The organism is Paraburkholderia panacisoli, from assembly GCF_008369935.1.
Taxonomy (GTDB): domain Bacteria; phylum Pseudomonadota; class Gammaproteobacteria; order Burkholderiales; family Burkholderiaceae; genus Paraburkholderia; species Paraburkholderia panacisoli.
In genome coordinates, this window is sequence record NZ_VTUZ01000024.1 from 1 (window position 1) to 56,671 (window position 56,671).

A 56,671-nucleotide genomic window follows, 5' to 3' on the forward strand; every position below is an offset into this window, starting at 1 on the left:
CGAGCGGCTCAAGCAACTTCCAAATGAAAAACGGCCCGGGCGCAATTGCGCTCGAGCCGTTAAATCCAGACCTTTCCGCTACACCGTTCGATTCCTGAAGAAAGACCTTAACTGAACGGCATTAGGGTCGAGGCCCCGTTTTTTGCACAGCCTGTTGCACGACGCCGATCACACCGAGAACGACGAGCCGCAACCACAGGTGGTGGTAGCGTTCGGGTTCTTGATGACGAACTGCGCGCCGTTGATGTCGTCCTTGTAATCGATCTCTGCGCCGACCAGGTACTGGTAGCTCATCGAGTCGATCAGCAGCTGGACGCCGCTCTTGTTCATGACGGTGTCGTCTTCGTTGACGGCTTCGTCGAATGTGAAACCGTACTGAAAGCCCGAGCAGCCGCCGCCCTGCACGAAAACGCGCAGTTTGAGGTCCGCATTGCCTTCTTCTTCGATCAGTTGCTTGACCTTGTCAGCCGCTGCGTCGGTAAAAACGAAGGGGGCGGGCATCTCGGTCACGGGTGTATCGGTGACTGCGTTCATTCGAACTCTCCAAAAAGCTTCTAGCCGCTATTGTAGGGCTGATCTGAATATCGTGCTGAAGCCCACAAAATCAATGGGTTCTTCCCGCGGCACCAACGGACGGCGCGAACGAAAAAAAACACTGCTCCGGCGACGAATCCGCAGCCGCCAGCCCGAGCCTCGGAGCCATAACTCAAAGCCACAACCCAGAGTCATAAAAAAAGCCGCCTTCGCGAAAGCGTTGGCGGCTTTTGCAGCGCACCGGCCCTGGAGCCGGTTCGCACCCGAAGCGATTAACGCTTCGAGAATTGCTTCCTGCGACGTGCCTTGTGGAAACCGACCTTCTTACGTTCCACTTCACGCGCGTCACGCGTGACGAAGCCTGCCTTCGACAGTTCCGGCTTCAGCGTTGCGTCGTAGTCCATCAGCGCGCGGGTGATGCCGTGGCGAACCGCACCGGCTTGACCCGTTTCACCGCCACCCGTCACGTTGACCTTGATGTCGAACGTGACGCCGTGGTTCGTGAGTTCCAGCGGCTGACGCACGATCATCAGCGACGTTTCGCGCGAGAAGTAATCGGCGATAGGCTTGCCGTTCACAACGATGTCGCCCTTGCCTGCCTTGATGAACACGCGTGCGACGGCGCTCTTGCGGCGGCCCGTGCCGTAATTCCAGTTACCGATCATGTGGGCTCCCCTTAGATCTCGAGCGCTTTCGGCTGTTGTGCCGAATGCGGATGCGTTGCTTCAGCGTAGACCTTCAGCTTCTTGATCATCGCGTAGCCGAGCGGGCCCTTCGGCAGCATGCCCTTGACCGCTTTCTCAAGCGCGCGGCCCGGGAAGCGTTCCTGCATCTTGCCGAACGTCGTTTCATAGATACCGCCCGGGTAACCCGAGTGGCGATAGTACTTCTTGTCAGTAGCCTTGTTGCCCGTGACCTTCAGCTTGCCGGCGTTGATAACGATGATGAAATCACCGGTGTCGACGTGGGGAGTGAATTCAGGCTTGTGCTTGCCGCGAAGACGGTGTGCCACTTCGCTGGCGACACGCCCGAGAACCTTATCCGTCGCGTCAATCACGTACCATTCGCGCGTCACCTCATGGGCTTTTGCGGAAAACGTCTTCATGATCGATCCAAAAAAATTGCTGCGCCCAATGTGTTTTTTCCTGCTTGTAGTGTGCGCATCGAGGCGCGTGCAGGCTCTCCCTGGTTCTTCCTCCGCGGGCGCGGATGCGGAAAAGCCCTGAATTATAAAGGAATTTGCGACTGCAAGTCAAAACGTGCGCGGTTTTGTGACTCCGCACCGCAGGTAAGCGATGCGACGCGGGCCATTTCGCGCCCTCAGCCGGCCTGAAATCGAGCTTAATTTCGACAACAGCAACGCAACCGCAAGAGCGAAAACAGGCGAAAAAAAACCCGAACGAGCGGTTCGGGTTTAATCCACCAAAGGAGGAGGTGGAGGAGACAGCGGAGGTTGTGCAAACTACTGCAACCGATGGTAGCGATTATATGAGTCCAGCTTGTGCGACGCAAGAATATTTGCATTGCGAAATTCGATTTCACAATGCGGTAGTCAGCCACAAACATCGAATGAGCCAAAATCTCCTTTTAAATCAGTCACTCGATGCTTCAACGCGAAGGGGTGGCGCAAAGCATGTCTAGAGTAAAACCCCTAAACTCATCAGGGCATTCCCGAATCGGCTGAACATGCCGCACCGCAACACACAAGCCGCTATCCTGCATAATTTTCGTCAAAAGTCGCCTCGGGCGGATCCGCAGGCCTCGGGCTACAATGCCGTCTCGATATTGCAAAGCGCGGTGGAGCACAGCATGGAATGCAAAGTGAGCTGGATGGGGCAAGACGGGATGGCATTCGCGGCCGAGACAGGCAGCGGTCATCTGGTCGCGATGGACGGCGCGCCTGAAGGCGGCGGCCGCAATCTCGCGCCGCGTCCGATGGAAATGGTTCTGCTCGGCACGGGCGGCTGCACCGCCTACGACGTCGTGATGATCCTGAAGAAGAGCCGCCAGGAAGTCGCCGGTTGCTCGGTGACGCTGAAGGCCGAACGCGCCAGCGAAGATCCGAAGGTGTTCACCAAGATCCACTTCCACTTCACCGTCACCGGCAAGAACCTGAACCCGGCCACCGTGGAGCGCGCAATCAATCTGTCGCACGACAAATACTGCTCGGCCTCGATCATGATCGCGAAAACCGCCGAGCTGACGCACTCGTTCGACATCGTCGCGAACTGAGCGGCCAATGGCTGGCCCTGGCGCGCTGCGCCGCGGCAACCGCCATGCTGGCGCCGGACGGGGCGTCCAAAATACGCGCACCAAATGAAAATGCCGGCGTCCGCAAGGACGCCGGCATTTCTTGTTCAGGTGGCAAAGCAGGCCGATAAGCCGGATTCTGTGCACGCGCAACGTCCGAAAACGCGACGCGCGTGGCAGCCATTCCTCTAGGCGCGCCATTACTGACGCGCTCAAGCTTCCTACCCGCAGACGAGACGGGGGCCCCGTCCTGCATCTCGAAGATGCGCGCCTGCCTACTTGGAATTGCTCCGGGTGGAGGTTACCGTGCCGGTCTGCCTTGCAGCAGCCGCGGTGCGCTCTTACCGCACCGTTTCACCCTTACCTGATCCCGGCTTGCGCCGGGCCATCGGCGGTTTGCTTTCTGTTGCCCTGTTCCGCGTGTTGCCACGGATGGCCGTTAGCCATCACCCTGCCCTGTGGAGTCCGGACTTTCCTCGCCCTCTTTGGCCGAAGCCGCCGAGGCCGCGACTGCCTGGCCTGCTTTGCTGCGGCGGATTTTAACATCTGCGCGGCCGGCAAGCCGCCGCATCGGCTGAAATAGCCGAATGGCGAGCGGAAACAGCAATGGGATGCGAGCGATCCGCCGTAGTGGATACGGGCAGCGAGTCTCGCCGAAAACCTCGCGGTCCCTTTTAGCGGCTGCGCCGCCCCGCGCGAAATACCGATGCGTCGTCGTAAAACGCGGACGATTCGTTCTCGGGCCACCAGCCCGGAATGCCTAGCACCGGAAGCGGCGCAAACATGCGGCTCGTCAGCGCTTCGGTGCCGAGCAGCGCCGTGCTGACCGATTCGTCCAGCCACGCGTCGCGCGCAGCAGCGTCCCATTCGAAATACGCGGCCGGCACATCGACGATCCAAGCATGCCCCGTGCAAGCCTTGAACGGCGCGATCAGCTTTTCCAGCAACGCGTGGCCGAAGCAGCGCACTTCGCAACTCGTACCCCACGCATCGCGCCGGGCAACCAGCAGCGTCTGCCAGTCGAAGCCGCGTAGCGCCATGCTCAAGGCGGGATCGGCACAGGCGAACAGCAAAGCGTTCTCATCGAACAAGGTCAGCGTATCGCGCACGCCGCCGCGGGTCGGGCCGACGCCCAGCGCGTCGATCGCCGCCGACTGCCGCGCGTTCAACGCCGCCTTGATGCGCGGAAACGCAAACCACATCGAGCCGTTGAAGAAGTCGTGCAGATTGTGGCGCGTCGGCACGCAGCCGGTCGACGCGATGTGCGCCTCGTACGCCGCGCCGGCCGGCAGATCGTCCTGCGCGATGAACGCAAGGCGCTGACCGCGGCCCGTGGTCAGCCGCATCTCGGCGGCGTCGGCGTTCATTTCGGCGAGCAAGGCCGCGTAGCCCGTCAGCGCGGCCTGCTGCCAGCGCAGGCCGCGCCGGGCAAACTGCGCGAACCATGGCTGCGACCAGTCGATCGCGGCGAAGCCCGGCAGTGCTCCTGCCCCGGCTGGCGCCGCGTCGTGCCCCGTCTCACGCAGCTGCATCGAGCCGATGCCTCAAACCAGGCGCCAGCCAATCGACTCGCCGCCACGCAGCGGCACGACCGGCGTATCGCCGACCGGCAATTCGGCCGGCAGCGTCCATTCCTCGCGACGCAGCGTCACTTGCTCCGCGTTGCGCGGCAGGCCGTAGAAATCCGCGCCGAAGAAGCTCGCGAAGCCTTCGAGCTTGTCGAGCGCACCGGCTTTGTCGAATGCCTCGGTGTACAGCTCGAGCGCGTGCAGCGCCGTGTAGCAGCCCGCGCAACCGCACGCATGCTCCTTCAAGCCCTTCGGGTGCGGCGCGCTGTCGGTGCCGAGGAAGAAGCGCGGATTGCCCGACGTCGCCGCCTCGACCAGCGCCACGCGATGCGTCTCACGCTTCAACACGGGCAAGCAGTAGTAGTGCGGGCGAATGCCGCCCTGGAAGATCGCATTGCGGTTGTACAGCAGATGGTGCGCGGTGATCGTCGCGCCGAGCAGCTCAGGCGACGCACCGGCTTCGCGGATGTAGTCGACCGCGTCTTTCGTCGTGATGTGTTCGAACACCACCTTCAGCGCCGGGAACGCGCGGCGCAGCGGCGTCATCACGCGGTCGATGAACACCTTCTCGCGGTCGAACAGATCGATCGACGAATCCGTCACTTCGCCGTGCACCAGCAGCGGCATGCCCAATTCCTGCATCGTTTCGAGCGTTTTCGCGCACTTCATGATGTCGGTGACCCCCGCGTCTGAATTGGTCGTGGCCCCCGCCGGATACAGCTTCACGCCATGCACGAAGCCGCTCTCTCGCGCGCGGCGGATCTCGTCGGGCGGCGTGTTATCGGTCAGGTACAGCGTCATCAGCGGTTCGAATTTCGCACCATCCGGAATCGCGGCAATGATCCGCTCGCGGTACGCCTGCGCCATCGCGGTAGTCGTGACCGGCGGCTTCAGGTTCGGCATGATGATCGCGCGGCCGAACTGGCGCGCGGTGTCCGGCAGCACGGCGGCCAGCATCTCGCCGTCGCGAACGTGCAGGTGCCAGTCGTCGGGACGGGTGAGCGTGATGGAGTCGGGGGAAACGTTAGAAGCGGTCATGGCGAATGGGGAACGAAGATTCTGCGGGAAAAGCCAATCGACCCGGTCAAACCGCCGTGTTGCGGCCCAAACACACGTCAATTTTGCTATTTGGCGTTTCTGGCTCGGTGATATGCTTGGAAAATCATCATTGTAACGGCTCGCCCCGTTCACAGGCTCACCCGCAACATGTGCCAACTTCTCGGAATGAACTGCGCCGCGCCGACGGACGTCACCTTCTCGTTCACCGGCTTCGCGGCGCGCGGCGGCGTCACCGATCATCATGCCGACGGCTGGGGCATCGCCTTCTTCGAGGATAAAGCCTGCCGCCTGTTCATCGACCATCAGTCGTCGGCCACCTCGCCGATCGCCGAGATGGTCAAGCGCTACCCGATCAAATCGAAGAACACGATCGCTCACATCCGCAAGGCGACGCAAGGGCATATCCTGCTCGAAAACTGCCACCCGTTCATGCGCGAACTGTGGGGGCGTCACTGGATCTTCGCGCACAACGGCGATCTGAAAGATTATGCGCCGCAACTGTCGGGCGTTTATCAGCCGGTCGGCACGACCGACAGCGAGCTCGCTGTCTGCGCGCTGCTGGAAGGTTTGCGCAAGGCGTTTCCGGGTGCGCAGCAACCTCCGCTCGAAGAACTGTTCGCCGCGCTCGAAACCCTCACGCGCGAAATCACGCAGTTCGGCGTGTTCAATTTCCTGATGTCGAACGGCCAGGCGCTGTTCGCGCATTGCTCGACGCATCTGCATTACATCGTGCGGCGCTGGCCGTTTTCCACCGCGCACCTGGTCGACGCGGACGTGTCGATCGACTTCGCCAAATACACGACGCCGGAAGACCGCGTCGCGGTGATCGCGACCAAGCCGTTGACCGACAACGAAGTCTGGACCGCATTCGAGCCGGGCGATCTGATGATGTTCCAGCATGGCGACGTGATCGGCCGCATCAACGTGCCGGTGCCGGCGTCGGTGCTCGAAAAGCTGCGCAATCCCGCGCTGGATGCGTCGGCGTCGGCCACCACGATCGCAGCGTCGACGGCGCACACGGTCATGGCCGACAGCGAGTCCGACCTCGAAGCGGCCGACGACGCCGCGGCATTCGAGTCCTGATCACGCCACACGCCGCGCTCGCGGACCAGACCGGATAGATCACCCGCCAACAGAAAAGCCGCTCCCGGGAGCGGCTTTTTTCGTTCACGCCAGCCCCAAAGCGCTGGCCGTGCAAGACCCTCAGTGCAGGATCTTCGCCAGAAAATCCTTCGCGCGATCCGACTTCGGATTGGCGAAGAAATCTTCCTTGCGGTCGTCTTCGACGATCAAGCCCTTGTCCATGAAGATCACGCGGTGCGCGACCTTCTTCGCAAAGCCCATTTCGTGCGTAACGCACATCATGGTCATGCCTTCCTGCGCGAGTTCGACCATCACGTCGAGCACTTCGTTGATCATTTCCGGATCGAGCGCCGAGGTAGGCTCGTCGAACAGCATCGCGATCGGGTCCATCGACAACGCACGCGCAATCGCCACGCGCTGCTGCTGACCGCCCGACAACTGTCCCGGAAACTTGTCCGCATGCGCGCGCAAGCCGACGCGATCGAGCAGCTTCAGCCCTTTCGCGGTGGCTTCGTCGCTCGAGCGGCCGAGCACCTTCATCTGCGCGAGCGTCAGGTTCTGCACGATCGACAGATGCGGGAACAGCTCGAAGTGCTGGAACACCATGCCGACCTTCGAACGCAGCTTCGACAGATTCGTTTTCTTGTCGGTCAGCGACTGGCCGTTGATGACGATCTCGCCCTTCTGGAACGGCTCGAGGCCGTTGACCGTCTTGATCAGCGTGGACTTGCCCGAGCCCGACGGCCCGCACACCACCACCACTTCACCTTTTTTGACTTCCGTCGTGCAGTCGGTCAGCACCTGGAACTGACCGTACCACTTCGAAACATTCTTGATAGAGATCATCTTGCGACCTTTTTCTGAAGACCTTTGACAAGGCTCGACGCGACCACACAGATCACGAAATAAACCGCGCCCGCGAACAGTACCATCTCGACATTCGTGCCGTCACGATCGCCAATATTCGTGGCGGTGCGGAAGAAGTCGGCGAGGCTGATCACATAGACGAGCGACGTATCCTGAAACAGCACGATACCCTGCGTGAGCAGCAGCGGCACCATTGCGCGGAACGCCTGAGGCAGCACGATCAGGCGCATCGATTGCGCGTAGGTCATGCCGAGCGCGAACGCCGCGTTGACCTGCCCGCGCGGCACCGCCTGGATGCCGGCGCGGATGATCTCCGAATAGTACGCTGCCTCGAACAGCGAGAAAGCGACCATTGCCGATGCGAGGCGGATGTCGATATCCGGCGACAGCCCGAGCACGTTTTGCAGCACTTGCGGCACGATCAGGAAGAACCACAGCAGCACCATCACCAGCGGGATCGAACGGAAGATCGTCACGTAGCCCTTCGCGAACCACTCGAAGGGTTTGAACGACGACAGCCGCAGCATCGCCAGAATGGTGCCCCAGATGATGCCGAACACGATCGCGATCAACGTGATCTTCAAGGTGACGATGGCACCGGTCCACAGCGTAGGCAGTGCGCCCGGAATACCACTCCAGTCGAAATGATGCATCACTTGCCTCCGATATAGCCGGTCAACCGGGTTTTCGCTTCGACCCAGCGCATCAGTTGCATCACCACCAGGTTGATCAGCATGTACGCCACCGTGACCGCGATGAACGACTCATAAGTCTGCGACGTGTAGTCGACCAGTTGGCGCGCCTGCGCGGACAGGTCAAGCAGACCGATCGTCGACGCGACCGCCGAGTTCTTGAAGATGTTCAGAAATTCGGACGTGAGCGGCGGCACGATGATCCGGTACGCGACCGGCAGCAGCACGTAGCGATACGTCTGCCATTGCGTGAAGCCCATCGCCAGACCCGCGGCGCGCTGGCCGCGCGGCAACGCGTTGATGCCCGAGCGCACCTGCTCGCACACACGCGCGGAAGTGAACAGCCCGAGACAGATGATCGACGACGAGAAGAACTGCGCGGCTGGCGGCAGTTGCTTGAACCAGTTGCCCATCGACGCGGGCAGCAGCTCCGGTATCACCAGATACCAGATGAAGAACTGCACGATCAGCGGGATGTTACGGAAAATCGCGACGTAGACCGTGCCGATCCCCGAGGCCCATTTGTTCGGCACCGTACGCAGCACACCAAAAAGCGAGCCGACGATCAGCGCGATCACCCATGCCGACAGCGACACGGTAATCGTCACCCAGAGGCCCGAGAACAACCAGCCCAGATAGGTGGTCGGCTCGCCGGTGGAGACCGGACTCAGCAGAATGCCCCAGTTCCAGTGATATGACATGACCAAGACTCCAGCAAAAAGAAACGGAAGAAGCGCGTGGCCCCTTCCGTTCCGTTCAGCGTTTCAAAAAAACAACTGAGGTTTAATCGATTGCCTTGTCATTCGGATTCTTGAAGAGCGCCTTCATGTCGTCGCTTTGCGGGAAGTTCAGGTTCAGGCCCTTCGGCGGAATCGGCGATTCGAACCACTTCTTGTAGATCTGATCGGCTTCGCCCGAGGTCTGGACCTTCGCGATCGCGTCGTCGGCGACCTTCTTGAACTCCGGATCGTTCTTGCGCATCATGCAGCCGTACGCTTCACGCGATTGCGGCGCGCCGACAATCACGTAATCGTTCGGGTTGTTCGACTTCGCGCGTTCGCCCGCGAGCAATGCGTCGTCCATCATGAACGCCGCGGCACGGCCCGTGGACAGCGTCAGGAACGACTCGCCGTGGTCCTTCGCGCTGATGATGTTCATGCCCATGCTCTTGTCCTGGTTCATCTTGCGAAGCAGGCGCTCGGAGGTGGTGCCGGCAGTCGTGACGACCGTCTTGCCCTTCAGGTCGGGCCAGTCCTTGATGCCGGAGTCTTTCTTGGTCATCAGGCGCGTGCCGATCACGAAGATGGTGTTCGAGAACGCGGCCTGCTGCTGGCGCTCCAGGTTGTTCGTGGTGGAACCGCATTCGATGTCCACGGTGCCGTTCTGCACCAGCGGAATGCGGTTTTGCGACGTGATCGGCGTCAGCTTCACCTTCAGGTTAGGCATGTTCAGCTTCTGCTTGACGGCCTCGACGACCTTCATCGCGAACTCTTGCGAATAGCCGATGACGTTCTGCTTGTCGTCGTAATACGAAAACGGGATCGACGATTCGCGATGACCCAGCGAAATGACGCCTGTGTCCTTGATCTTTTTCAGCGTACCCGCGTCTTGCGCGTGCGCGCCGACCGTGAACAGTCCGAGAGTCGCGAGCAGCAGCGCAGCTTTTTTAACCTTCATGTTGTGATCTCCTAGGCAAGAACCGGCGCCAGTTTAGCAAAGTAATTATTCTGAAAGTATGGCTATAAACCATGCTGTTGCGCGCGCGCCGCTAAGGGCTCGCGGCGCCTGGAACCAGTCCGCGGACTTTTGCGCATAGGCAAAGGCGGGCGACATCGATCCGATGCCGCCCGCCGGGTACGACACGCGGTCTTGTGGACCGCGTTCAGGCAAGAATTGCCGGCGAATCCGCAGGGTAGCGCAGTCGCCGTTCAAACAAAAATCAGGGGTACAGACCGCGCATTTCGCGCGCTTGCAAAATCCGCTTACAAGCAACGATAAACGCCGCCGTGCGCACCGACACGTTCTGCTCGCTCGACACCTGCCACACCGCGGCAAATGCTTCACGCATCACGCGCTCCAGACGCTGGTTGATCTCGTCCTCGGTCCAGAAGAAGCTGGAGAAGTCCTGCACCCATTCGAAGTACGACACCGTCACGCCACCCGCATTGGCCACCACGTCCGGGATCACGAGGATGCCGCGATCGTGCAGGATGTCGTCCGCCGCCGTGGTGGTCGGGCCGTTGGCGCCTTCCACGATGATCTTCGTCTTGATCTTTCCGGCGTTCTTTTCGGTGATCTGATTTTCCAGCGCGGCCGGAATCAGGATGTCCGATTCGACCGTCCAGAACTCTTCACTGCTCACGGCATCTGCTTCCGGGAAGCCGCCCACGCCACCCGTCTTCGCGACGTGCTCGAGCAGCGCGCCCGCGTCGATGCCGGTCGATTTGTACAGCGAGCCGGTGTGATCCTGCACCGCGACCACCTTCGCGCCCGCTTCCTGGAACAGCCGCGCGGCAATCCCGCCGACGTTGCCGAAGCCCTGCACGGCGATGCGCGCGCCTTCGATATCGAAGCCGATGCGGCGCGCCGCCTCGCAGCCGACCACGAACACGCCGCGGCCCGTCGCCTCGCGGCGGCCCAGCGAACCGCCGAGCGTGATCGGCTTGCCGGTCACGACGCCGGTGGCCGTTTGGCCCTGGTTCATCGAGTACGTGTCCATCATCCACGCCATGATCTGCTCGTTCGTGTTCACGTCCGGCGCGGGGATGTCGGTATTCGGTCCGATGATGATGCCGATTTCGCTGGTGTAGCGGCGCGTCATGCGCTCCAGTTCGCCACGCGACAGCGTGCGCGGATCGACGCGGATGCCGCCCTTCGCGCCGCCGTACGGCACGTTCACCGCTGCATTCTTCACCGACATCCACGCGGACAGCGCCATCACTTCGGACAGCGTCACATCCTGGTGATACCGCACGCCACCCTTGCCCGGACCGCGCGACACGTTGTGCTGCACGCGATAGCCTTCGAAGTGAGCGACGGTGCCGTTATCGAGTTCGATGGGCACGTCGACGATCAGAATGCGCTTCGGGCGCTTCAGGGTTTCGAGCCAGCGGGACAGCGAGCCGAGGTACGGCGCGACGCGGTCGACCTGACGCAGGTAGTTGCCCCAGGGGCCGAGGTCTTCGCTATTGAGGTAGGAGGGAACGGACTGCGACGATGCTGCGGATTGGGCGGTTTGCTGCTGGGAAGACATGAACGCTCCGGCGTTGATCGAATACGTGCATTGTCGAAAAACGCCCTTTTGAAATCCAATGCCGTTTCCTTATCCGATTATGTTTTTTTTGCATAACGTTCGGGAAGCTGCAAATTCGCGTCGTGACGGTGCAGGTTTTATGCAGCGTCCTGCCCTAGCTCCTCCGACACGACATCCCACAACTGGCGCACGAGTATCTGCCGCGCATCGTCGCTTTTCGCCGCGAGCTTGTCGCGGTACAGGCGAATCTCCATGCTCAGCGTGAGCTGGCCTTCGGGCGTGCCGCGCGTCGCGCGATCGAGGCGGATCAGCTTGCCTTCGGCGACCGCGTCTTCCACCGCGCTGTGCGGCAGGAAGGCGATGCCGTGGCCGGCCAGCGCCATTGCCTTGAGCCCTTCGGCCATGTCGGTTTCATACAGCCGATCCAGATACAGACGCTCCGGCGCGTTGGCGAGGATCACTTCGGTCATGCGTCCAAGATACGCGTTCGGCGTGTAGGACAGATACGGCGTGGGCGCCTCCGCCGTGCCCGGCAACGTATGACGCGGCCGGCCCGCGCGGCCCGGCGCCGAGAACGGGCTGATCGGCTCGTTGCCGAGCGTCAGCATGTCGTAGCGTGCCGGATCGAGCGCGACCGGGTGGCTGGGATGGTGATAGCCCATCATCAGATCACAGCCGCCCTCCACCAGCGACAACGCCGCGTCGTGCACGTTGAGCGCCCGCAGCCGCGTATGGATCGGGCCCAAATGCGCTTCGATGCGTTGCAGCCAGCGCGGGAAGTACGTCAGCGACAGCGTATGCGGCACCGCGAACTCGATGGTCGCCTGCGGCGTCGCCGTATGGCCGCGCAGCAGCGCGCGGGCCTCGTGAAACTGCGACAGCATCGCGAGCGCCTGCTCGTTGAACACCTGGCCAGCTGCCGTGAGCCGCGTCGGATAAACCGAACGGTCGATCAGTTCCGTGCCGAGCCACGCTTCGAGCGCCTGGATGCGCCGCGAAAACGCCGGTTGCGTGACGTGGCGCAATTCGGCCGAGCGGCTGAAACTGCGCGTTTCCGCGAGCGAAACGAAGTCTTCGAGCCATTTCAGTTCCATGCGGGGTGTGCTGCCGGGCGGGAGGAAGAAGTCAGCATTCTAGCGGCGCGCAAGCGGCGTGACGCGTTCACGCCGTTGCGGATCGCGGAGCGGCCGCCAGGCGGGTGCCCTGCGCGCCCGGTGGCCACGCGCGCGGCAAAATCAAGGCCAGAGTCGGCAGGCACGCGCGCAGTGGTAAAATTCGCGGTTCCCTCCGTTCCCGATCCGCTCTCTGAGCGCTCAACGCTTCGACCCGGTCCCCATCATGTCCGACACCCGCCCCGACACCCTGTTCGCGCTGAACGCGCTCTCCCCGCTCGACGGCCGTTACGCGTCGAAAACCGAAGCCCTGCGCGACTGGCTCTCGGAAGCCGCTTTCATGCGCAATCGCGTGACGGTCGAAATCCATTGGCTGATCGCGCTGTCGCGCGCCGGCTTCGCCGAAGTGCCGCGTTTTTCCGAAGCGTCCGAACAATTCCTGCTGCAACTGGCCGAGCGCTTCACCGCGCACGACGCCGCGCGCATCAAGGAAATCGAACGCGTGACGAATCACGACGTGAAAGCAGTCGAGTACTGGCTGAAGGAATCGGTCAAGGGTCAGGAAGAACTCGAACGCGCGAGTGAGTTCATCCACTTCGCGTGCACGTCGGAAGACATCAACAACACGTCGCACGGTCTGATGCTGGCCGGCGCCCGCGAACACGTGATCTTGCCGGCGCTGCGCTCGGTGCATCAGCGCCTCGTCGCGCTGGCTCACGCGCACGCCGAACAGCCGATGCTGTCGCGCACGCACGGCCAGCCGGCCAGCCCGACCACGCTCGGTAAGGAAATCGCCAATGTCGCAGCGCGCCTCGAACGCGCGATCGACCGTGTCGCGAAGGTCGAACTGCTCGGCAAGATGAACGGCGCGGTGGGCAACTTCAATGCGCACCTGTCCGCGTATCCGGAGTTCGACTGGGAAGCGTTCTCGCGCGAAGTGGTCGAACAGCGCCTGAAGCTCACGTTCAATCCGTACACCATCCAGATCGAGCCGCACGACTACATGGCCGAGCTGTTCGACGCCGTGTCGCGCGCCAACACGATCCTGCTGGATCTGGACCGTGACGTATGGGGCTACATCTCGGTCGGCTACTTCAAGCAGCGCACCAAGGCGGGTGAAATCGGCTCGTCGACGATGCCGCACAAGGTCAACCCGATCGACTTCGAAAACTCCGAAGGCAACCTGGGTCTCGCGAACGCCACGCTGCGCCACCTGGCCGACAAGCTGCCGGTGTCGCGCTGGCAGCGCGATCTGACCGACTCGACGGTGCTGCGCAACATGGGCGTCGCGTTCGGTTACTCGCTGCTCGCATACGACTCGCTGATCCGAGGTCTCGACAAGCTCGAAGTCAACGCGCAGCGTCTGAACGAAGATCTGGACAACTGCTGGGAAGTGCTGGCTGAGCCGGTGCAGACGGTGATGCGCCGTTACGGCATCGAAAACCCGTACGAGCAGTTGAAGGAACTGACGCGCGGCAAGGGCATCACGCGTGAAGCGCTGCAAAGCTTCGTCGGCGGCCTCGCGATTCCCCAAGACGCGAAAGACCGTTTGCTCGCGATGACACCGGCTTCCTACATCGGCAAGGCAGTCGAACTGGCGAAGCGCATCGCCTGATTCGCCGCGTCACGCTTCCTGCACGCACGCCTCGTTACGCGAGGCAGGCATAAAAGAGCCGCTCCTCGGAGCGGCTCTTTTTTCATCCCTACGACAACGACAAGCCGAGCAAGCTAGCTAGCGGAACCTCACCGCTCGCCGACCTGCTTCAACACATCGTCGACGATCTCTTCCGGCGACAGTTCGATGCTCACCGTGATCGCTTCATCCGCGCCCGGCTCTTCGAGCGTGTCGAGTTGGCTTTGCAGCAGTGACGGATCGAAGAAATGGCCGGTGCGGGTGGTCAGACGCCCTTCGAGCACCTCACGCGAACCCTTCAGGTAGACGAAGCACACGTCCTTGTCGCCGGCGCGCAGGATGTCGCGATACGAGCGCTTGAGCGATGAACACGTGAACACCGCCGTCTCGCCCGCCTTCTGCTTTTCTTCGATCGCGGCGCGGATGGTTCTCAGCCACGGCCAACGGTCTTCGTCGGTGAGCGGAATGCCGTGGTGCATCTTCTCCTTGTTGGCGGCGCTGTGAAACGCGTCGCCGTCGGTGAACGCGCAGTGCAGGCGCTCCGCCAGCATTTCGCCAATTCTCGTCTTGCCGGCGCCCGACACGCCCATTGCGATCAGAATCATCTGAAACTCCTTACAGGACCGCCGCGAGCGCGAAGGTCAAGCCCAAACCCATCAGCGAGATGATGGTCTCGAGGAGCGACCATGTCTTGAAGGTCTGCCCCACCGTCATACCGAAGTACTCCTTGATCAGCCAGAAGCCGCCGTCGTTCACGTGCGAGAAGATCAGCGAGCCCGAGCCGGTGGCGAGCACCAGCAACTCCGGCTTGACCTGCACCCCGCTCGCCGCCGCGATCGGCGCGACGATGCCGCAGGCGGTGGTCATCGCGACCGTGGCCGAACCCGTCGCAAGACGGATCAGCGCTGCGACGAGCCAGCCGAACAGCAGCGGCGACATATGCGCCGCGGTCGCCACATTGACGATTTCCTTCGAAATGCCGCTATCCAACAGCACGCGGCCGAAACCGCCGCCCGCGCCGACGATCAGCGTAATACCCGCGATCGGCGCAAGACAATCACCGCAGAACTTCTGGATCTGCTCGCGCGTGAAGCCGCGGCTAGCGCCGAAGGTCCAGAAGCTGACCAGCACGGCCGTCAACAACGCGACGTCCGAGTTGCCGAAGAAGCGCAGCAGATCGTTCGGCAGCGTCTTCGGCGTCGAGATCAGATCGGCCCAGCTGCCGATCAGCATCAGAATCACCGGCAGCAGGATCGTGAACAGCGTGATGCCGAAGCTCGGCAATTCGCGCTTCGGCGCCTTGCTTGCCGCGTTGCTTGCTGCGCCGTTTTTCGCGTCATTGCCGTTGCCGTCAGCGCTGCCCAGGAATTGCGCGGCCAGCGCGTTTTCCTTCGGCAACGTGATATAGCGGCTGATGAGCAGCGCGAACAGCGGACCGGCGACGATCGCAGTCGGAACACCGACGATCAAGCCATAGGCAATGGTTCTGCCGATATCCGCGTGATACGCCTGCACCGCGAGCATCGCGGCCGGGTGCGGCGGCAGCAGCCCGTGCACGACGGACAGACCCGCGACCATCGGCAAGCCGACCAGCAGCAGCGATTTATTGGTGCGCTTCGCGACGTTGAACGCGATCGGAATCAGCAGCACGAAGCCGACTTCGAAGAACACCGGCAAGCCGACGATGATCGCGACGACCATCATTGCCCAGTGGATGTTCTTCTCACCGAAGAAGTGGATCAACGTGGTGGCGATGCGCTCGGCGCCGCCCGATTCGGCCATCATCTTGCCGAGCATCGTGCCGAGACCGACCACCACCGCGATGTGCCCAAGCGTGTTGCCGTTACCCGTTTCGAACGATTTGACGATGGTGGCCATCGGCATGCCGGCTACGAGGCCGAGCAGCAACGACACCATGATGAGAACGAGGAACGGATAAACCTTGTAGCGCGTGATCAGCAAGATCAGCAAGGCGATGGCGATCACCGCGTAAACCAGCAGCATGCTGCCGTGGACAGCTTCCATGAAGCTCCTCCTTTGCGTTATTGATTGTGAGTGCGGAACGTCGGCCCGCACGGTGTCTCACGGCGACCTGCGCTGCGCCGAAAACCCGGCTGACCGCGCGGACGCTGAATTTTACTGTTTGTTTCCTGAAAGCGCGCGTCAATCCGTAGCGCATATAGCAAAGAACAAAGAAGCCTCGGCGCGACAGCCTGAGCGGCTGTATCGACGAGGCTCCTGATCGGACCTTGATCGTGTGACTTGAAGTGGCCGGGCTCTTACTCTTAGTGTGCGGGCGCGGCGAGCTGGCTGGCGGCACGCGCCAGACGCGTGACCTCGGCCCAATTCTGCGCGGCCAGCGCGGCCTTCGGCGTGAGCCACGAACCGCCGACGCACACCACGTTCGGCAACGACAGGAAAGTCGTCGCCGTTTCGGCCGTGATGCCGCCGGTCGGGCAGAACTTCAGCGTCGGGAACGGGCCATGGAAGGCCTGCAGCATCGGCACGCCGCCGGCTTGCTGCGCCGGGAAAAACTTGACGATTTCGTAGCCGAGTTCCAGCGCCGTGATGATGTCGGTGGGCGTCATCACGCCCGGCAGCAGCGGCAAGCCCGCATCCTGCGCGGCCTTGTGCATGTCCTTCGTCAGACCCGGCGAGACGCCGAACTGCGCGCCCGCTTTCTTCGCCTGCGCGCAGTGCTCGGGCTTCGTGATCGTGCCGACGCCGACCACGATGTCGTCGGCCAACTGGCTCGCGCGCTCGATCGCTTCGAGGCCGGCCGCCGTGCGCAGCGTGATTTCCAGCACCTTCACGCCGCCCGCGTGCAACGCGCGCGACACGTGTTCGCCCTGTTCGGCCGAGTCGAACGCGAGCACCGGAATCACCGGGCCGAGGCGCACGATATCGCTTACTGTTTTCGACGTCATAGTCAGACTCCTTGTTTCCGCAGCACTTAGCTGGCTTGAGTGGTGCTTGTGTGTTTGTCGGTATGCGCTTTGGACGCTGTGCCGTGCTGCGTTGCGTGAGCGGTTGCGTCCTGACCCGCGTGCTCGCCCACCATCTTGCCGAACACCGACGCGCCCTGCTCCGCCGGCGCCGCCGCCGCGCGGAACACACCGAACAGCTCGCGGCCGAAGCCGACTTCGTTTTCCGCCTGATGCTTCGACTCGGCGTTGGGCCGCGCCGCCCATTCGGCCGCGTCGATCTCGATGTCGAGCACGCCCGCTTCGGCGTCGATCACCAGCATGTCGCCGGTGCGCACCTTGCCGATCGGCCCTTGCAGCAACGCTTCCGGCGACAGGTGGATCACCGCCGGCACCTTGCCCGAAGCGCCCGACATGCGGCCGTCCGTGACCAGCGCGACATGGAAACCTTGATCCTGCAACACACCGAGCAACGGCGTCAAACGATGCAGCTCAGGCATGCCGTTTGCACGCGCGCCCTGGAAGCGCACCACGGCGATGAAATCGCGCTTCAGTTCGCCCTTGTCGAAAGCCTCCTGCACCGCTTCCTGCGAGTCGAACACGATCGCCGGCGCCTTCACCGTGCGATGCTGCGCCGCGACCGCCGAAATCTTGATCACGCCACGGCCGAGCTTGCCCTGCATCAGACGCAAGCCGCCGTCCGGCTGGAACGGCTCCTTGATGCCGCGCAGCACAGCGGTATCCGCGCTCGCCTCGACGGCCGGCACCCATTGCAGCTTGCCGTCGATCAGCTTCGGCTCTTCGGTGTAATGCTTGAGCCCCTTGCCCGCGACCGTGTTCACGTCGGCGTGCAGCAAGCCGCCTTCCAGCAGGTTGCGCACGAGGAACGCGACGCCGCCGGCCGCGTGGAAGTGATTCACGTCGGCCTTGCCATTCGGATAAATCTTCGCGAGCAGCGGCACCACTTGCGACAACGCGTCGAAGTCGTCCCAGTCGATCACAATGCCCGCCGCACGCGCGATCGCGACCAGATGCAGCGTGTGGTTCGTCGAGCCGCCCGTCGCCAGCAGCGCGACGATGCCGTTGACGATCGCCCTCTCGTCGACCACGTGGCCGATCGGCATGTAGTGGCCGCGCTCCACCGTCAGGTCGAGCACGCGGCGCGCGGCTTGCGCGGTCAGCGCGTCGCGCAGCGGCGTATGCGGATGCACGAAGGCCGAACCCGGCAGATGCAGGCCCATCACTTCCATCAGCATCTGATTGCTGTTCGCGGTGCCGTAGAACGTGCAGGTGCCGTGGCTGTGATACGCGGCGGCCTCCGCTTCGAGCAGCGCGTCGCGGCCGCATTGGCCGGTGGCGAACTGCTGGCGCGTCTTGGCTTTGTCGTCGTTGGACAGGCCGCTCGCCATCGGGCCGGCCGGCACGAAGATGGTCGGCAGATGGCCGAATTGCAGCGCGCCGATCAAGAGGCCCGGCACGATCTTGTCGCAGATGCCGAGACACAGCGCCGCGTCGAACATGTTGTGCGTGAGCGCGACCGCCGTGCCCATCGCGATCACTTCGCGCGAGAACAACGACAGCTCCATGCCCGCATTGCCCTGCGTGATGCCGTCGCACATGGCCGGCACGCCGCCCGCGACTTGCGCGACACCGCCGTTCTCACGCGCGGCCTGCTTGATGATGTCCGGGTAGTTTTTGTACGGCGCGTGGGCCGACAGCATCTCGTTGTACGAGGACACGATGCCGATGTTCGGCTCGCGGATCTGCTTGATGACGAGCTTGTCGTTGCCTTCCAGACCGGCGAAGCCGTGGGCCAGATTCGCGCACGAGAGCGCGCCGCGCGCCGGGAACTTGCCCTGCGCGTGATGGATGCGGGCCAGATAGGCGTCGCGCGTGGGCTTGCTGCGCTCGATCACGCGCCGCGTGACCTTCAACAATTGCGAATGCGGGGAAACCATCGGAGCTCCTTCGTCGCTGGCGGCAGGTGCACGCGCACTTTGCCAGGTAGGTATCGCGGGGGGGCGTCGGCTCAACCGACGACGCCATCTTAGTAGAAAAACTACACGATCGCAACGACGTTTTCTGCTGCACCGCCGCATCTGGCCGGATCACGCAATGCCTTACTGGCGGCCAATTAGCGGCGAACAGCAGAAATCCTGGGGATTACACCTACGGGCGAAAATGTAGTTTTTGTACCTTCTCGTGCAATCGGCTATAGTCCACGCATTCTTCAGCATAGTGCGAGTTTTCCGATGATGCTGTCCCAAGTGGAAGAGATGCGCGAGCAGTTGCGCCCGTCCGAGCGCAAGCTGGCCGACTACGTGATCGAGTCTCCGCGCGAGGTGCTCGACCTGTCGATGACGGAAGTCGCCGCCCGCGCGGGCGTCAGCCAGCCGACCATCGCGCGGTTTTGTCATGCGCTCGGCTTTTCGGGGTTTCGCGAGTTCAAGATCCGGCTCGCGCAGGGGATCGCCGCCGAGGTGCCCGCCGTCTATCGCGACGTGCGGCCCGACGAGCCGACGCCGGGCGTCGCCGCCAAGGTGCTCGACCGGACCATCGGCGCGCTGATCCAGGTGCGCAACAATCTGTCGTCGGACAGCGTGGCGGCGGCGATCGGGATACTGGCGCAGGCGCGGCGCATCGAGTTCTACGGCGCGGGCGGCTCGGGGATCGCCGCGCTCGACGTGCAGCACAAATTCTTCCGGCTCGGCATGCCGAGCGTCGCGTATTCGGACCCGCATACGTTTCTGATGTCGGCTGCGCTTCTCGGCGCAGGCGATGTCGTGGTGGCGATCTCGAACACCGGCCGCACGCGCGACATCATCGACGCCGCGAAAGCCGCGCTCAACGCGGGCGCGAAGGTGATCGCGATCACGCACGGCAATTCGCCGCTCGCGCGGCTTGCGACGGTCGGCCTGTTCGCGAACGTCGACGAAGACACGGATATCTTTTCGCCGATGACTTCGCGCGTGTCGCATCTGGCGATCGGCGACATTCTGGCGGTGGGCGTGGCGCTCAGCCGTGGACCGGAGCTGGTAGAAAAGCTCGCGCAGACCAAAGAGGTGATTCACCGGCGCAGGGTCGATTCACACGGGTGAGGTACCGGCGATTCGCGAAGCAGCACGCCAGATACAGAAAGGGCTGTTTGCCGATTGATCGGCAAACAGCCCTTTTTCATTGCAGCGATGAACATCACGTCGGGCCTCGCGGCCCGGCGTCGAGATCAGAACGGCTTGATCACGACCAGTGCGACCGCCGCCAGCATCCCGAGCACCGGCAGTTCATTGAACATCCGATACCACTTGTCCGAGCGACGATTCTCGCCACGCTCGAAAGTGCGCAGCAGCACGCCGCAGTACGCGTGATAGATGATCAGCAGCACCACCACGCCGACCTTCGCGTGAATCCAGCCCTCCCCGCTGCCAATGCCGATGAAAAGCCACAGCCATAGACCGCACGCCAAAGCCGGCACCGCGATGAAGGTCATGAAGCGGAACAGCTTGCGCGCCATGATCAGGAGCCGCGCAATCGCGGCGGGTTCCGTTTCCATCGCCAGATTGACGAAGATGCGCGGCAAATAGAACAGGCCAGCGAACCAGGAGGCAATCAACACGATGTGAAACGTCTTTACCCAAAGCATCAGCGGTCCTTGTGCAACGTGGTGGCGTAGGCCGGCGCGCGCGCCGGCCCGCTGCCGCGATTATCGCGGCTATTGACGGCCTTCGCCGTGGCCCAGCACGACGTATTTGAGCGACGTCAACCCTTCCAGGCCGACCGGACCGCGCGCGTGCAGCTTGTCGTTCGAGATGCCGATCTCCGCACCCAGGCCGAACTCGAAGCCGTCCGCGAAACGTGTCGAGGCGTTGACCATCACGCTGGCCGAGTCCACTTCGCGCAGGAAGCGCATCGCGCGATCGTGGTCTTCCGTGACGATCGCGTCGGTGTGTTGCGAGCTGTAGGTATTGATGTGGTCGATCGCCGCGTCGAGATCGTCGACCACCTTGATCGCCAGCACCGGCGCGAGGTATTCGGTGCGCCAGTCTTCCTCGGTGGCATCGACGAGCGGGCCCACGCCCGCATCCGCCAGCACCGCGCGCGCCGCCGCGTCCACCCGCAGCTCGACGTCCTTGCCGCGGTACAGCTTGCCGAGCGGCGGCAGCACGTCGGCGGCGATGCCGCGTGCGACCAGCAGCGTCTCCATCGTGTTGCAGGTGCCGTAGCGGTGCGTCTTCGCGTTGTCGCAGACGGTCAGCGCCTTGGCCAGGTCCGCGCGGTCGTCGACATACACGTGGCAGATGCCGTCGAGGTGCTTGATCATCGGCACGCGCGCTTCGTTGATGAGCCGCTCGATCAGGCTCTTACCGCCGCGCGGGACGATCACGTCGACATAGTCGGTCATCGTGATCAGCTTGCCGACCGCCGCGCGGTCTGACGTGGCGACCACCTGCACGGCATCCTGTGGCAAGCCGGCCGCTTGCAGGCCTTCGCCGATCAGCTTCGCCAGCGCGGTGTTGCTTTCGAGCGCTTCCGAGCCGCCACGCAGAATCGTCGCGTTGCCGGATTTCAGACACAGCGCCGCGGCGTCGATGGTCACGTTCGGGCGCGATTCGTAGATGATGCCGATCACACCGAGCGGCACACGCATCTGGCCGACCTGAATGCCGCTCGGCCGATACTTCAGATTGCTGATCTCGCCGATCGGATCGGCCAGCGCCGCCACCTGCCGCAAGCCTTCGAGCATCGTGTTCAGCGCTTTGTCCGACAGCGTCAGACGGTCGATGAACGCGGCGTCGTGCCCTTTGTCGCGAGCGCGCGCGACGTCGCGTGCGTTGGCTTCCTTGAGCAGCGCGGCATCGCGCTCGATGGCCTGCGCAACGGCCGCGAGCGCGGCGTTCTTCGACGCCGTCGAGGCGCGCGCCATCGCACGCGAAGCCTGGCGGGCGCGGCGACCGAGGTCGGTCATGTACTGGTCGATATCCATGGTCATTCTCGTGGTGCCGCGCACGTCGACGTGCGGCGGACAAGCAGGATTAGCGAAAGATCAAACGATTGTAAGTCGGGTACAGGTGCTTTGCTCGCGGCGGCGGTCGGTATGGCCTGGCCCGAACTTGCGCGCTTGACGCGGCGCCTGGAAAAACGATCGGGACCTGGAGGATGCCGCGCGCGCAGCTGACAGAAACTACGTCGCGCTGTACTTCAAGCTGCGGTTCACGCTGGCCTTCGCCCCGGCGCGCCCGCTCCCGCCCGAGGTCGTGGCGGCGGCACCGGCGCCGACTTTGGCGACGCGACCGTCATGGCCAGTTCGAACAGGCCGTCCCACGGATCAGGCGGCGGATCGTTTCGATGATTGCCCGGCGTGCCGCCCGACAACCCCTTCACCTGCCGATCCAGCCGCGCCGCCAACGCTAGCGCCTTCTCCATCGCACCTTCGGTGACACGCGAGAGCGCCGGCCCGATCAGCCGCTCACGCGGCCCCCACACGCGGTTCTCGCGCACCAGCATCGCGAGCGGCTTGCCGGCCGCGACGCCGCGCTTGATCCGCAACAGCGTGCGCACTTCTTCGACGACCGCCCACAACACCAGCACCGCAGCCTCGCCTTCGCCGCGCAGTCCGTCGAGCATGCGCGACAAACGGCCGACATCGCCCGCCAGCATTGCTTCGTTCAGCTTGAAGACGTCGTAGCGCGCGACGTTGAGCACCGCGTCGTGAACTTGTTCGAAGCTCAGTGAGCCGGCCGGATACAACAGCCCGAGCTTCTGGATTTCCTGATGCGCGGCGAGCAGATTGCCTTCCACCCGTTCGGCGATGAACGCGAGCGCGCGCCGCCCTTCCTCGCCGGCGGCCACCCGCTGACCCTGCGCCGCGAGACGCTGACCGACCCAGTTCGGCAACTGCGCGCGTTCGACCGGGTCGATCTTCAGCGCGGCACCCGCATCCGCGAGCGCCGTGAACCAGGCCGACTTTTGCGTGGCCGCGTCGAGACGCGGCAGCGTGACGATGGTCAGCACGTCGTCGTTGACGGCGGCGGCGAGCGCCTTCAGCGCATCCGCGCCTTCCTTGCCGGGCTTGCCCGACGGAATGCGCAACTCGACCAGTTGACGGTCGCCGAACAACGACATCGACTGGCTCGCGCCCAGCAGCGAACTCCAGTCGAAACCCCGTTCGACCGTGAACACCGAGCGGTCGGTAAAACCGGCCGCGCGCGCCGTCACGCGAATCCGGTCGCACGCTTCCTGCGCGAGCAGGTGCTCGTCGCCGTACACGACGTACAGTCCGGCGAGTCCCTTCGCGAGATGCGCTTCGAGCGCGTCAAGTCGCAGTTGCATGGCTACTGGTCGGCGAGGTTGAACAGGTGCGGTGAATCGGACACGGCATCACGCTCACAGCGGCGGCGGCGGCAACGGCGCGCGCGGCGCGATGGCCGGCACGCCTTCGCCCGGCGCCGGATTCATCGAGCGCACCACTCCGAGGCGGCGGATCAGCTGGTCGATCGCGTCGTTTTCCATGTCGGCGAACAGGATGTCGGACTCGGCGGCCTTGGCTTGGGAGAACTGATCGCTGTAGGTCATCGCGCGATTCAAGGCGATCACGCTCGCCGGGATCAGCACGGTGCCGTCCTTGCCGGTCAGCGTGTAGTTCATCGACAGATTCAGTTGATACTCCGCTACCACGCCGAGCGAGTTCAGCGTCAGCGTGCTCGTGCTGCGCGCTTGCGTGAGTTGCAAGATCGCGTCGGCATTGGCGACCGAAGTGACCACCACCGTGTCGCTGCCGCCCTGCACCATGCGCGTGAGCCGCGCGACGGCGGCCGGGGAACCGCCCGAAACATAGAGGCGTTTGAATGCGTAGTCCTGCTGGCCGCGCAACTGGAAGCCGCAGGCCGACAACATCATCACGCTGCAAGCCAGCGTCAAAAACGATCTGCGAGTCACATTGGCTCCCGGTTCGCAGTAGATTGCGCAGCGCAGACAAGCACCGCCACGCGCGGCGGCGCTTTGTCTGCCGACATGTTTTCGTGGATCGTCAAACGACCACGTTCACGAGACGGCCCGGCACCACGACGATCTTCTTTGGCGCCTTGCCTTCGCTGAACTTGGCGACCATTTCGTGAGCCGCCGCGAGCTGTTCGATCGCTTCGCGCGTCGCGTCTTTCGCCACCGTGATCGCGCCGCGCACCTTGCCGTTCACCTGCAACACGAGTTCGATCTCGGCCTGCTCCAGCGCCTTTTCGTCGACCTTCGGCCATGCGGCGTCGAGCAGCGAGCCGAATTCGTCGGCGTAACCGAGTTCCTGCCACAACTGGAAAGTCTGGTGCGGCACCACCGGGTACAGCACGCGCAGCATCACGCCGTAGGTTTCGCGCAGCACGGCCGGCTGGGCGCCCTTCGCGCTGTCGAGCGCGTTGAGCATCTTCATCGCGGCCGACACCACCGTGTTGTACTGCAGACGCTGGTAGTCGAAGTCGGCCTGCTTCAGCACGCTGTAGATCTCGCGGCGCAGCGGCTTGTCGGCTTCGTTGAATTGCACGGCGTCGAGCTGGCCGCCCGCGCGCAACGCGGCTTCGTTCGCGTGACCGAAATTCCACACGCGGCGCAGGAAGCGGCTCGCGCCTTCGACGCCCGAACCGGACCACTCGAGCTGCTGCTCGGGGGGCGCAGCGAACATCACGAACAGACGCGCGGTGTCCGCGCCATGCTGATCGATCAGCAATTGCGGATCGACGCCGTTGTTCTTCGACTTCGACATCTTCTCGACGCCGCCGAGCACCACCGGCTGGCCGTCCTCGTTCAAGACAGCGCCGACCGGACGGCCCTTGTCGTCGAACGACACGGTGACGTCCGCCGGGTTGTACCAGGTCTTCTTACCGGCTTCGTTTTCGCGGTAGTAGGTTTCGTTGAGCACCATGCCCTGCGTGAGCAGGTTCTTCGCCGGCTCGCCAAACTTGATCAGGCCCAGGTCGCGCATCACCTTCGCCCAGAAGCGCGAGTACAGCAGGTGAAGAATCGCGTGTTCGATGCCGCCGATGTACTGGTCCATCGGCGCCCAGTAGTCGGTGCGCTCGTCGACCATGGTCTGCGCGTCCGGCGCCGCATAGCGGTAGAAGTACCAGGACGAATCGACGAACGTGTCCATCGTGTCGGTTTCGCGTTTGGCCGCGCCGCCGCAGGTCGGGCAGGTGCAGTTCACAAACGCTTCGGACTTCGCGAGCGGGTTGCCCGTGCCGTCCGGCACGAGGTCTTCCGGCAGCACCACCGGCAGATCTTTTTCCGGAACCGGCACGTCGCCGCAGCTCGGGCAGTGGATGATCGGAATCGGCGTGCCCCAATAGCGCTGGCGCGACACGCCCCAGTCACGCAGACGCCATGTGATCTGCTTGTCGCCGAGGCTCAGTTCCTTCAGGTCCGCGGCGATCTGGTCGACCGCCTGGTCGTACGCGAGGCCGTCGTACTTGCCGCTGTTGACCAGCGTGCCGGCCTTCTCGCCGTACCATTCTGCCCAAGCTTCCGTCGAGAACTCCTTGCCTTCGACCGCGACCACCTGCTTGATCGGCAGGCCGTATTTCTTCACGAACGCGAAGTCGCGCTCGTCGTGCGCGGGCACGCCCATCACCGCGCCTTCGCCGTAGCTCATCAGCACGTAGTTGCCGATCCACACTTCGACCTGTTCCTGCGTCAGCGGATGCGTGACGTAGAAGCCGGTGGCCATGCCCTTCTTTTCCATCGTCGCGATGTCGGCTTCGGCGACGCCGCCGCGCTTGCATTCGTCGATGAACGCCTGCAGTTCCGGCTTGCCTTGCGCGAGACGCGTGGCGAGCGGATGTTCGGCGGCGATCGCGCAGAAGGTCACGCCCATGATCGTGTCGGCGCGCGTGGTGAACACGCGCAGCAGCTTCTGTTCGCCGTCGATTTCATACGGGAAGCCGAAGTTCACGCCGAAGCTCTTGCCGATCCAGTTCTGCTGCATGATCTTCACGCGCTCGGGCCAGCCGAGGCCGTGGAGGTCGTTCAGCAGTTCATCCGCGTACTGCGTGATGCGCATGTAGTACATCGGGATTTCGCGCTTCTCGACGAGCGCGCCCGAGCGCCAGCCGCGGCCGTCGATCACCTGCTCGTTGGCGAGCACGGTCTGATCGACCGGGTCCCAGTTGACCGTGCCGGTCTTCTTGTACGCGATGCCCTTTTCGAGCATCTTCAGGAACAGCCACTGGTTCCACTTGTAGTAGTCGGGGCTGCAGGTCGCGACTTCGCGCGTCCAGTCGATCGCGAGGCCCATCGACTGCATCTGCTTCTTCATGTAAGCGATGTTGTCGTAGGTCCACTTCGCGGGCGGCACGTTGTTGGCCATCGCGGCGTTTTCCGCCGGCATGCCGAACGCGTCCCAGCCCATCGGCATCAGCACGTTGTAGCCGTTCATCCGCAGATAGCGGTACATCACGTCGTTGATCGTGTAGTTGCGCACGTGCCCCATATGCAGCTTGCCCGACGGATACGGCAGCATCGAGACGCAATAGAACTTGGGCTTGTCGGTGGTTTCCGTCGTCTTGTACGCGTCGATGGCGCGCCATTGCCCTTGCGCGGCAGCTTCGACGTCGGAGGGAACGTATTTTTCGTGCATGGTGTGATGAGATCGCTGGGTTCGGTGCTTTCGCACCGGCCGCTTTGGTGCTCTGCTGGATGAAATGGCGTCGTTTCCCCGGTCGGCGGGGAAAGGGCTGATTATACCGTTCGCGGACGGGTACGCCGCGCGGCATGGTGCGCGGGCCTGATGCGGGGTGTGTGACGGGTTTGGGACAGGGTTTCGGATTTAATGCGCCGCGTCCTGCGGTGGCGGGTCCGTCACGAAACCAATCCGCTCGAGCCCCGCTTGCTGCGCCGCGCCCATCACCTGCGCGATCACCTCGTAGCGGGTCGCGCGCTCCGCGCGCAGTTGAATCTCCGGCTGCTCCGTCTGTTTCCCCGCTTGCGCGAACTGCGTGCGCATCTGCGCAAGCGTGATGATGTTGCCGTTCCAGTACAGCTTGCCGGCGGCATCGATGGAAAGCGATATGGTTTGCGGGGTCTGACGAGCGGGCGCTGCCGCGACTTTCGGCAGATCGAGCCGGATCGCGTGCGTGAACAACGGCGCAGTGATGATGAAAATCACCAGCAGCACCAGCATCACGTCGATCAGCGGCGTCATGTTGATCTCGGCCATCGGCCCGGCCGTCTGCTTCTTTTCGAGTCCGCCGAATGCCATGTCGCCTCCTTCCTGAGCTTTCCGCCTGAACAGCGCCGCTAGTGGGTCGAAGCCTGCTGCGCCCGCATCGGCGCCTGAGCCGGTTCCGCCGCCGCGCACACATAGGCATGCAGGTCGTGCGCGAAGCCGTCGAGTTCCTCCGACAACTGCCGCACGAGACGCCCGAGCACGTTGTACGCGAGCACCGCGGGAATCGCGACCACGAGGCCAAAGGCAGTCATGATCAGCGCCTCGCCGACCGGTCCCGCAACATTTTCGATCTGCGCCTGACCGCTCGCCGCAATACTGCCGAGCGCGTGATAGATGCCCCACACGGTGCCGAGCAGGCCGACGAAGGGCGCCGTGCTGCCCACCGAGGCCAGCAGCACCTGACCGAATTCGAGCCGCCGCTGCGACGCGTTGAGCGCCTGGCGCAATGCGCGCAGCACCCGTTCGCCGCGCTCGACGCGCGCGAGCAACACACCGGGAATGTCCACTTCGGCGGCATGCAGCGCAGCTTCGGCGAGCGGCGTGAAAACACGCTCGCGATCCGCGCGCCGCAATGCCACGACACCTTCGGAGAGCGTCGGCGCCTGCCAGAACTGCGCAATCGCCCGCGTGGCCTGACGTTTGGCGCGCGTGAGGATCCAGCTTTTGACGATCAGAAAACACCAGCTCGCAACCGACATGGCCAGCAGCACATAGGCGACGCCATGCGTCAGCGCGTCGCTGGTTTGCAGGTAATGGATGATGCCGCTGCTGCCTGCCATCTGACCTCGCCGTGGAAAAGTGATTTCACAGAACGCGCAGGGGCCGCGACGCCCCTGACTCAGTGCTCAGTGCTCAGTGCTCAGTGCTCAGTGCTCAGTGCTCAGTGCTCAAGATTAGCGCGCAAGAGCGTTCAACGCAGGCCGAGTACGTCCTGCATGTCGAACAGACCAGTTTGACGGCCTTCGAGGAAGCGCACGGCACGCAGCGCGCCTTGCGCATACGACAAACGGCTCGCCGATTTGTGCGTGATTTCGATGCGCTCGCCGATGCCCGCGAACAGCACCGTATGGTCGCCGACGATATCGCCGCCGCGAATCGCCGAGAAGCCGATCGTGGACGGATCGCGCTCGCCGGTCACGCCTTCGCGGCTGTAGACCGCGCAGTCGTCGAGATTACGGCCGAGCGCGTTGGCGATCACCTCGCCCATGGTCAGCGCGGTGCCGGAGGGTGCGTCGACCTTATGACGGTGATGCGCCTCGATGATCTCGATGTCGTAGCCGGTCGCGAAATGCTTCGCTGCGTATTCCAGCAACTTCAGCGTGACGTTCACGCCGACGCTCATGTTCGACGACAGCATGATGGCGACTTTGTCCGCAGCCGCGCGCAGTTGCGCTTTCTGCTCGCTGTCGAAGCCGGTCGTGCCGATCACCATTTTCACGCCGTAGCGCTGCGCCGCTTCCAGATGCATCAGCGTGCCCTCGGGGCGCGTGAAGTCGATCAGGTAGTCGGATTCGGCGAACACGCGCTCGATGTCGTCGGTGAGCAGCACGCCCGTCTGTTTGCCGAGAAACGCGCCCGCGTCCTGCCCGAGTTGCGGGGAGTCCGCGCGGTCGAGCGCGCCGGACAACGTGGCGTCGGAATCGTTAAGGACGGTTTCGATGAGCATGCGGCCCATACGGCCCGATGCGCCAGCAATGGCAATTTTCATGGCTACGAGGGTTCGAAATGGCAAAACCCGGCAAATGCGGGTGAAAGCGGCGGCGGGCAGCACACCCGGGCGCCGCACCTCATTGGAAAAGCGGAGAATCCGGCGGGCGCTGCGCATGGCGCCGTGCCCGCCTTAAAACAAGGACAGCCCGATTACTCGCCCGTTCCCGAAGTCGACGGAGAAGTCGTCACGGGCGCACTGTTCGTCGGGCCACCGCTGCTTTGCGCACCGGTCGGTCCCACCGGATTGCTCTGGCTAGTCGGAGCCGGCGGCGGCGGACGGTGGAACTGGAACTGCGGCTGACCCGGGGCCGTCGGGCCTTGCGACGGAATGCCGCCAGCATTTGCGGTCGGCGCCCTGGCTCGTGCGGGCGACGGGCCGTTCGGCGTGGATTGCACGGCATTGGTCGCACGATTGGCGGCCTCTGCGGCTTCCGCGTTCGGGTCGGTGGACGGCGCGCCCACTGCGGCGGCGCCCTCGACGGACGGCGAGCGGGTGGTGTCCAGCGTGACTGCCGGCGCGCCGCTATCGGCAGCCGGGGCGCTAGCGGCGGCCGGGGCGCTTGCCGCAGCCGCGTTCGTCGCGCTCGGCCTTCTGCCGCCGCGCCTGTCGCCGTCGATCTCCGCGAGCAATTCGAGATTGGACGGCAGATCCTCGCCGCCCGTCCAGCTCGTCACCAGATCACCCGAGAAGAACACCACGAAGTCGCGCTGCTGCACGATTGAAGTCGAGCCGCGCTTGAAATAGAACACGTAGTCCCAGCGATCCGCGTGGAACATGTCGGTCAACAGCGGCGTGCCGAGCAACTGACGCACTTGTGCGCGTGTCATGCCGACTTTCATCTGTGCCGCCGCTTCCGACGATACGAAATTGCCTTGCACCACCGTAATCCGGTACGGCGTGATGCTTTGGGCGATGCGCTGTGTCAGGCTGTCGTAAGTGGAACATCCGGCAAGAACCGCGACAGTCGCAACAGCGATCAAGGTACCCCGCATGCGGCTCCCCCGGTAGATCAATTGAGATTTTGAAATCATTTCACTCACCGTGCGGGCCCGCTGACGAGCCGCGCGAGTTTCATTCCATCGAAGATGACCAGAACGGCAAAAACACATTACTATGAGAGCCCAGCATTGTACTCTAGGGATCCCTTGTCATGACCAATCCAACCGATCTCAAGAATATCGGGCTCAAGGCGACCCTTCCGCGCCTCAAAATCCTTGAGATTTTTCAGCACAGCCCGGTGCGTCATCTGACAGCCGAAGACGTGTACCGTAACCTCCTGCACGAGGAACTCGATATCGGCCTGGCAACCGTGTATCGCGTGCTGACGCAATTCGAGCAGGCCGGCCTGCTCTCGCGCAGCAATTTCGAATCGGGCAAGGCGGTGTTCGAACTCAACGAGGGGACGCATCACGACCACCTCGTGTGCATCGATTGCGGACTCGTCGAAGAATTTTTCGATTCCGAAATCGAAAGCCGTCAGCAGTCTATCGCGAAGGAACGCGGCTTCAAGCTGCAGGAACACGCGCTGGCGCTGTATGGCGCCTGCACGAAGGAGAATTGCCCGCATCGCAAGCATTGACGCAGTAACGCCGCCCGCGCCGGGGTGCGCGGGGCGGCAATGCGAAAGACCCGGCCGATGCGAATCGGCCGGGTCTTTCTTTTCAGGTTGACGGCAGCGCCGCGTGCACGGCGTGCGTCGCTAGGCCACCAGTTCGGCGCTCGCTGCGAACGTGAGGCGCCACGGCTCGGCCAACGACAATTCGTCGCAATTATTGCCCTCGCCGCCACGATCCACCACCACGAAATCGCTCACCTGATCGAGCGCCAGCAGCGGGTGATGCCACACCCCTTTCGCGTAATTGACGCCTTGCCACGCGTCGGTCCAGAACGCCCGCATCAGCGTCGGATCGAACTCGCCGGCAGGCGCGACCACCACCAGATAGCGGCCCTGCTGTAAGGGAATGAAAGCCTGGCTGCCGAGCGGATGCCGCTCCATCATCGTGATGTCGACCGGCAACGCGCGCGGCTGCGCACGAAACAGATTGATCAGCGCGCGGCCGCCGCGCTCCGTCACGTCGACGTTGGCAAGGTCGTGATAGCGCTCGGTCGTGCCGCCGTTGATCGCGAAATGGCGCGCACCGTCCAGTTCGATGACGTCGCCGAACGGCGCGAACGCGCTGCGCGTCAAACGTTCCATCTGCAATGTCTTCATCACGCCACTCCGTTACGCGATCTCGCCCCACAGACGCAGGCGCGACACGCCGCCGTCCGGAAAGATATTGAAACGCACATGCGTGACGGGTCCGAGCGACGCGAGGCCGTCCGTGAACGTGTGCACGTGGTCCATTTGCAGTTTCTGTTCGCCGAGCAATTCCGGCCAGAACATCGCCTGCGTGACGAGCGAGTCGTCCGTGCCACCCGTCACCGAGGCCGCCTGCACCGAACAGCGGTCGGGGAAATTGCCCTTGAAGTGCGCCGTATCCACTTCGATCTTGCGGATCACGCCCGGCCGCGCCAGCGCGACGATCGCCCAGTCGTTGCCCGGCTCGCGACGGCGCCGGGTTTCCCAGCCGTCGCCCATGTTGACGCCGCGGCCCGGCATCAGCATCTGCGAAGCCGGCCCGAAATGCTGGTTGTTCGCCGCGACCAGGTACGCGCCGTTTTCGATCGCGGCGAGGTCCAGCAGCGTGCCGCGTTCGACCCGCTCCCAGTCGCGCTTCGGCTGGCCATACACGCGCAGCCGCGCGAGACCGCCATCCGGATACAGATTCACGCGCAGATGGGTGAACGCGCGCGCGTCGCTCACTTCGACGTAGTGGTGCTGGTTGCCCTGCAGTGTGGTCGCCGGCACGAGGGTTTGCCAGTCGGCGTGATCGGGCGGCACGTCGGCGTCCGCATAACAGGCGTCGATCGACGCGGCCGGCGGGAAGTTGCCGGTGAAGTGGCTCGTATCCAGATCGACGCCGTGCACGACGCCCGGCCGCGCGAGGCGGATCACGCAGTAGTCGTGGCCGGTGCTGCGTTTGCGGCGGGTTTCCCAGCCGTCCATCCACTTGCCGTGGTCGTCGTATTTGCCGGGGATGAACACCGCCGGCTGCGGTTCGAGCATGCGCTCCTTCGGCGCGAAGAATTCGTCGCTGGCGAACAGTGCCTGCGCGCCCAGACGCGGGTCGGCGAGGTTCATGTAGCGGCGGGTGAAGGCTGGAGCGTTCGGGTCGAGGATCGGAGTGGCCATGATGGTTTCGGTGAGAAGCAAATGGTTGGGGACAGACAGCAGAGTCGCGGTGTCCGCCGGTGCGGTAAGCGCGCCGCGTTGGCGCGCGGGATCAGGATTCGGAGCTACGTATGTCAAACCGCCCGCGTCACACGGCCGGCGCGTGTTCGCCACCCACCTGCTCGGCGCTCGTGTCTTCACCGGCGGGCACGTAGCGCAAGGCCGCGTCGCGGTTCAGCACGCGATGAGCGCGCACCCGGTCGATATCGTTCTCCCACACGGCGACCACCACCGTCGCCACGCAGTTGCCGATCAGGTTGGTCAACGCGCGGGCAATGCCGACGAACCAATCAACCGGCAGGATCAGCACGAGGCCGAGCACGGGAATCGCCGGAATCGCGGACAACGTCGCGGCCAGAATCACGATGGCCGAGCCGGGAATGCCGTGCGCGCCCTTCGACGTCACGAGCGACACCAGCACCACCACGATCAGGTCGTGCATGGACAGCGGCGTGTTGGTGGCCTGCGCGATGAAGATCACCGCCAGCGTGAGATAGATCGAGAAGCCGTCGAGGTTGAACGAATAGCCGGTCGGAATCACGAGGCCCACGGTCGAATCTTTCACGCCCATCCATTCCAGCTTGCGCATGATCTGCGGCAGCACGGCGTCGGACGAAGCCGTGCCGAGCACGATCGACAGTTCCTCGCGCAGATAGCGAATCAGCTTGAAGATGCTGAAGCCCGCCAGCCGCATGACGATGCCCAGCACGACCGCGACGAACACGAAGCAGCTCGCGTAGAACACGAGCACCAGCATGCCGAGCTGCTTGAGCGACTCGACGCCGTACGTGCCGGTGGTGAACGCAATCGCGCCGAGCACGCCGAGCGGCGCGAGTTTGATGATGAAGCTCATCACGCGGAAAAACACCTGCGACAGTTCGTCGATCAGGCCGCTCACGCGCTGCGCCTTCTTGCCGAGCAGCGACAGCGCCGAGCCGAACAGCACCGAGAACACCAGAATCTGCAGGATGTCGCCGGTCGCGAACGCGTTGATCGCCGTGTCGGGAATGATCTTCAGCAGAAAGCCGGCGGTGTCCTTGAGGCTTTTCGCGTGCTCGGTGTAGGTCGAGAGCGAGGCCGGATCGAGCGAATGCAGATTGATGTTCATGCCGACGCCCGGCCGCGTCGCATAAGCCAGCACCGCGCCGATCACGAGCGCGATCGTCGTCATCACCTCGAAGTAGATCACCGCCTTCAATCCGACGCGCCCGACCTTGCGCAGATCGCCGGCGTGCGCCATGCCGCTGACCACGACGCAAAACACGATCGGACCGATCACCATCTTGATCAGCTTGAGAAAGCCGTCCCCGAGCGGGCGCAGCGATTGGGCGAAATGCGGATAAATTGCGCCGATCACGATGCCCGCCACTAGCGCTATGACGACCCGGCCAAACAGCGAATTGAAGAATTTCAACACGGCTTCCTCCTGGTTTCGATTCCTACCTGTTCAGACTGGTCCGACCAGTACTGTTATGGCCAATAGTAGGAAACCGATATACTGGCGTCAAGGATTCATCGAACAGTGTTTACCCGTTGTTTTTCCAGCCATTTCGGGTCGGGTTGCAAAGGCCCGCTGCGCAACGGCACCGCGCGTTCAGACCGCGTATTACAATGCTGGTCAGACCGCGCCACCCAGTGAGCCACCATGAAAAACGTTCCGCATACCGTCACCGATGCCGCCATCGCGACCATCCGCGAACGGATCGAAGCGGGCGACTATCCGGTGGGCAGTCTGCTGCCGGCCCAGCGTCAACTCTCCGAAGAACTGTCGATCAGCCGCGCGTCGCTGCGCGAGGCGCTCTCCACGCTGGAGGCGCTCGGTCTGCTGGTGATCCGGCCCGGCAAGGGCGTGTATGTGGAAAGCGCGCAGGCCACGGCCGCGCGGTCGTGGCGTTTCTCCGAGCAGTCATCGCTGCCGGACACCTATCAGATGCGTTTCGCGCTGGAAGGCTTTGTCGCGCGCATGGCGGCGCTCGCCGTGAGCGACGCCGACCTCGCGTGGTTAGAGGAAAACATCACGGCGATGCAGACCGCGCTCGCCTGCGACGAACTCGACGAAGCCGCGCGCCTCGATTACGAGTTCCACATGCGGATCGTGAGCATTGCCGGCAATGCGGCAATCGAATCGATCCTGCAAAGCAGCGCGGAGATCATGAAGGAAAGCCAGCGGATGCCGTTCTACCGGCGCGAACTGGTGCTGTCCACGTACACCGAGCATCGCGCGATTCTCGACGCGCTTGGCGCACGCGATTCGGCGGCTGCGGGCAAGGCCATCGAAACTCACATTTCGAACGCCGCGCAGCGCGCCGGCGTCCATTTCCCGACCCCGCAGATGTAAAAAAGCCGCTCCGAGGAGCGGCTTTGTTTGCCCCGCCGCCGGCCGAAGCCGGCTTTGCAGGGCGTCGCGCGAAGCGCAATAACTTACTTCGCGTTGGCGAGCGCCACAGCCGTGTCCAGCATGCGGTTCGAGAAGCCCCACTCGTTGTCGTACCAGCTCGACACCTTCACCAGACGGCCCGACACCTTGGTCAGCGTCGAGTCGAACGTCGACGAAGCCGGGTTGTGGTTGAAGTCGATCGACACCAGCGGTGCGTCGTTGTAGCCGAGGATGCCCTTCAGCGCGCCCTGCGATGCTTCCTTCATGATCGCGTTGACTTCGTCGACCGTCGTGTCGCGCGCGGCGATGAACGACAGGTCGACCACCGACACGTTGATCGTCGGGACGCGAATCGCGTAGCCGTCCAGCTTGCCGTTCAGTTCCGGCAACACCAGACCGACCGCCGACGCAGCGCCGGTCTTGGTCGGGATCTGGCTATGCGTGGCCGAACGCGCGCGGCGCAGGTCTTCGTGATACACGTCGGTCAGAACCTGGTCGTTCGTGTACGCGTGGATCGTCGTCATCAGGCCGTTCACGAGGCCGATCTTGTCGTTCAGCGGCTTGACGAGCGGTGCCAGGCAGTTGGTCGTGCACGATGCGTTCGAGATCACCGTGTCCGATGCCTTCAGCACGTTGTGGTTCACGCCGTAGACGATCGTTGCGTCGACGTCCTTGCCGCCCGGTGCCGAGATGATGACCTTCTTTGCGCCGCCCTTGATGTGTGCGCTAGCCTTTTCCTTGGTCGTGAAAAAGCCCGTGCATTCCATCACGACGTCGACGTTCAACTCGCCCCACGGCAGTTCAGCCGGGTTGCGGTTGGCCAGCACGCGGATCTTGTCGCCGTTGACGACGAGGTAGTCACCGTCAACCGACACTTCGCCCGGGAACTTGCCGTGTGCGGTGTCGTATTGCGTCAGGTGGGCGTTGGTCTTGGCATCGCCCAGATCGTTGATGGCGACGATTTCGATATCGTGCTTCTTGCCGTTTTCATAGAAGGCGCGCAGGGTGTTGCGGCCGATCCGGCCATAGCCGTTGATTGCGACGCGAATCGTCATGGTTTATCTCCTGATGGCTGAAAAAATACGTCCTGGTTGGTCTGACCGGCAGCGTTGCCGCGCGTTCGCACGCGAGCGGCAACACTTTGCTCCCGATCAGCCGAGGGCGGCTTTTGCCGTCTCTACCACGTGCTCGACGGTGAAGCCGAAATGCTTGAACAGCACGCCAGCCGGGGCCGATTCGCCGAACGTGTCGATCCCGACCACGCCGCCTTCCAGACCCACGTACTTGCGCCAGAAATCCGTCACGCCCGCTTCGACCGCGACGCGGCGCACGCCGTGAGGCAAAACGCGTTCGCGGTATTCGGCGCCCTGCTTGTCGAACACCGTGGTCGACGGCATCGACACGACACGGGCCGCGATACCTTCACGCGCGAGCGGCTCGACCGCGTTCAGCGCCAACTCGACCTCCGAACCGGTGGCGATCAGGATGATCTTGCGCGCGACGATCTCGTCGTTCCAGTCGCGCAGCACGTAGCCGCCCTTCTCGATGTTGGCGATCTGCGCGTCGGTGCGCTCCGAGAACGCGAGGTTCTGACGGCTGAAGATCAGGCACGACGGGCCGTGATGTTCGACCGCGTGGGTCCAGGCCACCGCCGTTTCGACCGTATCGGCCGGACGCCACACTTGCAGGTTCGGAATCAGGCGCAGGCTCGCGACGTGTTCGATCGACTGGTGGGTCGGACCGTCTTCACCCAGACCGATCGAGTCGTGCGTGAACACGAAGATCGACGGCGCCTTCATCAGCGCGGCGACGCGCAGCGCGTTGCGGCTGTAGTCCGAGAACGTCAGGAACGTGCCGCCGAACGCCTTGAAGCCGCCATGCAGCGCGAGGCCGTTGATCGCGGCGCTCATGCCGAATTCACGCACGCCGTAGTTCACGTAATTGCCGGCTGCCTTGCCTTCCGCGTTCACGCGCACCGCCTTCGCGGCCTTCCAGTTGGTCAGGTTCGAGCCGGTCAGGTCGGCGGAGCCGCCGAGCAGTTCGGGCAGCACCGCCGACAGGCCTTCGATGGCCTGCTGCGATGCCTTGCGCGTCGCGACGGTTTCCGCGCGCTCGTTCGCGCCGGCGATGATCGCTTGCGCCTTTTCCTTCCAGTCCGCCGGCAGTTCCTTCGCGTTACGGCGCTTGAATTCCGCCGCTTCCTGCGGGTACTTCGCCGCGTAGGCCGCGAATGCCTTGTTCCATTCGCCTTCGATTTGCGCGCCGGACTCCTTCGCGTCCCACGCCGCATAGACTTCCTGCGGGATCACGAACGGCTCCCACTTCCAGCCGATCGCTTCGCGCGTGGCCGCGACTTCCTTGTCGCCGAGCGCCGCGCCATGCGAATCATGGCTGCCCGCCTTGTTCGGCGAGCCTTCGCCGATCACGGTCTTGCAGCAGATCAGCGTCGGCTTGTCGGACAGCTTGGCCTGCCTGATTGCCGCGTCCACTGCGTCGACGTTGTGGCCGACCACGTTCGGGATCACGTTCCAGCCGTACGCTTCGAAGCGCTTGGGCGTGTCGTCGTGGAACCAGTGCACCACTTCGCCGTCGATCGAGATGCCGTTGTCGTCGTAGAACGCGATCAGCTTGTTCAGCTTCAGCACGCCCGCCAGCGAGCATGCTTCGTGCGAGATGCCTTCCATCAGGCAGCCGTCGCCGACGAACACGTAGGTGTGGTGATCGACGATCTTCGCGTCAGGCTTGTTGAATTCGGTGGCGAGCAGCGACTCGGCGAGCGCCATGCCGACCGCATTCGCCAGACCCTGGCCGAGCGGGCCAGTGGTGGTTTCGACGCCCGGCGTGATGCCGTATTCCGGGTGGCCCGGCGTCTTCGAATGCATCTGGCGGAAGTTCTTCAGCTCTTCCATCGGCAGGTCGTAGCCGGTCAGGTGCAGCAGCGAGTACAGCAGCATCGAGCCGTGGCCGTTCGACAGCACGAAACGGTCGCGATCGGCCCATTGCGGGTTCTTCGGGTTATGGCGCAGATGACGCGACCACAAAGCCACGCCGATTTCGGCCATGCCCATCGGCATGCCGGGGTGACCGGAATTCGCTTTTTGAACGGCGTCCATGGACAACGCGCGGATTGCGTTGGCCATCAGGGAGGTGGGTGCGGGAGACGAAGTCGTCATGTCGAGTCCGGAGACAGAGTCAGAAAGCGGTGTGCGCTTGAGGACCGGGAGCTCGGCGGCCAGTTCGCTACGGCGCACGGTGCGGCGCCGGTAGACGCGAAACGGGCAGAGCAAACGGACAAGGCTGAAAGCGACACATTCTAACAGATCGTTGCCCCGCGTCCGCCCGGAACGCCGCCTGGCCGTGCGGTCCGGCGCACATGCCGAGGCCGCGACCCGCGGCGCACTTTACAATGAGTCAACCGAATCCACCCGGCTCCGAATCGAGCCCGTCATCCGTGAACGCTCCGCTGCTGTTCCACCCGAATTCAGACGCTGTGTACGGATTCGCGCAGGCCCGGCTCTTGGCGCGCGTCGATTCACCATATCAGCGTATCGAGGTGTGGGACACACCGCAGCTCGGCCGGCTTTTCACGCTCGACGGCCGCCCGATGACGTCCACCGGCGACGAGTTCATCTATCACGAATGCATGGTCCATCCGACGGCGCTCGCGCATCCGTCGCCGCGCGCGGCGCTGGTGCTGGGCGGCGGCGATGGCGGCGCCGCGCGGCAACTGCTGCGGCATCCGGGTATCGAACGGATCGTGGTGGCGGAGCTGGACGCGCAAGTGGTCCGCCTGACACGCGAGTATTTGCCCGAGGTGCACGGCGGCGCGTTCGACGATCCGCGCGTCGAACTGGTGATCGACGACGCCGCGCACTATGTCGCGGCCACGGCGCCGGCGCAGTTCGACCTCGTCGTGTTCGATCTGACGCCGCCCGACTCACCCGCCGCCGGCCTGTATACACGCGCCTTCTACGAACAGCTCAAGCGCGTGATGAGCACACCCGCCGCGCTCTCCGTGCATCTCGGCTCGCCCTATTTCCACGCCCGCCGCGTGGCCGGCCTGCTTGACGACCTGCGCGCCGCGTTCACCCGGGTGCGCACGGTGAATACCTTCGTGCCGCTCTACGGCTCGCTGTGGATGATGGCAACCGCCAGCGACGCACTCGACCCCGCCGCCCTCACCCTAGACACGCTCACCGAGCGCCTCGCCGCGCGCCGAATCGATTCGCTCAAGCACTACGATCCGGCCATGCACGCCGGACTCTTCTCGGCATCGCGGTCCGTGCGCGATAAACTAAGTCAATTCTTAAAGCCATCAAGCTAACGTGAGGGCACAATTTACGGTTGGTCGGACCGCGCTATACGCATGTCGGTACGCGAGCGCCGGCCTCGTCCCGTAACGTGCGCCCTGCCAATCTTCATGATCCGGAGAAACCCATGACCGCCCCCCGCCCAGCCGGTGTGCCCTGGTTGACCCCCTATCTGACGGTACGCGACGCGCGTGCCTCGACGGCGTTTTTCGCGGCGGCTTTCGGCTTCGAAGTGCGCGACAGCGTCCAGGACGACGGCGTCGTCATGCACGTCGAGATGACTTATCAAGGGCAGTTGATCGTGATGTTCGCGCCGGAAGGCGCGTTCGGCTCGGCTGCGAAAACACCCAAAAGCGCGGGCGCGATCGCCCCGCAATCGTTCTATGTCTATGTCGACGATGTCGACGCGGTTTACACGCGGGCACTGGCTGCCGGCGCGAAATCGCTGAGCGAGCCGCAGGATCAATTCTGGGGCGACCGGTTCGCTCAGGTCGAAGATCTGGACGGCTACCGTTGGGCGCTCGCTCGCCACCTTTCCTGAGCCAATGAGTATTTTTTTGATGCCTCGCTTCTTCGTCGGTACCCCGCTCCGCCCCGACGACATCATGCAGCTTCCTGATGACGTCGTGCGCCACATCCTCGTGCTGCGCTTGCAGCCCGGTGATTCGATCGTGCTTTTCAACGGCGAGGGCGGCGAATACAGCGCCGAACTCGTCGAGGTCGAACGCCGCTCGGTCCAGGTGCGAATTCGCGAATTCCGTCCAATCGAGGTCGAAGCGCCGTATCAGCTCACGCTGGCCCAAGGCATCGCGGGCGGCGACAAGATGGACTGGCTGATCGAAAAAGCGGTCGAGCTTGGCGCGTCGTGCTTCGTGCCGCTGACCACCACGCGCAGCGTCGTGCGTCTTGCCGGCGAGCGCGCGCAGCGGCGGCATGCGCATTGGCAGGGGATCGTGCGCGCGTCATGCGAACAATGTGGGCGTAACAGGCTGCCGGAAGTGATGCCGGTGCGCGAGATCGCCACCTGGCTTGGCGCACTGCCACGCGAGGCCGGCGAAGGCGAGCTGCGCATTTTGCTGTCGCCGCGCGCCAGCATCAGTTTCTCGGCGCTGCCCGCCACGCCGCCGCAAGGCCGCGTGACCGTGCTGGTCGGCCCGGAAGGCGGCTTTTCCGCCGCCGAGGAAGCGGCGGCCACCGATCACGGCTTCTCCGCCGTCGGCCTCGGACCACGCGTGCTGCGCACCGAGACCGCGGGCATCGCGGTGCTGTCGGCGCTCGCTGCGCGTTGGGGTGGCTGGTAAGGCAGCGTGCTCAAGTCGCCCACGCAAGGGGCACGAGCACCAAAAGCAAAGGCCCGCCGATCGGCGGGCCTTTCTCTTTTCTCTTCCTGCTACAAGCTGTGCTTACACCGGCGAAATTCAGGCAAACGAATAAAAGACCCGGAACGCCACCTTGCGCTCGGCCCAGAATTCGGCCGCTTCGCGGAACACGTCCAGCAGCGTCTCGCGCCCTTCCTTGTCGAACTTCTGCGCAACCGGCAACTGTTCGAGCACGATCACGAAGCCCGGCTGCGCGCCGGCCTTATGGACGAGGTCGGTCAGGCAATCGTAGAGCGCGTCGTAATTCTTGCCGAAATGCTTGGGAAACAGAAACGATGTCGCAATGGTCTCGAGCACTTCCTGCTTGGACAGCGCGTTCGCGCAGTAGGCATACAGAAAATGCTGGCCGAGCTGGCTGGCCTCGTCAGCGAGATCCTGCACGCGGAACGCGCGGATCGACTGGACGATGTTCGGTCGCACGGTCTTGAAAAGACTCATGGGCTCCTCGTTCGATGAAACCACCGTGCCAGCGTCGCCCTGGTTGTCGCGGCCCTGATCGCCGGCGCGCATCTTCATGACGCGTTGGAACAAATTGCCGTCGCCGGCCGCGAAAAGATCCCTCGCGACTCCGGTGTCGTGCGCGTAGATGTTGTCGCTCATGCCGTTCATCCCGATGTCATTCAACAATACGATTAAAACTGGTGTAGTGGTCGTCCGAGTAGTAACAATCATCGGTTCGCTTTAGCGGACCACCGCAGACGATGCGACGCGCCCCGCGATTGCGCGCGCGCGGCGTGGGAACGGTGTATTCGTGGTAATAGCCGCGCCGATGGGGCGGCAGCAACCGTTCGCGATTGCCGAATACGATGCCGTCCTTTTCATACGGGTAAGGCCCGCCGGCCGCAATCAAGTTCAATGTGTTGACCGCTTCGCGCGGCAACTGCGCCAGCGCAACGGTGCCCTGAACCTGCGCGTTCGCTTCGGCCGACGCCGCGTAGTCGCGTGCGAACGCGCCAGGCACGGAGCCGAACAACGCACACAGCGTAGAAGCACCGATCAGCACGCCTTTGATGCGCAGCCACTTGCGTGCCATGTATCAAGGTTCCCCGCTGTTAGATCACGAGTTTGACGACCATGTAGGGTAGCCCCCTCTCCTTTCGGATCAGGGGCCCCCTAAGAACTGTACGTGCGAGTTTCCCCGCATACAGCTCAAGCCTACATGCAAAGTCCCGCTTATAACAGAACCGGCTTAGTCACCACAAGCTTACCAGCATGCACTTGACGGTGGCAGTCCGGGTGAAGCAACACTCGATTGGAAATAGCGTCTGACCCGCCCAGCATTCGATAAGTCAAATGATGATCGTGCCAACCGGTTTCTTCCGTCAAGCCTTGTCCGCAGTGCGCACATAGTCCGTTCTGCGACATGTACAACGAGACCCATTGTTTGCGGTAGCGCTTCGAAAGCCACATCCGCTCCTGACGCAGGGTCTCGCCGTATTGCTCCCATCTGACATCGAAGGGATTGTATTCACCCGTCACTTTCTTGGTTCGCCGGATCGGCGTGCTGCTCGGCCGGAACAACTCCAGCAACCAAGTACTGCCATCGTCTTCCGCTATCGACGCACCGAATACCCACGTCCGTTTGCCGACGGTGTGAAAATACTTCTTCCTCACCCAACTAGCATTCTTCTGTGGATGCCGGCGTCTGCACCACCGCCAGAGCTTCTTGAAAACTAGATGCTCTATGCGGCTGTACGCCTGCTTTGCCACGACGGGGCTGTGATACTGCGCCCAGCCTCGCAACATCGGATTCAGCAGAAGGATAAGACCTTCCTGCGTTGCCTCCTTGTTGCCGCTGATCGTTTCCGCCACCTTGCGATAGAACGTCTTCACGTTCTTCTTGCTCGGCTTGATGAGCAGCTTTCCCGAGTATTTCCGGAAATTCCACCCTAGGAAGTCGAAGCCGTCATCAATGTGACAGACCCGCGTTTTCTCCTCCGATAGCCGCAATCCTCGAACATCAAGGAATGCTTCGACCCAAGGTTTCACTTCGTTTTCTAGCAACTCCTTCGAGTTGCCAGTGATCACGAAGTCGTCCGCGTATCGCACCACATTCACTTTCAGCTTCGAGGCTTTAACCACTCCGTACCGAGCACGAAGGTGCTTCAGTAGTTCATGTTCAAGCCCGTTCAGCGTCACGTTAGCCAGCGTCGGGGAGATAATCCCTCCCTGTGGCGTACCGGCCTCAGTCGCCTGTAGCTGACCCTTGTAAATCAGGCCAGCCTTCAACCACTTCCGGAGGATCTCCACGTCCATAGGGACATGTTGCTCTAGCCAATCGTGGTTGATGTGGTCAAAGCAGCCCTTGATATCGGCTTCCAGTATCCATTGGGCCGAAGCCTTCTTGGACGTGCAAACAAATATCTGACTCTTCGCGTCGGCCGTCGAGCGATTACGTCTGAACCCGTAAGAGTTCGGTTCACTCGTCGATTCCGACACCGGCTCCAATGCCAGCAGATACAGAGCCTGCATTGCCCTGTCCCGCATGGTTGGAATACCCAGAGGGCGTTCCTTTCCATTGGCCTTGGGGATAAAAACCCTCCGTAATGGCAGGGGTCTGTATCCACGCCGCTTCAACCTGCCGACAGCTGCCCATCGGCTTTCAGGCGAGTCCCATAGCTCACGATCGACTCCCGCCGTTCGCGCACCCTGGTTCTGCGTAACACGTCGTACCGCATACAACTTTGCGGACAACGTGCGGGTCAGCATCCGTTGCAGGGCTTTCACTCTGCGCCAATTGCCTTCCCGCGTCGCCTTCGCAATTCGAATCTGCATCCCTCTCACGTTCCGTTCTACTCGACGCCAATCTACGGCGTGCCAGTTGTCCGGCGCGTGGGAAAGCGCAGATCCAGTCTTCCGACCAGATACTTTCATGCTGCTCTCCTACCTGGAAAAGTCCCCAGACAGAAGGCGCATCTCCCCCAGCGGGGTAGATACACCCCGCTGGGGAACAACAAAACTCAATGCAGGCGCATGCACCTGCATCTGACCAAGTTACAGAGGGTAGTCAGCCGTCTTGCGACGGTAGGCCAGACGGAAGTCTGCCCGCTTATCGCGTGGAGTAATGTCTCAACCCCTATCCGGACCGTTACAGCCCGGCATTCGCTTTTTCCGTCCTCCCATACCTGCACAATCAACAGCGTCCCTTGCGGTTCGCCTGCCAGCCGTACTGCGCTGGCAACCATACAGGCTTACCACGTTCCCGGCATGTCACAAGACTGACGTAGGTCCCACCTATCCCCCGGCGGTCTGTTGACGACGTAACCCGAACTTTCAACGGGTTATCCGACCGCATACCGTTTTGGTTAGTGCCCAGCAGCAGTTGGCACTGTCCTTATCACGAGGTTTATCAGTGATTCACATACGTTGACCATATCAGCCAGCCTAGCTCCGAATCCCCTGCTGCTGAGGATTACTAGACGGACACCTCGCGGTGCTCGCCTACCCGAAACGTCCGGGGGCTTCATTGTCAGAAGAGCTTCACACCCCACCGTCACCAGTGACGCATGTCTTCCTAGGCTACTGCTAGTCGCATAGCAGGTTCGCTACCTCGTTCCTTTACGGCACGAAGTTGAACAATGACACGCCGAGCTTTGCGCTCGACTGTCGCCGAACCGCGCCCAATTAAGGATGCGTTTATTACATACTCCAATCCGCTTGGTTAGCGGGGTTGAAGCCGCTAACTGGGCGGAACCTGACGGTAATCAGGTCAATGCAGTCGAATCAATCGACGCGAACGCCGATCGACACATACGGCAGCGATTCCTAGCCAACGGCACTAAGTTTCGCTTACTTCACAAGGGTGGCATCAAGGTGCCACGCATATGGGACGGCTTTCGCCGTCCAGTCGATGCGACGCGTGTCGCACGAAAGTCGTAAGGGTATCGCTAATGGCCTTTGGAATCAACGTTCGCCGGGCCGGCGGAGGCTGCCGGATCGTGCGGAAAAGGCCCCAGTCGGGGCTTTGACGACTTTTGACAGAATGTTTAGCTCAACCGGGCTAAACTTTGCCTGACTGTGCGAATGGAGGGGCAATGCAGGCTAATCTGGACACGGCCCGCACGCCTCTTTGTTCCTCGTGGCGAGAGCCGTGGGCATGCAGTCTTTGAAGGTGAATTGTGTCATTAGCCGTATTTAGGGTGGCAATCCCCTGCTTTACCCTCAGGCGTGCCCGTTGCAGGCACGCCTTTTTTTGCATGGCGCGCGATCAGCCGGCGCCATGCGTCACCGGGCCGGAATCAGCGCGCGGCGATGACGTCCGCCACCAGCAGCGCCGTCATGTTGACGATCCGGCGCACCGTCGCCGAAGGCGTCAGCACATGCACCGGCTGGGCCGCACCGAGCAGCATCGGGCCGATCGCGATGTTGTTGCCCGCCGCGGTCTTCAGCAGGTTGTACGAGATGTTGGCCGCGTCGATATTCGGCAGCACCAGCAGGTTCGCGTCGCCTTCCAGCGTCGAATCGGGCAGCACCTCGCGACGCAGATTCGCGTCGAGCGCCACGTCGCCGTGCATTTCGCCGTCCACCTGCATTTCCGGCGCGCGTTGGCGCAGGATCTCCAGCGTGTCGCGCATCTTCTGCGCGGTCGGCGCGTTGCTCGACCCGAAGTTCGAATGCGACACCAGCGCGACCTTTGGCTCGATACCGAAACGGCGCACTTCCTCGGCGGCCATGATGGTGATCTCGGCGAGCTGCTCCGGCGTCGGATCGACGTTCACGTGCGTGTCGACCAGGAAAATCTGCCGGTTCGGCAGCACCAGCGCGTTCATCGCCGCGTAGACCTTCGCCCCTTCCTTCTTGCCGATCACCTGATCGATGAAGTGCAGGTGACGATGCGTCGTGCTGACCGTGCCGCAGATCATGCCGTCCGCCTCGCCCTTCTTCACCAGCATCGCGCCGATCAGCGTGGTGCGGCGGCGCATTTCGAGCTTCGCCATCTGCGCCGTGATGCCCTTGCGCGACATCATCTTCGCGTATTCCTGCCAGAAATCGCGGTAACGCTCATCATGGTCGGTGTTGACGACCGTGTAGTCCTGCCCCGCGACCAGACGCAGACCGTAGCGCGCCATGCGCTGCTCGATCACCGCCGGACGCCCGATCAGGATCGGCCTGGCCAGCTTTTCGTCGACGATGATCTGGATCGCGCGCAACACGCGCTCTTCTTCGCCTTCGGCGAACACGATGCGCTTCTTCTCCGGCTCGACGCCACGCGCGAGCTGGAAAATCGGCTTCATGGTCGTGCCGCTGTGATACACGAACTGCTGCAGATGCTGCTGGTACGCTTCCATGTCCTCGATCGGACGCTCGGCGACGCCTGAATCCATCGCGGCCTTCGCCACCGCCGGCGCGACCTTGACGATCAGACGCGGATCGAACGGCTTCGGAATCAGATACGCCGGCCCGAACGACAGATCCTGGATGCCATACGCGGTCGCGACGATGTCGCTCTGCTCCTGGCGCGCCAGTTCGGCGATCGCATTGACCGCCGCGATTTCCATTTCCCGCGTCACCGTGGTCGCGCCCGCATCCAGCGCGCCGCGGAACAGGAACGGGAACACCAGCACGTTGTTCACCTGGTTCGGGTAGTCGGTGCGACCCGTGCACAGCACGGCGTCCGGGCGCACTTCGAGCGCCAGTTCCGGCAGGATTTCCGGCGTCGGGTTGGCGAGCGCGAGAATCAGCGGCTTGTCCGCCATCTGTCTGACCATGTCCTGCTTGAGCACGCCGCCGGCCGACAGGCCGAGGAACACGTCCGCGCCGCCGATCGCTTCAGCGAGCGTGCGCGCGTCGGTTTCCCGCGCGAAGCGTTCCTTGTCCGGGTCCATCAGTTCGACGCGGCCCTTGTAGACCACCCCGGCCAGGTCGGTGACGAGGATGTTTTCGAGCGGCAGGCCGAGATCGACCAGCAGGTCCAGACAGGCCAGCGCCGCGGCGCCCGCGCCGGAGGCGACCAGCTTGACTTCCTTGATGCTCTTGCCGACCACCTTCAGACCGTTGGTGATCGCCGCCGCGACGACGATCGCGGTGCCGTGCTGGTCGTCGTGAAAGACCGGAATCTTCATGCGCTTGCGGCATTCGCGCTCGACGATGAAGCAGTCCGGCGCCTTGATGTCTTCCAGGTTGATGCCGCCGAAGGTCGGTTCGAGCGCGGCGATCACTTCGACCAGCTTGTGCGGGTCGGACTCGTTCAGCTCGATATCGAACACGTCGATGCCGGCGAACTTCTTGAACAGGACGGCCTTGCCTTCCATGACCGGCTTCGACGCGAGCGGCCCGATGTTGCCGAGACCGAGCACCGCGGTGCCGTTCGTGACGACGCCGACGAGGTTGCTGCGCGCGGTGAAACGCGCCGCGTTCATCGGGTTCTCGACGATTTCCTCGCACGCGAACGCGACGCCCGGCGAGTACGCCAGCGCGAGGTCGCGCTGGTTGATCATCTGCTTGGTCGGGGTGATCGCCAGCTTCCCGGGGGTGGGGAACTCGTGGTAATCGAGTGCGGCTTCGCGGAGTTTGCTATTGACGGGAGTCGACATAAGGCGGGCTTCGAAGTGCGGATTAGAATAGACGTTCGACGGCATTGTAGCCCCAATTGCCAACGCGATTCCTTCAATACGGGTACAACTGCCGCGACTTAAACAGAGCGAAAGGCCGGCGTGGAATGCTTCGCGCAACGTATGGGTTCGGGTCGGAGTCGCTAGTCATATGGGCGCGGGTTGCTGGTGCTTCGGGTGCAAATAGCGCCGGCACTTCGTACAATGCGCGCCGTTAGCCGCTGTTCGCGGTAGTTATCCGTTCATCAATGGCCGCCATGCTCTCCGAGTTCTCGCTGATCGACCGCTTCTTTGCCCGCCGAGCCGCCGCCGCTCGACCGTCCGACGCCGCCCGCGATTCGCTCGGCATCGGCGACGACTGCGCGCTGCTCGCGCCGCGCGCCGGCGAAATGCTGGCGATATCGACGGACATGCTAGTAGAAGGCCGCCACTTCTTCGCCGATATCGATCCCGAAGCGCTGGGTCACAAGACGCTCGCGGTGAATCTGTCGGATCTCGCCGCGATGGGCGCGCAGCCGCAGGCGTTCACACTGGCGTTTTCGTTGCCGAAGGCGGATGAAGCGTGGCTCGCCGCGTTCAGCGAGGGACTCTTCGCGCTTGCCGGGCGCTACGGCTGCGAACTGATCGGCGGCGACACGACGGGCGGCCCGCTGAATCTGTGCATCACCGTGTTCGGCAGCGTGCCGCCGCAAGCTGCGCTGCGCCGCGACGCGGCCCGGCCGGGCGACGACATCTGGATTTCCGGCACCCTCGGCGACGCGCGCGCCGGTCTCGGCATACAACGCGGCGAGTGGTCCGCCGATGCCAGCGACGCTGCGACGTTTCGCCGCGCCCTCGAACGGCCGGAGCCGCGCGTGCCGCTCGGGCTCGCGCTGCGCGGCCTCGCGCATGCGGCGCTCGACCTGTCGGACGGGTTGGCCGGCGATCTGCTGCACATCCTCGAGCGCTCGCGCATGCGCGCCACGGTCGATGTCGACGCCGTGCCGCGTTCCGGCGCGCTGCGCCGCCTCGCGCCCGCCATCCAGCAGCGCTGCACGCTCGCCGGCGGCGACGATTACGAGCTGTGCTTCACCGCGCCCGCCACGGCGCGCGCCGCGATCGAAGCAGCCGGGCGCGAGGTGGCCGTGCCGGTCACACGCATCGGTACAATAAGCGCTCTCGAGACGGCGGACGACCGCCCGGCCATCACCTGGCGCAATGCCGACGGCGCACCACTCACTCTGATGTTGCAAGGCTTCGACCACTTCCATGCAGACTGATCCCCCGCTCGGCCCCGCCGACGATCTCATCGGCAGCGAGCCACCCCAGGCGCCCGGACCGCGTGCGCCACGGCCTCAGCCGCGCCGCGCCACCGCGCGTTTCATGCTGTCGCATCCAGTGCACCTGCTGTCGCTCGGGTTCGGCAGCGGCCTGTCGCCGGTCGCACCGGGCACGGTGGGCACGCTGTTCGCGTGGGCCTCGTTCGCCGTGCTGAGCCGCTATCTGACCGTGATCGAATGGGGCGTGCTGATCGGCGCCGGCTTTGTCGGCGGCATCGCGATCTGCGGTTTTACCGCGAAGCGGCTCGGCATCGGCGACCCGTCGTCGGTCGTGTGGGACGAAATCGTCGCGTTCTGGCTGGTGCTGCTGATGGTCACGCCGGTGACGCTGACTGGCCAGCTGTGGGCCTTCATCGTGTTCCGCTTTTTCGATATGGTGAAGCCGCCGCCCATCAGCTATTTCGACCGCCGCCTGAAAGGTGGCTTTGGCATTATGTTCGACGACCTGGTCGCCGCCTTTTTCACGTTGCTCGTGATTGCGCTGTGGCGCATGTCGGTTTGACCGCAGCCCGGCAATCGCCGCCTACGCCGCGCTTGAGCGCCGGCTCCCGTTTTCCGGATTGACGCCATGCCTACCGATTCCGTCGTTCACCAGCTCGCGATTCGCGTGAGCAACCGCCTGCGCGACGAGCGCCTGATGCTCGTCACCGCCGAGTCCTGCACGGGCGGCATGGTGGCGACCGCGATCACCGACATTTCGGGCAGCAGCGGCTGGTTCGAGCGCGGCTTCGTCACGTATTCGAATCAGGCGAAGTGCGAAATGATCGGCGTGCCCGCCGACCTGATCGACAAGCACGGCGCGGTCAGCGAGCCGGTCGCGCGCGCGATGGCCGAAGGCGCGCTGCGCAATAGCCGCGCGCAGGTGTCAGTGTCGATCACCGGCGTCGCCGGACCGGGCGGCGGCACCGAGACCAAGCCGGTCGGGATGGTGTCGTTCGGCTGGAGCAACCGGCTGCATACGTCGGTGGAAACGAAGATCTTCAAGGGCGACCGCGAGCAGATTCGCGTGCAGGCCACCGCGCACGCATTGCGCGGCGTGCTCGCGCTGCTCGACGAGCGCGAACATTGACCCTCGTTTGAAGGGCGGGAACAATGCGGGATTCGCATGCAGCCAAGGACGAACTGATCCGCCGCTTCAATCTGAAGCCGCATCCGGAAGGCGGATTTTTTAGCGAGACGTATCGGTCGCCGCAGCGCGTGGTTCGCGACGACGGCTCAGTGCAGAATCGCTCGGCGTCGACCGCGATTTACTACCTGCTATGTGACGGCGCGCATTCGGCGTGGCATCGGATCAGGTCCGACGAAGTCTGGCATTTTTATGCGGGCGAGCCGTTGCACGTTCACGTGCTCGACGAACACGGCACGCTGGTTACGCACAAGCTGGGCAATACGGTGACGCATCCTGAAGCGGTGTTTCAGGCGGTGGTGCCGGCGGGCTTGTGGTTCGCGGCGGAATGCGCTGATCCGGCGGCGTTTGCGCTGGTGGGCTGCACCGTCGCGCCGGGATTCGAATTCAGCGAGTTCGAACTGGCCGATCTGGATGCGTTGACGGCGGAGTATCCGCAGCATGCGGAGTCTATTGCGCGGCTGGGGCCGGCGGCTTAGGTAGCCTTCTTGCTCTGGTCGGGCTGGGGGCTTGAGAAAACCTGGTCAGGTGGAACGTTCTGAAAACCGTTCCGAACCCTCAGATCAGACCGGCCCGAACCGAGGCCGCTAAAAATGCTGGCTTGTTCAACACAGAGCCAGCTTCACCAACCCGAACCCTCGATCACCGGAACGCGTTGATCCGGTCGCGCGTTTCCATCGCGGCTTTCGCTGCGGCTTGCGCGAAATCGTCGCCCTTGCCCGCGTAGATGATCGCGCGCGAAGAGTTGATCAGCATGCCTGTGCCGTTCGCAGTGCGCCCGGCATTGACGGTCGCCTCGACATCGCCGCCTTGCGCGCCGATGCCCGGAATCAGCAACGGCATATCGCCGACGATCCCGCGCACCGCTTCAATTTCCTTCGGGAACGTCGCACCAACCACCAGCGCCAGCTGGCCGCTCGCATTCCACTTGTCTGCCGCCAGTTGCGCGACGACCTGGTACAGCGGACGGCCGCCCGTCTCCAGGAATTGCAGATCGGAGCCACCCGGATTCGACGTGCGGCACAGCACGATCACGCCTTTGCCCTCGTGCTCCAGATACGGCTGGATCGAGTCGAAACCCATGTACGGATTCACCGTCACCGCGTCCGCCTTGTAGCGCTCGAACGCCTCGCGCGCGTATTGCTCGGCGGTGCTGCCGATATCGCCGCGCTTCGCGTCCAGGATCACCGGCAGGCCCGGATGGTTCGCATGAATATGGGCGATCAGCTGCTCAAGCTGGTCCTCGGCGCGATGCGCGGCGAAATATGCGATCTGAGGTTTGAACGACGACGCGTACGGCGCGGTTGCATCGACGATCGCGCGGCAGAAGTCGAAAATCGCGTCGGGCCGGCCGGCGAGCGCGCCCGGGAATTTGCTGGGCTCGGGATCGAGGCCGACGCACAGCAGCGAGTTGGTGCGCTGCCAGGCATCGTTGAGTGTCTGGATGAAATTGGACATGGTGGGTCTCGCGGCGAGCCGGTAATCGGAAGAGGCGCGTATTTTACCTGTCCTGCGCGGCGGGTCGCGCGCCGGGTCGGGCGCGCAGCGGCGCGGTGCGAAGGGTTGCGTTCACGCCGTATCGCGCCGCGCCGGTCCCTTCACGTCACCTCGCCCTGCTACTGCCGCCGCGATCCGCGCGCGCCGGGCATCGAACGCAAACCGGTGCGCTCGACGGTGAAGCGGAACGTGCGCGTAAGCCGCTCGCCGCGTCCCAGCAGGGTCATGCCGTTTTCGCACGCGCCACCGGCCAGATTCATCGCGTTGATCGGATGATCGACCGGCTCGAAGCAAAAGAAGTTTTCGCCGGGTGGCGTATACAGCACGTAGTAGTCGGTGTCCGCGGCGATGTTCAGCGACAGGCGGCGCTTCGGCCACACCACCGCCGCCTGCCCGCTCCAGCCGGTGAACGCGTGGTTGACGATCGTCTCCGGCAACGGATACGCGACACCGAATTGCCAGGCGGGGGGCGCCTGCACGTGGCGCACCGGCAACCAGTCGTCGCCGGACAGCCACAGGCCGCCGGCCGCCGCCGACAGTTCCGTATCCGCGTCGCGCACGAAAAACGGATGCACGCCCAGCCCGAACGGCAGCGCCTCGCGCCCCGCGTTCTCGATCTCCAGCGCGACGACGAGCGTCGGGCCGTCGAGCGAGTAGGTTTGCGTCGCGCGGAACGCGTACGGCTTGCCGTCATGGCGATCGAGCGTCAAGCGCACGTTTTCGCGGTCCGACTCCGCCACCTGCCACGCCGACAGCCAGCCGTCGCCGTGAATCGGCAACGGTTCGTCGGCGCGATTGCGCGGCACTTCGACACGCCGCCCCGCCACATTGAAACGGCCGCCGCCGATCCGGTTCGAATACGGCAGCAGCGGATAGCAGGCGAGCTGGTTCGGTTGGGTGTCGGCGCCGACGTGGCGGCAGCGCCGGAAGATCGGCGTGAGCGCGCCGTCGCTGCGCCAGTCGAAACGGGTGACGCCGCCACCGAGCGTCGGCGCGACGTCCAGACGTAAATGCGCGTTGGCGAGCGTAATACAGGCGACATCGCCGGCGCTGCTTTCGCCGACCGCCACCGCCGAAGTGCTCGGCCCGGCCAGCACCGGATTGGCCGCCGCGGCCAGGCGCGAGCGTCGGCTCTGCGAGGTTGGGGGAGAAGCGGAAATAAGATTCGCAACAGTCATATCTGGCTCCATCGAGAGGCGAGGGACGTTGCCGTCATTGCTGACGGATGCTGTTGGGCGATTTTGTGAACCGATCGCCTCTGGGTCCGAACTGCATGCTGCCGATTTGCTGCCACTGGAATTGCGACATCACCTTCTGGTTCTTTCAAACTCATTGCATGAACTAGCCGCCGCCGCGGCCTTGCGACCGGGCTGCGTCATTCTGCACCTATGCGGGCGCGCCCAGGAACTCCGGTTCGGGCAAACCGCGCCGTCCAGCGGTCGCGACGAACACGCCGCCCGCCCGAGTTTCGTTCGCCAGCGTGGCGGCGTCGAGACCGGTGCGCGCGCTCGTGATGTACAGCGTGCCGAGTTGCGGACCGCCCAGCGCGACGCAGGTCGGCTGAAGGGTCGGCACCTCAATGCGGTCCGTTTCCACGCCGTCGGGGCCGTAGCGCACCACGCGAGCGCCGTTCCACTGCGCGTTCCACAAGCCGCCGTCGCTGTCGACGGTCGAGCCGTCCGGCTCCACGCCCGCGTCGGTGACCTGCGTGAACTGACGGTCGTTGGCGATGCTGCCGTCCGCGTGATAATCGCACGCGCGAATTTCCGGGATCAGCGAGTCGCAGTAATACAACGTCGCACCGTCGGGACTGAACGCGATGCTGTTCGAAATCGCGGGCGCCGGCAGCGGCAGGCGCTCCAGCGACAGATCACGATTGAGCCGGTAAAAGCCGCCAACCGGTTGCGCCGGCGAGCTTTCGTCTTTCGTGCCGAACACGAAGCGCCCCTGGCGGTCGCAGCGGCCGTCGTTCACGCGCGTGTTCAGACCTGGTTCGATATCGACGATGCGCCGCGTCTCGCCAGTCGCCAGATCGAAAAACGCGAGATGCGTGGCGAGGCCGAGCAGCAGGTAATGCGGATTCGCGCACAGCGCGAACGTCGCGAGGCGCTCGGGCATGCCCCAGGAGGTGCTGCGGCCATCGCTCGGATCGTAGCGCCACAGCCGCGCGCCTTCGATGTCAGTCCAGTACAAGCGGCCGGTTTTCGCGCACCATGTGGCCGCTTCTCCGAGCGTGCATTCCGTGTCGAGCAGCAAAGCCGCCCGCCCCGACGTGACGCCCGACGGCGCGCCAGCGCTCACGCCCAGCCTCCATCGACGACGATGTCCTGTGCGGTAATCATCCGGCTGTCGTCGGCGGCGAGAAAGAGTGCCATGCGCGCGAGGTCGGCCGGGTCCAGCTCGGCGTCGATGCACTGCCCTTCCTTGATCTGCCGGCGCCCTGTGTCGTCGAGCCACAGCCGCTTCTGCTTCTCCGTCATCACCCAGCCCGGCACCAGCGTATTGACGCGAATGTTGAAGTGCCCGAGGTCGCGCGCGAGTCCGCGCGTCAAACCCTGCACCGCCGATTTCGACATCACGTACACCGGATAGCCGCCGTTCTTCAGCATCCAGCTGATCGAACCGAGGTTGATGATCGAGCCGCTTTTGGCCGCTTTCATGTCCTCCATCACCGCCTGCGCCGCGAAGAACTGATGCCGGATATTCACCGCGATGCCCGCGTCGAACGACTCGCGCGTCACTTCGCCGATCGTGTGGCGCTTGTCGTTCGCCGCGTTGTTGACCAGCACCTGGATGGACCCAAGCGCGGCCTTCACGTCGGCGATCGCTTTTTGCAGCGCGTCGATGTCGGTCAGATCGCAGGTCAGGAACAGCGGCTTTTGTTTCGAATCGCCGAGCTGGTCGGCGAGCGCTTCGCCCGCGCTCGCGTCGATATCGAAGAATGCGACGCGCGCGCCTTGCGCCGCGAAATGCTCGACGAACGATGCGCCGATGCCGGTCGCGCCGCCCGTGATCAACACCGTACGGTCGACGAGACTCGGATAGCGCGCGAACGCGGTGTCCGCGAGACGTGCGTTTGCATTGGCCGGAGACGACATCGTTCGATTCCTTTGAGAGCTATAGGGTGAGTGGCGCGGTGGATTCAGTCTTGGACTCAATCCCGCGAACCGCGGTTCTTCAACTGGTCGAGCAGCACGGCGGCGAGCAGGATCGCGCCACGCACGAGGTACTGATAGAACGCGTCGATGTTCAAGAGGTTCATCACGTTCTCGACCGTGCCCATGATCAGCACGCCGATCACGACGCCGGAAATCGTCGCGCGGCCGCCCAGCAGCGATACGCCGCCCAGCACGCACGCCGAAATCACGTTCAGCTCGAAACCCTGCGCGGCATTCGGCTGACCCGACGTGATCCGCGACGCCAGAATCACACCGGCCAGCGCGGTCACCGCGCCTTGAATCAGGAAAATATAGACGCGCGTGCGTTCGACATTGATACCGGCCAGACGCGACGCTTCCGGATTGCCGCCGATCGCGAGCGTATTGCGGCCGTACACGGTCTGGTTGAGCATCACGCCGAACACGATGAAGCACAGCAGCGTGACCCAGATCGGCAGCGACACGCCGAAGAAGCTCAGGCCGCCCAGCGCGATGAACGTATCCGACGACACGCCCACGGCCTGTCCGTGCGACACGATGAAGCCGAGGCCACGGACGATTTCCATCGTCGCGAGGGTCGTGATCAGCGCGTTGATGCGCAGATACGCGATCACCGCGCCGTTGACGAAACCGATCACCCCGCCCGCCGCGACCGCCGCGACGATCGCAATGAAGGTATTACCTGTCGCGTTGAGCACCATCGCGCACAGCACGCCGGCGAACGCGACGGTCGAGCCCACCGAGAGGTCGAAGTCGCGCGAGGCCAAGCAGAACATCATCGTGCACGCGACCATGCCGATCTGCGAGATCGACAGCGCGAGGCCGAGCATGTTCTCGATCGAGAAGAAGTGGTCGACGGTCAGCGACATCGTGACGAACATCACGATGAAGATCACGATCAGGCTGTACTCGGTGATTTGCTGCCACCATTTCGCCTTGTCGTTCGACTGCGGAATCAGCGCTTCCGCCGCGCCTTTGGCGGCCTGCTGCGCGAGGTTTTCTCTAGCTTGCATGATGAAGACTCCTCCCGTTCCCCACGGGTTGCCGGACTTGCGTCCGAATAATGTTCAGGCCGCCTGCTGGGCAGCGGTTTCGGCTCCGGGCAGCGCGGTCGAGCTCTGCGGCAGCGCGAGGCTCAACACCGATTGTTCCGTTGCATCACGGCGCGACAGTTCGCCGGAAATCCGGCCTTGGCGCATCACGACGATCCGGTCGGACACGCCGAGCACTTCCGGCAATTCCGACGAAATCATCACGATCGCGCAGCCGCGCTCGGCCAGCTGATAGATCACGTTGTAGATTTCATGCTTCGCGCCGACGTCGATACCGCGCGTCGGCTCGTCGAGAATCACGACCTTCAGATCCGGCTCGGCAAGCCAGCGCGACAGAATCGCCTTCTGCTGATTGCCGCCCGACAGGAAACGGATCTTCTGGCGGCGGCTCGGCGTCTTGATCTTCAGCAGCTTGATGAAACGGTCCGCGGTTTCCGCTTCCTTCTTGCGATCGAGGAACATCCCCGCGCGCAGATAGTGTCGGCGGCAGCTGATGTTGATGTTCTCCGACACCGTCGCCATCGCGACAATGCCCTCTTCCTTGCGATCCTCCGGGCACAACACGATGCCGTGTCTGATCGCTTCGCCCGCGCTGCGCACCTTGATCGGCTTGCCGTCGAGCAACAGCTCGCCGCCCTTCTTGTGATCGGCGCCATACACCAGATGCATCAGCTCGCTGCGGCCCGCGCCCACCAGACCGAAGAAGCCGACGATCTCGCCGCGCCGCACCTCGAAGCTGGCCGGCTGCGCGAGCGCATGGCCCTCGATCGCTTTCGCCGCGAAGCGCACTTCGCCGAGCGGGCGCGCCGAATAGTTGTAGATATCCGAAATTTCACGCCCGACCATCTCGCTGACGATGGTGTCGCGCGACACGCCTTCGAGCGTCGGATGCGACGCGATCTTGCGGCCGTCGCGGAAGATCGTGCAGGCGTCGCACAACTCGTAGATCTCGTCCATCCGGTGCGAGATGTAGATCATCGCGCGGTTGTCGGCGCGCAGATCCCGCACCAGCTTGAACAGCACTTCGGTCTCTCGATGCGACAGCGAGCTGGTCGGCTCGTCGAGCGCGATCACGCGCGCGTTGCGCAACAGCGCCTTGCAGATTTCGACCATCTGCCGTTGCGCGATCGACAGCTTGCGCAGCTTCGCGTTCGGATCGAGCGCAACGCCCATCGCTTCGAGACGTTCGCGCACGAAACGCTTGGCTTCGCGCTTGTTGACCCAGCCGAGCGAGTTCGGCAACTGGCCGAGCAGCAGGTTTTCCGCGACCGTCATATCGGGGACGTATTGCAGCTCCTGGTGAATCACCGCAATCCCCGCCGCGATCGACGCCGCCGCGCTAGAGAAGCGCACCTCGTTGCCGTCGATCATCACGCGGCCCGAGTCGGGCTGATATTCACCGCCGAGAATCTTCAGCAGGGTCGATTTCCCTGCGCCGTTTTCGCCCATCAGGCCGTGAACCTGGCCGACGTTGACCTCGAAGGACACACCGTCGAGCGCACGCACGCCTGGAAAGACTTTGCCGATATTGTCAAAACGTAGCGTCGCTGACACTTCGCCTCCTGTGTCGACAGGAGTTAGCGCTTTAGCGCTTACTCCTGTCCCATGCAAGTTATTGCGGTCGACAGGAGTTAGCGCTTTAGCGCTTACTCCTGTCCCATGCAAGTTATTGCGGTCGACAGGAGTTGGCGCTTTAGCGCTTACTCCTGTCCCATGCAAGTTATTGCGGTCGACA

At 63.4% G+C, this 56,671-nt stretch carries 52 protein-coding genes and 1 other RNA gene; 13 read left to right on the plus strand and 40 right to left on the minus strand.

Features of this window, described 5'->3' with window-relative positions:
• Nucleotides 1-168: 168 nt before the first annotated feature.
• The 3 genes from erpA to rplM form a co-directional block, all read right to left on the minus strand.
• Nucleotides 169-534, minus strand: a complete 366-nt coding sequence (gene erpA, locus FVF58_RS29735; RefSeq protein ID WP_007180424.1) for an iron-sulfur cluster insertion protein ErpA — start codon at nt 532-534, stop codon at nt 169-171.
• A gap of 272 nt (nt 535-806) precedes the next feature.
• Complete coding sequence (gene rpsI / locus FVF58_RS29740; protein WP_011489810.1) at nt 807-1,199, minus strand: 30S ribosomal protein S9; 393 nt, start codon at nt 1,197-1,199, stop codon at nt 807-809.
• An 11-nt stretch (nt 1,200-1,210) separates the two neighbouring features.
• Complete coding sequence (rplM, locus tag FVF58_RS29745; protein ID WP_020069304.1) at nt 1,211-1,639, minus strand: 50S ribosomal protein L13; 429 nt, start codon at nt 1,637-1,639, stop codon at nt 1,211-1,213.
• Nucleotides 1,640-2,343: 704 nt separating this feature from the next.
• On the opposite strand from rplM, the gene FVF58_RS29750 reads away from it, so the two are divergent.
• Nucleotides 2,344-2,766 carry an OsmC family protein gene (locus tag FVF58_RS29750; RefSeq protein ID WP_020069305.1) on the plus strand — a complete coding sequence of 141 codons (423 nt, stop codon included), beginning with the start codon at nt 2,344-2,346 and terminating at the stop codon, nt 2,764-2,766.
• A 130-nt stretch (nt 2,767-2,896) separates the two neighbouring features.
• On the opposite strand, the gene rnpB is transcribed toward FVF58_RS29750, so the two are convergent.
• The 3 genes from rnpB to pyrC all read right to left on the minus strand — a co-directional run bounded on the left by rnpB (nt 2,897) and on the right by pyrC (nt 5,390).
• An RNA gene (rnpB, locus tag FVF58_RS29755) (RNase P RNA component class A) lies at nt 2,897-3,310 on the minus strand.
• A 148-nt stretch (nt 3,311-3,458) separates the two neighbouring features.
• A complete protein-coding gene (locus tag FVF58_RS29760) occupies nt 3,459-4,316 on the minus strand; it encodes a DUF3025 domain-containing protein (protein WP_149673357.1) in 858 nt (285 codons plus the stop codon).
• 12 nt (nt 4,317-4,328) lie between these two features.
• Nucleotides 4,329-5,390: a dihydroorotase gene (gene pyrC / locus FVF58_RS29765; RefSeq protein WP_149673358.1), complete on the minus strand. Its 1,062-nt coding sequence runs from the start codon at nt 5,388-5,390 to the stop codon at nt 4,329-4,331.
• Nucleotides 5,391-5,558: 168 nt separating this feature from the next.
• On the opposite strand from pyrC, the gene FVF58_RS29770 reads away from it, so the two are divergent.
• Nucleotides 5,559-6,494 (plus strand): class II glutamine amidotransferase, encoded by a 936-nt coding sequence (locus tag FVF58_RS29770; RefSeq protein WP_149673359.1) that lies wholly within the window; start codon nt 5,559-5,561, stop codon nt 6,492-6,494.
• 120 nt (nt 6,495-6,614) lie between these two features.
• On the opposite strand, the gene FVF58_RS29775 is transcribed toward FVF58_RS29770, so the two are convergent.
• From FVF58_RS29775 to FVF58_RS29800, 6 genes are all read right to left on the minus strand, one after another.
• Entirely contained in the window at nt 6,615-7,340 is a 726-nt protein-coding gene (locus FVF58_RS29775) for an amino acid ABC transporter ATP-binding protein (protein WP_149673360.1), read from the minus strand.
• Nucleotides 7,337-8,014, minus strand: a complete 678-nt coding sequence (gltK, locus tag FVF58_RS29780) for a glutamate/aspartate ABC transporter permease GltK (protein WP_149673361.1) — start codon at nt 8,012-8,014, stop codon at nt 7,337-7,339. The genes FVF58_RS29775 and gltK overlap by 4 nt, the downstream gene beginning before the upstream one ends.
• Entirely contained in the window at nt 8,014-8,754 is a 741-nt protein-coding gene (locus FVF58_RS29785) for an amino acid ABC transporter permease (protein WP_149673362.1), read from the minus strand. Before FVF58_RS29785 ends, gltK begins: the two co-directional genes overlap by 1 nt.
• 82 nt (nt 8,755-8,836) lie before the next feature.
• On the minus strand, nt 8,837-9,730 hold the full coding sequence (locus tag FVF58_RS29790) for a glutamate/aspartate ABC transporter substrate-binding protein (RefSeq protein ID WP_149673363.1): 894 nt from the start codon (nt 9,728-9,730) through the stop codon (nt 8,837-8,839).
• 262 nt (nt 9,731-9,992) lie between these two features.
• A complete protein-coding gene (locus FVF58_RS29795) occupies nt 9,993-11,306 on the minus strand; it encodes a Glu/Leu/Phe/Val family dehydrogenase (RefSeq protein WP_149673364.1) in 1,314 nt (437 codons plus the stop codon).
• A 137-nt stretch (nt 11,307-11,443) separates the two neighbouring features.
• Nucleotides 11,444-12,400 carry a LysR family transcriptional regulator gene (locus FVF58_RS29800; RefSeq protein ID WP_149673365.1) on the minus strand — a complete coding sequence of 319 codons (957 nt, stop codon included), beginning with the start codon at nt 12,398-12,400 and terminating at the stop codon, nt 11,444-11,446.
• Between the two features lie 244 nt (nt 12,401-12,644).
• Between FVF58_RS29800 and purB the strand changes: the two genes are divergently transcribed.
• Entirely contained in the window at nt 12,645-14,033 is a 1,389-nt protein-coding gene (purB, locus tag FVF58_RS29805) for an adenylosuccinate lyase (RefSeq protein WP_149673366.1), read from the plus strand.
• A 128-nt stretch (nt 14,034-14,161) separates the two neighbouring features.
• On the opposite strand, the gene FVF58_RS29810 is transcribed toward purB, so the two are convergent.
• The 4 genes from FVF58_RS29810 to edd all read right to left on the minus strand — a co-directional run bounded on the left by FVF58_RS29810 (nt 14,162) and on the right by edd (nt 18,933).
• Entirely contained in the window at nt 14,162-14,656 is a 495-nt protein-coding gene (locus FVF58_RS29810) for a gluconokinase (RefSeq protein ID WP_149673367.1), read from the minus strand.
• A gap of 10 nt (nt 14,657-14,666) precedes the next feature.
• Entirely contained in the window at nt 14,667-16,076 is a 1,410-nt protein-coding gene (locus FVF58_RS29815) for a GntP family permease (RefSeq protein ID WP_149673368.1), read from the minus strand.
• 260 nt (nt 16,077-16,336) lie between these two features.
• Nucleotides 16,337-16,978 carry a bifunctional 4-hydroxy-2-oxoglutarate aldolase/2-dehydro-3-deoxy-phosphogluconate aldolase gene (eda, locus tag FVF58_RS29820; RefSeq protein ID WP_149673369.1) on the minus strand — a complete coding sequence of 214 codons (642 nt, stop codon included), beginning with the start codon at nt 16,976-16,978 and terminating at the stop codon, nt 16,337-16,339.
• Nucleotides 16,979-17,004: 26 nt separating this feature from the next.
• A complete protein-coding gene (edd, locus tag FVF58_RS29825; RefSeq protein WP_149673370.1) occupies nt 17,005-18,933 on the minus strand; it encodes a phosphogluconate dehydratase in 1,929 nt (642 codons plus the stop codon).
• A gap of 294 nt (nt 18,934-19,227) precedes the next feature.
• Here edd and FVF58_RS29830 point away from each other — a divergent pair, with 294 nt between their 5' ends.
• On the plus strand, nt 19,228-20,073 hold the full coding sequence (locus tag FVF58_RS29830) for a MurR/RpiR family transcriptional regulator (protein ID WP_149673371.1): 846 nt from the start codon (nt 19,228-19,230) through the stop codon (nt 20,071-20,073).
• Between the two features lie 125 nt (nt 20,074-20,198).
• Here FVF58_RS29830 and FVF58_RS29835 read toward each other — a convergent pair whose 3' ends face one another.
• The 9 genes from FVF58_RS29835 to FVF58_RS29875 all read right to left on the minus strand — a co-directional run bounded on the left by FVF58_RS29835 (nt 20,199) and on the right by FVF58_RS29875 (nt 29,885).
• A complete protein-coding gene (locus FVF58_RS29835; RefSeq protein WP_149673372.1) occupies nt 20,199-20,615 on the minus strand; it encodes a CopD family protein in 417 nt (138 codons plus the stop codon).
• Between the two features lie 69 nt (nt 20,616-20,684).
• Complete coding sequence (locus tag FVF58_RS29840; protein WP_149673373.1) at nt 20,685-21,956, minus strand: glutamate-5-semialdehyde dehydrogenase; 1,272 nt, start codon at nt 21,954-21,956, stop codon at nt 20,685-20,687.
• A gap of 227 nt (nt 21,957-22,183) precedes the next feature.
• Nucleotides 22,184-23,302, minus strand: coding sequence for a DNA polymerase III subunit delta (gene holA, locus FVF58_RS29845; RefSeq protein WP_149673374.1), 1,119 nt, complete (start codon nt 23,300-23,302; stop codon nt 22,184-22,186).
• A gap of 54 nt (nt 23,303-23,356) precedes the next feature.
• Complete coding sequence (locus FVF58_RS29850) at nt 23,357-23,908, minus strand: LPS-assembly lipoprotein LptE (RefSeq protein WP_246217238.1); 552 nt, start codon at nt 23,906-23,908, stop codon at nt 23,357-23,359.
• A 91-nt stretch (nt 23,909-23,999) separates the two neighbouring features.
• Complete coding sequence (gene leuS / locus FVF58_RS29855; RefSeq protein WP_149673375.1) at nt 24,000-26,591, minus strand: leucine--tRNA ligase; 2,592 nt, start codon at nt 26,589-26,591, stop codon at nt 24,000-24,002.
• A gap of 189 nt (nt 26,592-26,780) precedes the next feature.
• Complete coding sequence (locus FVF58_RS29860) at nt 26,781-27,212, minus strand: ExbD/TolR family protein (protein WP_149673376.1); 432 nt, start codon at nt 27,210-27,212, stop codon at nt 26,781-26,783.
• A gap of 38 nt (nt 27,213-27,250) precedes the next feature.
• Nucleotides 27,251-27,961: a MotA/TolQ/ExbB proton channel family protein gene (locus tag FVF58_RS29865; RefSeq protein ID WP_149673377.1), complete on the minus strand. Its 711-nt coding sequence runs from the start codon at nt 27,959-27,961 to the stop codon at nt 27,251-27,253.
• 131 nt (nt 27,962-28,092) lie between these two features.
• Complete coding sequence (gene dapB, locus FVF58_RS29870; protein WP_149673378.1) at nt 28,093-28,890, minus strand: 4-hydroxy-tetrahydrodipicolinate reductase; 798 nt, start codon at nt 28,888-28,890, stop codon at nt 28,093-28,095.
• 152 nt (nt 28,891-29,042) lie between these two features.
• A complete protein-coding gene (locus tag FVF58_RS29875; RefSeq protein ID WP_149673469.1) occupies nt 29,043-29,885 on the minus strand; it encodes an outer membrane protein assembly factor BamE in 843 nt (280 codons plus the stop codon).
• 158 nt (nt 29,886-30,043) lie between these two features.
• Between FVF58_RS29875 and fur the strand changes: the two genes are divergently transcribed.
• Nucleotides 30,044-30,472 (plus strand): ferric iron uptake transcriptional regulator, encoded by a 429-nt coding sequence (fur, locus tag FVF58_RS29880; protein WP_149673379.1) that lies wholly within the window; start codon nt 30,044-30,046, stop codon nt 30,470-30,472.
• Nucleotides 30,473-30,592: 120 nt separating this feature from the next.
• Here fur and FVF58_RS29885 read toward each other — a convergent pair whose 3' ends face one another.
• The 3 genes from FVF58_RS29885 to FVF58_RS29895 all read right to left on the minus strand — a co-directional run bounded on the left by FVF58_RS29885 (nt 30,593) and on the right by FVF58_RS29895 (nt 33,584).
• Entirely contained in the window at nt 30,593-31,105 is a 513-nt protein-coding gene (locus FVF58_RS29885; RefSeq protein WP_149673380.1) for an ureidoglycolate lyase, read from the minus strand.
• 12 nt (nt 31,106-31,117) lie between these two features.
• Entirely contained in the window at nt 31,118-32,128 is a 1,011-nt protein-coding gene (gene alc, locus FVF58_RS29890) for an allantoicase (RefSeq protein WP_149673381.1), read from the minus strand.
• A gap of 127 nt (nt 32,129-32,255) precedes the next feature.
• Nucleotides 32,256-33,584, minus strand: a complete 1,329-nt coding sequence (locus FVF58_RS29895) for a C4-dicarboxylate transporter DctA (RefSeq protein ID WP_149673382.1) — start codon at nt 33,582-33,584, stop codon at nt 32,256-32,258.
• A gap of 228 nt (nt 33,585-33,812) precedes the next feature.
• On the opposite strand from FVF58_RS29895, the gene FVF58_RS29900 reads away from it, so the two are divergent.
• Nucleotides 33,813-34,505 carry a FadR/GntR family transcriptional regulator gene (locus FVF58_RS29900; RefSeq protein WP_149673383.1) on the plus strand — a complete coding sequence of 231 codons (693 nt, stop codon included), beginning with the start codon at nt 33,813-33,815 and terminating at the stop codon, nt 34,503-34,505.
• Nucleotides 34,506-34,588: 83 nt separating this feature from the next.
• On the opposite strand, the gene gap is transcribed toward FVF58_RS29900, so the two are convergent.
• Nucleotides 34,589-35,599: a type I glyceraldehyde-3-phosphate dehydrogenase gene (gene gap / locus FVF58_RS29905; protein ID WP_149673384.1), complete on the minus strand. Its 1,011-nt coding sequence runs from the start codon at nt 35,597-35,599 to the stop codon at nt 34,589-34,591.
• A 96-nt stretch (nt 35,600-35,695) separates the two neighbouring features.
• On the minus strand, nt 35,696-37,717 hold the full coding sequence (gene tkt / locus FVF58_RS29910; RefSeq protein WP_149673385.1) for a transketolase: 2,022 nt from the start codon (nt 37,715-37,717) through the stop codon (nt 35,696-35,698).
• 278 nt (nt 37,718-37,995) lie between these two features.
• Here tkt and speE point away from each other — a divergent pair, with 278 nt between their 5' ends.
• The 3 genes from speE (at nt 37,996) to FVF58_RS29925 (ending at nt 40,155) form a co-directional block, all read left to right on the plus strand.
• The gene (gene speE, locus FVF58_RS29915) at nt 37,996-38,868 is read left to right on the plus strand and encodes a polyamine aminopropyltransferase (protein ID WP_149673386.1); all 873 of its coding nucleotides are present in this window, start codon (nt 37,996-37,998) and stop codon (nt 38,866-38,868) included.
• A 113-nt stretch (nt 38,869-38,981) separates the two neighbouring features.
• Complete coding sequence (locus FVF58_RS29920) at nt 38,982-39,395, plus strand: VOC family protein (RefSeq protein WP_149673387.1); 414 nt, start codon at nt 38,982-38,984, stop codon at nt 39,393-39,395.
• 19 nt (nt 39,396-39,414) lie between these two features.
• Nucleotides 39,415-40,155, plus strand: a complete 741-nt coding sequence (locus tag FVF58_RS29925; RefSeq protein WP_149673388.1) for a 16S rRNA (uracil(1498)-N(3))-methyltransferase — start codon at nt 39,415-39,417, stop codon at nt 40,153-40,155.
• Nucleotides 40,156-40,272: 117 nt separating this feature from the next.
• Here the strand turns inward: FVF58_RS29925 and FVF58_RS29930 are convergent, their stop codons facing one another.
• The 4 genes from FVF58_RS29930 to FVF58_RS29945 all read right to left on the minus strand — a co-directional run bounded on the left by FVF58_RS29930 (nt 40,273) and on the right by FVF58_RS29945 (nt 46,811).
• Nucleotides 40,273-40,833 (minus strand): barstar family protein, encoded by a 561-nt coding sequence (locus FVF58_RS29930; protein WP_149673389.1) that lies wholly within the window; start codon nt 40,831-40,833, stop codon nt 40,273-40,275.
• Nucleotides 40,834-40,849: 16 nt separating this feature from the next.
• Entirely contained in the window at nt 40,850-41,266 is a 417-nt protein-coding gene (locus FVF58_RS29935) for a ribonuclease (protein WP_149673390.1), read from the minus strand.
• 140 nt (nt 41,267-41,406) lie between these two features.
• Nucleotides 41,407-43,107 (minus strand): group II intron reverse transcriptase/maturase, encoded by a 1,701-nt coding sequence (gene ltrA, locus FVF58_RS29940; protein ID WP_149673391.1) that lies wholly within the window; start codon nt 43,105-43,107, stop codon nt 41,407-41,409.
• A gap of 1,364 nt (nt 43,108-44,471) precedes the next feature.
• Entirely contained in the window at nt 44,472-46,811 is a 2,340-nt protein-coding gene (locus tag FVF58_RS29945; RefSeq protein WP_149673392.1) for an NADP-dependent malic enzyme, read from the minus strand.
• A gap of 230 nt (nt 46,812-47,041) precedes the next feature.
• Between FVF58_RS29945 and thiL the strand changes: the two genes are divergently transcribed.
• The 4 genes from thiL to FVF58_RS29965 all read left to right on the plus strand — a co-directional run bounded on the left by thiL (nt 47,042) and on the right by FVF58_RS29965 (nt 49,708).
• Complete coding sequence (gene thiL / locus FVF58_RS29950; protein WP_149673470.1) at nt 47,042-48,043, plus strand: thiamine-phosphate kinase; 1,002 nt, start codon at nt 47,042-47,044, stop codon at nt 48,041-48,043.
• Complete coding sequence (locus tag FVF58_RS29955; protein WP_149673393.1) at nt 48,033-48,605, plus strand: phosphatidylglycerophosphatase A family protein; 573 nt, start codon at nt 48,033-48,035, stop codon at nt 48,603-48,605. Before thiL ends, FVF58_RS29955 begins: the two co-directional genes overlap by 11 nt.
• Before the next feature lie 66 nt (nt 48,606-48,671).
• Nucleotides 48,672-49,172 carry a CinA family protein gene (locus tag FVF58_RS29960; protein WP_149673394.1) on the plus strand — a complete coding sequence of 167 codons (501 nt, stop codon included), beginning with the start codon at nt 48,672-48,674 and terminating at the stop codon, nt 49,170-49,172.
• Nucleotides 49,173-49,195: 23 nt separating this feature from the next.
• Entirely contained in the window at nt 49,196-49,708 is a 513-nt protein-coding gene (locus FVF58_RS29965) for a cupin domain-containing protein (protein WP_149673395.1), read from the plus strand.
• A 163-nt stretch (nt 49,709-49,871) separates the two neighbouring features.
• On the opposite strand, the gene pyrF is transcribed toward FVF58_RS29965, so the two are convergent.
• The 6 genes from pyrF to araG all read right to left on the minus strand — a co-directional run bounded on the left by pyrF (nt 49,872) and on the right by araG (nt 56,490).
• Complete coding sequence (pyrF, locus tag FVF58_RS29970; protein WP_149673396.1) at nt 49,872-50,687, minus strand: orotidine-5'-phosphate decarboxylase; 816 nt, start codon at nt 50,685-50,687, stop codon at nt 49,872-49,874.
• Nucleotides 50,688-50,845: 158 nt separating this feature from the next.
• Entirely contained in the window at nt 50,846-51,904 is a 1,059-nt protein-coding gene (locus tag FVF58_RS29975) for an aldose 1-epimerase (protein ID WP_149673397.1), read from the minus strand.
• Nucleotides 51,905-52,112: 208 nt separating this feature from the next.
• A complete protein-coding gene (locus FVF58_RS29980) occupies nt 52,113-53,027 on the minus strand; it encodes an SMP-30/gluconolactonase/LRE family protein (protein WP_149673398.1) in 915 nt (304 codons plus the stop codon).
• Nucleotides 53,024-53,824, minus strand: coding sequence for an SDR family NAD(P)-dependent oxidoreductase (locus FVF58_RS29985; protein WP_149673399.1), 801 nt, complete (start codon nt 53,822-53,824; stop codon nt 53,024-53,026). Before FVF58_RS29985 ends, FVF58_RS29980 begins: the two co-directional genes overlap by 4 nt.
• Before the next feature lie 56 nt (nt 53,825-53,880).
• Nucleotides 53,881-54,897: an L-arabinose ABC transporter permease AraH gene (gene araH / locus FVF58_RS29990; protein WP_149673400.1), complete on the minus strand. Its 1,017-nt coding sequence runs from the start codon at nt 54,895-54,897 to the stop codon at nt 53,881-53,883.
• 54 nt (nt 54,898-54,951) lie between these two features.
• Complete coding sequence (gene araG / locus FVF58_RS29995) at nt 54,952-56,490, minus strand: L-arabinose ABC transporter ATP-binding protein AraG (protein WP_149673401.1); 1,539 nt, start codon at nt 56,488-56,490, stop codon at nt 54,952-54,954.
• Nucleotides 56,491-56,671 lie beyond the last annotated feature (181 nt).

What these genes read in the sequence shown, in the direction of transcription:
- erpA (WP_007180424.1), bottom strand. Translation starts at nt 534, where the DNA reads ATGAACGCAGTCACCGATACACCCGTGACCGAGATGCCCGCCCCCTTC.
- rpsI (WP_011489810.1), bottom strand. Translation starts at nt 1,199, where the DNA reads ATGATCGGTAACTGGAATTACGGCACGGGCCGCCGCAAGAGCGCCGTC.
- rplM (WP_020069304.1), bottom strand. Translation starts at nt 1,639, where the DNA reads ATGAAGACGTTTTCCGCAAAAGCCCATGAGGTGACGCGCGAATGGTAC.
- FVF58_RS29750 (WP_020069305.1), top strand. Translation starts at nt 2,344, where the DNA reads ATGGAATGCAAAGTGAGCTGGATGGGGCAAGACGGGATGGCATTCGCG.
- FVF58_RS29760 (WP_149673357.1), bottom strand. Translation starts at nt 4,316, where the DNA reads ATGCAGCTGCGTGAGACGGGGCACGACGCGGCGCCAGCCGGGGCAGGA.
- pyrC (WP_149673358.1), bottom strand. Translation starts at nt 5,390, where the DNA reads ATGACCGCTTCTAACGTTTCCCCCGACTCCATCACGCTCACCCGTCCC.
- FVF58_RS29770 (WP_149673359.1), top strand. Translation starts at nt 5,559, where the DNA reads ATGTGCCAACTTCTCGGAATGAACTGCGCCGCGCCGACGGACGTCACC.
- FVF58_RS29775 (WP_149673360.1), bottom strand. Translation starts at nt 7,340, where the DNA reads ATGATCTCTATCAAGAATGTTTCGAAGTGGTACGGTCAGTTCCAGGTG.
- gltK (WP_149673361.1), bottom strand. Translation starts at nt 8,014, where the DNA reads ATGCATCATTTCGACTGGAGTGGTATTCCGGGCGCACTGCCTACGCTG.
- FVF58_RS29785 (WP_149673362.1), bottom strand. Translation starts at nt 8,754, where the DNA reads ATGTCATATCACTGGAACTGGGGCATTCTGCTGAGTCCGGTCTCCACC.
- FVF58_RS29790 (WP_149673363.1), bottom strand. Translation starts at nt 9,730, where the DNA reads ATGAAGGTTAAAAAAGCTGCGCTGCTGCTCGCGACTCTCGGACTGTTC.
- FVF58_RS29795 (WP_149673364.1), bottom strand. Translation starts at nt 11,306, where the DNA reads ATGTCTTCCCAGCAGCAAACCGCCCAATCCGCAGCATCGTCGCAGTCC.
- FVF58_RS29800 (WP_149673365.1), bottom strand. Translation starts at nt 12,400, where the DNA reads ATGGAACTGAAATGGCTCGAAGACTTCGTTTCGCTCGCGGAAACGCGC.
- purB (WP_149673366.1), top strand. Translation starts at nt 12,645, where the DNA reads ATGTCCGACACCCGCCCCGACACCCTGTTCGCGCTGAACGCGCTCTCC.
- FVF58_RS29810 (WP_149673367.1), bottom strand. Translation starts at nt 14,656, where the DNA reads ATGATTCTGATCGCAATGGGCGTGTCGGGCGCCGGCAAGACGAGAATT.
- FVF58_RS29815 (WP_149673368.1), bottom strand. Translation starts at nt 16,076, where the DNA reads ATGGAAGCTGTCCACGGCAGCATGCTGCTGGTTTACGCGGTGATCGCC.
- eda (WP_149673369.1), bottom strand. Translation starts at nt 16,978, where the DNA reads ATGACGTCGAAAACAGTAAGCGATATCGTGCGCCTCGGCCCGGTGATT.
- edd (WP_149673370.1), bottom strand. Translation starts at nt 18,933, where the DNA reads ATGGTTTCCCCGCATTCGCAATTGTTGAAGGTCACGCGGCGCGTGATC.
- FVF58_RS29830 (WP_149673371.1), top strand. Translation starts at nt 19,228, where the DNA reads ATGATGCTGTCCCAAGTGGAAGAGATGCGCGAGCAGTTGCGCCCGTCC.
- FVF58_RS29835 (WP_149673372.1), bottom strand. Translation starts at nt 20,615, where the DNA reads ATGCTTTGGGTAAAGACGTTTCACATCGTGTTGATTGCCTCCTGGTTC.
- FVF58_RS29840 (WP_149673373.1), bottom strand. Translation starts at nt 21,956, where the DNA reads ATGGATATCGACCAGTACATGACCGACCTCGGTCGCCGCGCCCGCCAG.
- holA (WP_149673374.1), bottom strand. Translation starts at nt 23,302, where the DNA reads ATGCAACTGCGACTTGACGCGCTCGAAGCGCATCTCGCGAAGGGACTC.
- leuS (WP_149673375.1), bottom strand. Translation starts at nt 26,591, where the DNA reads ATGCACGAAAAATACGTTCCCTCCGACGTCGAAGCTGCCGCGCAAGGG.
- FVF58_RS29860 (WP_149673376.1), bottom strand. Translation starts at nt 27,212, where the DNA reads ATGGCATTCGGCGGACTCGAAAAGAAGCAGACGGCCGGGCCGATGGCC.
- FVF58_RS29865 (WP_149673377.1), bottom strand. Translation starts at nt 27,961, where the DNA reads ATGGCAGGCAGCAGCGGCATCATCCATTACCTGCAAACCAGCGACGCG.
- dapB (WP_149673378.1), bottom strand. Translation starts at nt 28,890, where the DNA reads ATGAAAATTGCCATTGCTGGCGCATCGGGCCGTATGGGCCGCATGCTC.
- FVF58_RS29875 (WP_149673469.1), bottom strand. Translation starts at nt 29,885, where the DNA reads ATGCGGGGTACCTTGATCGCTGTTGCGACTGTCGCGGTTCTTGCCGGA.
- fur (WP_149673379.1), top strand. Translation starts at nt 30,044, where the DNA reads ATGACCAATCCAACCGATCTCAAGAATATCGGGCTCAAGGCGACCCTT.
- FVF58_RS29885 (WP_149673380.1), bottom strand. Translation starts at nt 31,105, where the DNA reads ATGAAGACATTGCAGATGGAACGTTTGACGCGCAGCGCGTTCGCGCCG.
- alc (WP_149673381.1), bottom strand. Translation starts at nt 32,128, where the DNA reads ATGGCCACTCCGATCCTCGACCCGAACGCTCCAGCCTTCACCCGCCGC.
- FVF58_RS29900 (WP_149673383.1), top strand. Translation starts at nt 33,813, where the DNA reads ATGAAAAACGTTCCGCATACCGTCACCGATGCCGCCATCGCGACCATC.
- gap (WP_149673384.1), bottom strand. Translation starts at nt 35,599, where the DNA reads ATGACGATTCGCGTCGCAATCAACGGCTATGGCCGGATCGGCCGCAAC.
- tkt (WP_149673385.1), bottom strand. Translation starts at nt 37,717, where the DNA reads ATGACGACTTCGTCTCCCGCACCCACCTCCCTGATGGCCAACGCAATC.
- FVF58_RS29920 (WP_149673387.1), top strand. Translation starts at nt 38,982, where the DNA reads ATGACCGCCCCCCGCCCAGCCGGTGTGCCCTGGTTGACCCCCTATCTG.
- FVF58_RS29925 (WP_149673388.1), top strand. Translation starts at nt 39,415, where the DNA reads ATGCCTCGCTTCTTCGTCGGTACCCCGCTCCGCCCCGACGACATCATG.
- FVF58_RS29930 (WP_149673389.1), bottom strand. Translation starts at nt 40,833, where the DNA reads ATGAGCGACAACATCTACGCGCACGACACCGGAGTCGCGAGGGATCTT.
- FVF58_RS29935 (WP_149673390.1), bottom strand. Translation starts at nt 41,266, where the DNA reads ATGGCACGCAAGTGGCTGCGCATCAAAGGCGTGCTGATCGGTGCTTCT.
- ltrA (WP_149673391.1), bottom strand. Translation starts at nt 43,107, where the DNA reads ATGAAAGTATCTGGTCGGAAGACTGGATCTGCGCTTTCCCACGCGCCG.
- FVF58_RS29945 (WP_149673392.1), bottom strand. Translation starts at nt 46,811, where the DNA reads ATGCCGTCGAACGTCTATTCTAATCCGCACTTCGAAGCCCGCCTTATG.
- thiL (WP_149673470.1), top strand. Translation starts at nt 47,042, where the DNA reads ATGCTCTCCGAGTTCTCGCTGATCGACCGCTTCTTTGCCCGCCGAGCC.
- FVF58_RS29955 (WP_149673393.1), top strand. Translation starts at nt 48,033, where the DNA reads ATGCAGACTGATCCCCCGCTCGGCCCCGCCGACGATCTCATCGGCAGC.
- FVF58_RS29960 (WP_149673394.1), top strand. Translation starts at nt 48,672, where the DNA reads ATGCCTACCGATTCCGTCGTTCACCAGCTCGCGATTCGCGTGAGCAAC.
- FVF58_RS29965 (WP_149673395.1), top strand. Translation starts at nt 49,196, where the DNA reads ATGCGGGATTCGCATGCAGCCAAGGACGAACTGATCCGCCGCTTCAAT.
- pyrF (WP_149673396.1), bottom strand. Translation starts at nt 50,687, where the DNA reads ATGTCCAATTTCATCCAGACACTCAACGATGCCTGGCAGCGCACCAAC.
- FVF58_RS29975 (WP_149673397.1), bottom strand. Translation starts at nt 51,904, where the DNA reads ATGACTGTTGCGAATCTTATTTCCGCTTCTCCCCCAACCTCGCAGAGC.
- FVF58_RS29985 (WP_149673399.1), bottom strand. Translation starts at nt 53,824, where the DNA reads ATGTCGTCTCCGGCCAATGCAAACGCACGTCTCGCGGACACCGCGTTC.
- araH (WP_149673400.1), bottom strand. Translation starts at nt 54,897, where the DNA reads ATGCAAGCTAGAGAAAACCTCGCGCAGCAGGCCGCCAAAGGCGCGGCG.